The organism is Mariniflexile gromovii, from assembly GCF_017814435.1.
GTDB classification, from domain to species: Bacteria; Bacteroidota; Bacteroidia; order Flavobacteriales; family Flavobacteriaceae; genus Mariniflexile; species Mariniflexile gromovii.
Genome location: NZ_JAGJCB010000009.1, coordinates 57,672 through 115,342, shown reverse-complemented (window position 1 = coordinate 115,342; position 57,671 = coordinate 57,672). Strand labels below are relative to the sequence as shown.

At 34.0% G+C, this 57,671-nt stretch carries 54 protein-coding genes, 1 tRNA gene and 1 pseudogene (2 of these 56 cut by a window edge); 25 read left to right on the top strand and 31 right to left on the bottom strand.

Annotation, left to right across the window (positions count from 1 at the left end; translation table 11 throughout):
• The 7 genes from J8H85_RS10840 to J8H85_RS10810 form a co-directional block, all read left to right on the top strand.
• Positions 1 to 295 carry the 3' portion of a DUF1599 domain-containing protein gene (locus J8H85_RS10840; protein ID WP_209655218.1) on the top strand. It extends 245 nt beyond the left edge of the window, so the window shows 295 of its 540 coding nt (coding positions 246–540); its start codon lies beyond the left edge, outside the window; it ends in the stop codon at positions 293 to 295.
• Positions 296 to 347: 52 nt separating this feature from the next.
• On the top strand, positions 348 to 1,445 hold the full coding sequence (locus J8H85_RS10835) for a BT_3928 family protein (protein WP_209655217.1): 1,098 nt from the start codon (positions 348 to 350) through the stop codon (positions 1,443 to 1,445).
• Positions 1,446 to 1,535: 90 nt separating this feature from the next.
• A complete protein-coding gene (locus J8H85_RS10830; RefSeq protein ID WP_209655216.1) occupies positions 1,536 to 2,612 on the top strand; it encodes an ABC transporter permease in 1,077 nt (358 codons plus the stop codon).
• 34 nt (positions 2,613 to 2,646) lie between these two features.
• On the top strand, positions 2,647 to 3,132 hold the full coding sequence (locus tag J8H85_RS10825) for a TlpA family protein disulfide reductase (RefSeq protein ID WP_209655215.1): 486 nt from the start codon (positions 2,647 to 2,649) through the stop codon (positions 3,130 to 3,132).
• A 43-nt stretch (positions 3,133 to 3,175) separates the two neighbouring features.
• Entirely contained in the window at positions 3,176 to 3,925 is a 750-nt protein-coding gene (tpiA, locus tag J8H85_RS10820; RefSeq protein ID WP_209655214.1) for a triose-phosphate isomerase, read from the top strand.
• Between the two features lie 251 nt (positions 3,926 to 4,176).
• Positions 4,177 to 5,013, top strand: coding sequence for a 50S ribosomal protein L11 methyltransferase (gene prmA, locus J8H85_RS10815; RefSeq protein WP_209655213.1), 837 nt, complete (start codon positions 4,177 to 4,179; stop codon positions 5,011 to 5,013).
• 15 nt (positions 5,014 to 5,028) lie between these two features.
• Positions 5,029 to 5,304, top strand: coding sequence for an ATP-dependent Clp protease adaptor ClpS (locus tag J8H85_RS10810; RefSeq protein ID WP_209655212.1), 276 nt, complete (start codon positions 5,029 to 5,031; stop codon positions 5,302 to 5,304).
• A 1-nt stretch (position 5,305) separates the two neighbouring features.
• Here J8H85_RS10810 and J8H85_RS10805 read toward each other — a convergent pair whose 3' ends face one another.
• Together J8H85_RS10805 and J8H85_RS10800 are read right to left on the bottom strand one after the other, a co-directional pair.
• Positions 5,306 to 5,719 carry a DUF6691 family protein gene (locus J8H85_RS10805; protein ID WP_209655211.1) on the bottom strand — a complete coding sequence of 138 codons (414 nt, stop codon included), beginning with the start codon at positions 5,717 to 5,719 and terminating at the stop codon, positions 5,306 to 5,308.
• A gap of 92 nt (positions 5,720 to 5,811) precedes the next feature.
• Positions 5,812 to 6,369, bottom strand: a complete 558-nt coding sequence (locus J8H85_RS10800) for a YeeE/YedE family protein (RefSeq protein ID WP_209655210.1) — start codon at positions 6,367 to 6,369, stop codon at positions 5,812 to 5,814.
• Between the two features lie 185 nt (positions 6,370 to 6,554).
• On the opposite strand from J8H85_RS10800, the gene J8H85_RS10795 reads away from it, so the two are divergent.
• A tRNA-Arg gene (locus J8H85_RS10795) sits at positions 6,555 to 6,628 on the top strand.
• Between the two features lie 235 nt (positions 6,629 to 6,863).
• Positions 6,864 to 8,114 (top strand): site-specific integrase, encoded by a 1,251-nt coding sequence (locus J8H85_RS10790; RefSeq protein WP_209655209.1) that lies wholly within the window; start codon positions 6,864 to 6,866, stop codon positions 8,112 to 8,114.
• Between the two features lie 850 nt (positions 8,115 to 8,964).
• On the opposite strand, the gene J8H85_RS10785 is transcribed toward J8H85_RS10790, so the two are convergent.
• From J8H85_RS10785 to J8H85_RS19055, 17 genes are all read right to left on the bottom strand, one after another.
• On the bottom strand, positions 8,965 to 10,908 hold the full coding sequence (locus J8H85_RS10785) for a sigma 54-interacting transcriptional regulator (protein ID WP_209655208.1): 1,944 nt from the start codon (positions 10,906 to 10,908) through the stop codon (positions 8,965 to 8,967).
• The gene (locus tag J8H85_RS10780) at positions 10,905 to 13,115 is read right to left on the bottom strand and encodes a histidine kinase dimerization/phosphoacceptor domain -containing protein (RefSeq protein ID WP_209655207.1); all 2,211 of its coding nucleotides are present in this window, start codon (positions 13,113 to 13,115) and stop codon (positions 10,905 to 10,907) included. Before J8H85_RS10780 ends, J8H85_RS10785 begins: the two co-directional genes overlap by 4 nt.
• Before the next feature lie 342 nt (positions 13,116 to 13,457).
• Entirely contained in the window at positions 13,458 to 13,934 is a 477-nt protein-coding gene (locus J8H85_RS10775; protein ID WP_209655206.1) for a Dps family protein, read from the bottom strand.
• 40 nt (positions 13,935 to 13,974) lie between these two features.
• A complete protein-coding gene (locus tag J8H85_RS10770; RefSeq protein ID WP_209655205.1) occupies positions 13,975 to 17,520 on the bottom strand; it encodes a ShlB/FhaC/HecB family hemolysin secretion/activation protein in 3,546 nt (1,181 codons plus the stop codon).
• 48 nt (positions 17,521 to 17,568) lie between these two features.
• Entirely contained in the window at positions 17,569 to 17,895 is a 327-nt protein-coding gene (locus tag J8H85_RS10765; RefSeq protein ID WP_209655204.1) for a hypothetical protein, read from the bottom strand.
• A 24-nt stretch (positions 17,896 to 17,919) separates the two neighbouring features.
• The gene (locus J8H85_RS10760; protein ID WP_209655203.1) at positions 17,920 to 19,284 is read right to left on the bottom strand and encodes an alginate export family protein; all 1,365 of its coding nucleotides are present in this window, start codon (positions 19,282 to 19,284) and stop codon (positions 17,920 to 17,922) included.
• Entirely contained in the window at positions 19,281 to 19,718 is a 438-nt protein-coding gene (locus J8H85_RS10755) for a DoxX family protein (protein ID WP_209655202.1), read from the bottom strand. The genes J8H85_RS10760 and J8H85_RS10755 overlap by 4 nt, the downstream gene beginning before the upstream one ends.
• Before the next feature lie 12 nt (positions 19,719 to 19,730).
• On the bottom strand, positions 19,731 to 20,030 hold the full coding sequence (locus J8H85_RS10750; RefSeq protein WP_209655201.1) for a phosphoribosylpyrophosphate synthetase: 300 nt from the start codon (positions 20,028 to 20,030) through the stop codon (positions 19,731 to 19,733).
• 7 nt (positions 20,031 to 20,037) lie between these two features.
• Complete coding sequence (locus J8H85_RS10745; RefSeq protein ID WP_209655200.1) at positions 20,038 to 21,837, bottom strand: amidohydrolase; 1,800 nt, start codon at positions 21,835 to 21,837, stop codon at positions 20,038 to 20,040.
• 108 nt (positions 21,838 to 21,945) lie between these two features.
• Positions 21,946 to 22,533 carry an isochorismatase family protein gene (locus J8H85_RS10740; RefSeq protein ID WP_262897539.1) on the bottom strand — a complete coding sequence of 196 codons (588 nt, stop codon included), beginning with the start codon at positions 22,531 to 22,533 and terminating at the stop codon, positions 21,946 to 21,948.
• Positions 22,534 to 22,666: 133 nt separating this feature from the next.
• Positions 22,667 to 23,083: an OsmC family peroxiredoxin gene (locus tag J8H85_RS10735; protein WP_209655198.1), complete on the bottom strand. Its 417-nt coding sequence runs from the start codon at positions 23,081 to 23,083 to the stop codon at positions 22,667 to 22,669.
• A gap of 7 nt (positions 23,084 to 23,090) precedes the next feature.
• Positions 23,091 to 23,879: an alpha/beta fold hydrolase gene (locus J8H85_RS10730; RefSeq protein WP_209655197.1), complete on the bottom strand. Its 789-nt coding sequence runs from the start codon at positions 23,877 to 23,879 to the stop codon at positions 23,091 to 23,093.
• 31 nt (positions 23,880 to 23,910) lie between these two features.
• A complete protein-coding gene (locus J8H85_RS10725; protein ID WP_209655196.1) occupies positions 23,911 to 24,822 on the bottom strand; it encodes an alpha/beta fold hydrolase in 912 nt (303 codons plus the stop codon).
• Between the two features lie 10 nt (positions 24,823 to 24,832).
• On the bottom strand, positions 24,833 to 25,648 hold the full coding sequence (locus J8H85_RS10720) for an alpha/beta hydrolase (RefSeq protein WP_209655195.1): 816 nt from the start codon (positions 25,646 to 25,648) through the stop codon (positions 24,833 to 24,835).
• Between the two features lie 91 nt (positions 25,649 to 25,739).
• Complete coding sequence (locus tag J8H85_RS10715) at positions 25,740 to 26,789, bottom strand: alpha/beta hydrolase (protein ID WP_209655194.1); 1,050 nt, start codon at positions 26,787 to 26,789, stop codon at positions 25,740 to 25,742.
• A gap of 29 nt (positions 26,790 to 26,818) precedes the next feature.
• Entirely contained in the window at positions 26,819 to 27,109 is a 291-nt protein-coding gene (locus J8H85_RS19060; RefSeq protein ID WP_262897538.1) for a cysteine hydrolase family protein, read from the bottom strand.
• A gap of 17 nt (positions 27,110 to 27,126) precedes the next feature.
• Entirely contained in the window at positions 27,127 to 27,438 is a 312-nt protein-coding gene (locus tag J8H85_RS19055) for an isochorismatase family protein (protein WP_262897537.1), read from the bottom strand.
• 181 nt (positions 27,439 to 27,619) lie between these two features.
• Here J8H85_RS19055 and J8H85_RS10705 point away from each other — a divergent pair, with 181 nt between their 5' ends.
• Together J8H85_RS10705 and J8H85_RS10700 are read left to right on the top strand one after the other, a co-directional pair.
• Entirely contained in the window at positions 27,620 to 31,303 is a 3,684-nt protein-coding gene (locus J8H85_RS10705) for a sigma-54-dependent Fis family transcriptional regulator (protein WP_209655193.1), read from the top strand.
• A 191-nt stretch (positions 31,304 to 31,494) separates the two neighbouring features.
• Positions 31,495 to 32,004, top strand: coding sequence for a hypothetical protein (locus J8H85_RS10700; protein WP_209655192.1), 510 nt, complete (start codon positions 31,495 to 31,497; stop codon positions 32,002 to 32,004).
• Here the strand turns inward: J8H85_RS10700 and J8H85_RS10695 are convergent.
• From J8H85_RS10695 to J8H85_RS10670, 6 genes are all read right to left on the bottom strand, one after another.
• Positions 32,001 to 32,273: a hypothetical protein gene (locus tag J8H85_RS10695; protein ID WP_209655191.1), complete on the bottom strand. Its 273-nt coding sequence runs from the start codon at positions 32,271 to 32,273 to the stop codon at positions 32,001 to 32,003. The genes J8H85_RS10700 and J8H85_RS10695 overlap by 4 nt on opposite strands.
• A gap of 33 nt (positions 32,274 to 32,306) precedes the next feature.
• On the bottom strand, positions 32,307 to 32,660 hold the full coding sequence (locus tag J8H85_RS10690) for a cupin domain-containing protein (protein WP_209655190.1): 354 nt from the start codon (positions 32,658 to 32,660) through the stop codon (positions 32,307 to 32,309).
• Between the two features lie 10 nt (positions 32,661 to 32,670).
• The gene (locus J8H85_RS10685) at positions 32,671 to 33,294 is read right to left on the bottom strand and encodes an alpha/beta hydrolase (RefSeq protein ID WP_209655189.1); all 624 of its coding nucleotides are present in this window, start codon (positions 33,292 to 33,294) and stop codon (positions 32,671 to 32,673) included.
• Between the two features lie 7 nt (positions 33,295 to 33,301).
• Positions 33,302 to 34,237 (bottom strand): ring-cleaving dioxygenase, encoded by a 936-nt coding sequence (locus tag J8H85_RS10680; RefSeq protein WP_209655188.1) that lies wholly within the window; start codon positions 34,235 to 34,237, stop codon positions 33,302 to 33,304.
• Positions 34,238 to 34,272: 35 nt separating this feature from the next.
• Positions 34,273 to 34,803, bottom strand: coding sequence for a YceI family protein (locus J8H85_RS10675; protein WP_209655187.1), 531 nt, complete (start codon positions 34,801 to 34,803; stop codon positions 34,273 to 34,275).
• Positions 34,804 to 35,003: 200 nt separating this feature from the next.
• Positions 35,004 to 35,582 (bottom strand): Crp/Fnr family transcriptional regulator, encoded by a 579-nt coding sequence (locus tag J8H85_RS10670; RefSeq protein ID WP_209655186.1) that lies wholly within the window; start codon positions 35,580 to 35,582, stop codon positions 35,004 to 35,006.
• Positions 35,583 to 35,736: 154 nt separating this feature from the next.
• Here J8H85_RS10670 and J8H85_RS19095 point away from each other — a divergent pair, with 154 nt between their 5' ends.
• Positions 35,737 to 36,195 (top strand): hypothetical protein, encoded by a 459-nt coding sequence (locus J8H85_RS19095; protein ID WP_317194998.1) that lies wholly within the window; start codon positions 35,737 to 35,739, stop codon positions 36,193 to 36,195.
• 114 nt (positions 36,196 to 36,309) lie between these two features.
• Complete coding sequence (locus J8H85_RS10665; protein ID WP_317194997.1) at positions 36,310 to 38,109, top strand: GAF domain-containing protein; 1,800 nt, start codon at positions 36,310 to 36,312, stop codon at positions 38,107 to 38,109.
• Here the strand turns inward: J8H85_RS10665 and J8H85_RS10660 are convergent.
• Positions 38,106 to 39,308, bottom strand: coding sequence for a Pycsar system effector family protein (locus J8H85_RS10660; protein WP_209655185.1), 1,203 nt, complete (start codon positions 39,306 to 39,308; stop codon positions 38,106 to 38,108). The genes J8H85_RS10665 and J8H85_RS10660 overlap by 4 nt on opposite strands.
• Positions 39,309 to 39,349: 41 nt before the next feature.
• Here J8H85_RS10660 and J8H85_RS10655 point away from each other — a divergent pair, with 41 nt between their 5' ends.
• The 4 genes and pseudogenes from J8H85_RS10655 to J8H85_RS19175 all read left to right on the top strand — a co-directional run bounded on the left by J8H85_RS10655 (position 39,350) and on the right by J8H85_RS19175 (position 45,751).
• Positions 39,350 to 43,066, top strand: coding sequence for a metallophosphoesterase (locus J8H85_RS10655; RefSeq protein ID WP_209655184.1), 3,717 nt, complete (start codon positions 39,350 to 39,352; stop codon positions 43,064 to 43,066).
• Positions 43,067 to 43,820: 754 nt separating this feature from the next.
• Positions 43,821 to 45,071 carry a site-specific integrase gene (locus tag J8H85_RS10650; protein WP_209655183.1) on the top strand — a complete coding sequence of 417 codons (1,251 nt, stop codon included), beginning with the start codon at positions 43,821 to 43,823 and terminating at the stop codon, positions 45,069 to 45,071.
• Between the two features lie 220 nt (positions 45,072 to 45,291).
• Positions 45,292 to 45,600 (top strand): annotated as a pseudogene (locus tag J8H85_RS10645) (DDE-type integrase/transposase/recombinase); the annotation flags it as partial.
• A 37-nt stretch (positions 45,601 to 45,637) separates the two neighbouring features.
• Positions 45,638 to 45,751 carry a hypothetical protein gene (locus tag J8H85_RS19175; protein ID WP_209655250.1) on the top strand — a complete coding sequence of 38 codons (114 nt, stop codon included), beginning with the start codon at positions 45,638 to 45,640 and terminating at the stop codon, positions 45,749 to 45,751.
• A 177-nt stretch (positions 45,752 to 45,928) separates the two neighbouring features.
• Here J8H85_RS19175 and J8H85_RS10635 read toward each other — a convergent pair whose 3' ends face one another.
• The 3 genes from J8H85_RS10635 to J8H85_RS10625 form a co-directional block, all read right to left on the bottom strand.
• Positions 45,929 to 46,987 (bottom strand): alpha/beta hydrolase, encoded by a 1,059-nt coding sequence (locus tag J8H85_RS10635; protein WP_209655181.1) that lies wholly within the window; start codon positions 46,985 to 46,987, stop codon positions 45,929 to 45,931.
• Positions 46,988 to 47,079: 92 nt separating this feature from the next.
• A complete protein-coding gene (locus J8H85_RS10630) occupies positions 47,080 to 47,493 on the bottom strand; it encodes an OsmC family protein (protein WP_209655180.1) in 414 nt (137 codons plus the stop codon).
• 85 nt (positions 47,494 to 47,578) lie between these two features.
• Positions 47,579 to 48,448 carry an AraC family transcriptional regulator gene (locus J8H85_RS10625; protein WP_209655179.1) on the bottom strand — a complete coding sequence of 290 codons (870 nt, stop codon included), beginning with the start codon at positions 48,446 to 48,448 and terminating at the stop codon, positions 47,579 to 47,581.
• 357 nt (positions 48,449 to 48,805) lie between these two features.
• On the opposite strand from J8H85_RS10625, the gene J8H85_RS10620 reads away from it, so the two are divergent.
• The 5 genes from J8H85_RS10620 (at position 48,806) to J8H85_RS10600 (ending at position 54,272) form a co-directional block, all read left to right on the top strand.
• Complete coding sequence (locus tag J8H85_RS10620) at positions 48,806 to 49,630, top strand: SDR family NAD(P)-dependent oxidoreductase (RefSeq protein WP_209655178.1); 825 nt, start codon at positions 48,806 to 48,808, stop codon at positions 49,628 to 49,630.
• A complete protein-coding gene (locus J8H85_RS10615) occupies positions 49,590 to 50,912 on the top strand; it encodes an MFS transporter (protein WP_209655177.1) in 1,323 nt (440 codons plus the stop codon). Before J8H85_RS10620 ends, J8H85_RS10615 begins: the two co-directional genes overlap by 41 nt.
• An 86-nt stretch (positions 50,913 to 50,998) precedes the next feature.
• Positions 50,999 to 51,907: a helix-turn-helix domain-containing protein gene (locus J8H85_RS10610; protein ID WP_245243786.1), complete on the top strand. Its 909-nt coding sequence runs from the start codon at positions 50,999 to 51,001 to the stop codon at positions 51,905 to 51,907.
• 103 nt (positions 51,908 to 52,010) lie between these two features.
• Positions 52,011 to 53,426, top strand: coding sequence for an aldehyde dehydrogenase family protein (locus tag J8H85_RS10605; protein ID WP_209655176.1), 1,416 nt, complete (start codon positions 52,011 to 52,013; stop codon positions 53,424 to 53,426).
• Positions 53,427 to 53,483: 57 nt separating this feature from the next.
• Positions 53,484 to 54,272, top strand: coding sequence for a helix-turn-helix domain-containing protein (locus J8H85_RS10600; protein ID WP_209655175.1), 789 nt, complete (start codon positions 53,484 to 53,486; stop codon positions 54,270 to 54,272).
• A gap of 170 nt (positions 54,273 to 54,442) precedes the next feature.
• Here J8H85_RS10600 and J8H85_RS10595 read toward each other — a convergent pair whose 3' ends face one another.
• Positions 54,443 to 55,405 (bottom strand): polysaccharide deacetylase family protein, encoded by a 963-nt coding sequence (locus J8H85_RS10595; RefSeq protein WP_209655174.1) that lies wholly within the window; start codon positions 55,403 to 55,405, stop codon positions 54,443 to 54,445.
• 4 nt (positions 55,406 to 55,409) lie between these two features.
• Entirely contained in the window at positions 55,410 to 55,805 is a 396-nt protein-coding gene (locus J8H85_RS10590) for a DoxX family protein (RefSeq protein WP_209655173.1), read from the bottom strand.
• A gap of 81 nt (positions 55,806 to 55,886) precedes the next feature.
• Between J8H85_RS10590 and J8H85_RS10585 the strand changes: the two genes are divergently transcribed.
• The 3 genes from J8H85_RS10585 to J8H85_RS10575 all read left to right on the top strand — a co-directional run.
• Positions 55,887 to 56,720, top strand: coding sequence for an AraC family transcriptional regulator (locus tag J8H85_RS10585; protein ID WP_209655172.1), 834 nt, complete (start codon positions 55,887 to 55,889; stop codon positions 56,718 to 56,720).
• A 106-nt stretch (positions 56,721 to 56,826) separates the two neighbouring features.
• Entirely contained in the window at positions 56,827 to 57,366 is a 540-nt protein-coding gene (locus J8H85_RS10580; RefSeq protein ID WP_209655171.1) for a carboxymuconolactone decarboxylase family protein, read from the top strand.
• Between the two features lie 243 nt (positions 57,367 to 57,609).
• Positions 57,610 to 57,671, top strand: partial view of an SDR family NAD(P)-dependent oxidoreductase gene (locus tag J8H85_RS10575; protein WP_209655170.1) — the 5' portion only. Its footprint extends 763 nt past the window's final position; the window shows 62 of its 825 coding nt (coding positions 1–62); it begins with the start codon at positions 57,610 to 57,612; its stop codon lies off the right edge, out of view.

Here is a 57,671-nt window from a genome sequence, read left to right as displayed (position 1 = left end):
AGAAAAAGGCGTGGTGGAACAACCTGACTTATCTACAAAAGAAGCTACCGAACTATACGAAAAACAAGTGGCCATTACCAAAAAATTGATGGAAGATAAAAACCACGATTATGGCGAAGCATGGCGCGATATGCGGGTAAGCAGTTTAACCGATTTAATTTTGCAAAAACTACTGCGCGTTAAACAAATTGAAGACAATAAAGGCAAAACATTGGTAAGCGAAGGTATAGACGCCAATTACCAAGACATGATTAATTATGCGGTTTTTGCAATGATCCATTTAAACGAAAAGTAATTTTAAAAAATGTCACCTTGAGCGCAGTCGAAAGGTCTTATCATAAATAAAAATGAAAGTATTAGTAAGCATATCAAGAATTTTAGTTGGTGTTTTATTCATCATTTCTGGTTTAATAAAGCTCAACGACCCGCTTGGCTTTTCATATAAACTACAGGAATATTTTAGTGTAGATGTTTTAAACATACCGTCATTAGAGCCTTATGCCTTAATTATTTCGGTGTTGGTAGTTGTTTTTGAAGTGGTTTTGGGGGTGTTCCTAATTATTGGTTACAAACCAAAATTCACCGTTTGGAGTTTGTTGTTAATGATTGTGTTTTTTACGTTTCTAACCTTCTATTCAGCGTATTTTGATAAAGTTAAGGATTGTGGATGCTTTGGCGATGCTTTAAAATTAACGCCATGGGAAAGTTTTACCAAAGATGTTGTTTTATTGGTACTCATCCTTATTTTATTTTTTGGAATTAAACACGTAAAACCAGTATTTAGCAATTTGCAAACCACCATTTTAGCTTTGCTAAGCTTTATTTTTAGTTTTTGGTTGGCGTATCATGTACTTATGCATTTGCCCGTAGTAGATTTTAGAGCATATAAAATAGGTAACAATATTTTAGAGGGTATGTCTACACCAGAAAATGCACCTAAGCCAATAGTGGAATATTATTGGAAATTTAAAGTGAACGGCGAAGAAAAAATAATCACTACCGATGGTTCGTATCCAGACGTTGATGGCGATTATGTAGATGTCGATTCTAAAGTAATAGACGAAGGTTACAAACCGCCCGTGGTAGATTTTTCAATAGAAGATTCCGAAGGCAATAATTTAACAGAACAGTTTCTTTCAGAAGAAAATCTAATCATCATCGTTTCATACAACTTAGAAAAAATGGAAAAAGCAGGGGTTGAAAAATTGAAAGCCATGTCGGATGAAGCTATTAAAAAAGGTTATAAAGTTATTGGCTTAACAGCATCGGGTGAAGATGATAAACAGAAAATTAATAAGCTTTATAAATTGAATTTCAATTGGTATTTATGTGATGAAAAAGCTCTTAAAACCGTAGTGCGTTCAAATCCAGGGATTTTAGAATTGGACAAAGGCACCGTCAAACAAAAAGTTCATTGGAATGATATTGATGAACTAAAGTTGTAATTTTCAATAAAAAAAAATTAAGTTGTTTGTCGTGTAGTCGTTTAGTCGACCTCGACTTAACAAATAAACACATCAACAAATAAACTCTATTTGATAAGCTATATCCTAAATAAAGTCACATACGCATTACTCACCTTGTTTGGGGTGGTGACCGTTATATTCTTTTTATTCAATGTGCTTCCCGGTGATCCCGCACAAATGATGTTGGGGCAAAATGAAGGTAGCGACCAATTAGCCATTGTAAAACAAAAATATGGGTTTGATAAACCTATTAGTACACAGTATTTTTATTATTTAAACGATTTATCGCCACTATCATTTCATTCAAAAACTGAAAGCGATTATACGTTTTTAAGAAAAGGCAAATATGCTGCAACACCATTATTTTCAACAGGAAACACCACCACCGTTTTAAAGTTGCCGTATTTACGAGAATCGTTTACCAAACAAGGTAAAAAAGTCAGCGATGTTTTGGGTGAAACTTTGCCAAATACATTCGTCTTAGCAGTTTCGGCCATTATAATCGCCATGTTTATAGGCATTGTTTTCGGTATTGTTTCAGCATTGTATAAAGACCAATGGCTGGACAAAACCATTCAAATATTCAGCACCTTTGGTATGAGTGTGCCGTCATTTTTTAGTGCCATTTTATTCGCATGGTTCTTTGGTTTTGTATTACATAAATACACCCATTTAGAAATGACGGGAAGTCTTTATGAATTGGACGATTTTGGTGAAGCCAATCATCTAAAATTAAAAAACCTCATACTTCCAGCCATTGTTTTGGGTATTCGTCCGTTGGCAGTCGTTATCCAATTAATGCGAAATTCGTTATTGGAAGTTTTTAATCAAGATTATATCCGAACCGCCAGAGCAAAAGGCTTAAGCGAATATCAAATCATAAAAAAGCATGCGCTTAAAAATGCTTTAAACCCTGTAGTTACAGCTATTTCAGGGTGGTTTGCTTCCATGTTGGCAGGTGCGGTTTTTGTAGAGTATATTTTTGGATGGAATGGTTTGGGAAAAGAAATTGTAAACGCCTTAAATACATTGGATTTGCCTGTAATTATGGGTTCCGTTTTAGTAATTGCTTTATTATTTATCATTATCAATATTTTTGTAGATATAATTTACGTTTGGTTAGACCCTAAAGTAAAACTTCAGTAAATTTGCATGTTTGCAAAAAAGAAATTTTGAACCCATGAAAATAAAATATATAGCAATTCTATTCATAAGCATTTTAAGCTGTAAAGCACAAGAAACGCCAACACAGTTTTCTGAAGCAGCATTAAACGACACTTTTGTAACCTTAGAAGGAGAATCAATAACATTCAAGAGAATCTTAGAAGAAAACAAAGGCAAAACCTTGGTGGTTGATGTTTGGGCATCTTGGTGTAAAGACTGCATTGGTGGTATGCCAAAGGTTAAAGAATTACAAAAGGCATATAAAAACGCTACCTATGTTTTTCTGTCGTTAGATAAAACCCAAGACGCATGGAAAAACGGCATCAAAAAGTATGGAGTTAAAGGTCAGCATTACTTTATGGAATCAGGGTGGAAAGGACCATTTGGAGAGTTCATTCAGTTAGATTGGATACCAAGATACATGGTCATTGCGCCCAATGTAAGCATAAAATTATTTAAAGCCATTGAGGCAGACGATAAAAAAATCAAAGAAATTTTATAATAAAACTTAATAAAAGTCCTTAATTTAAAAAGGTAAATTAAAAATGAGACAACAAATTGTAGCAGGAAACTGGAAAATGAACAACGATTTAGCGCAAACCGAAACGCTAATAACAAACTTAAAAAATCAAGTAAAAACCTCAAAAGCAGAGGTGATGATTGCGCCAACATTCACCAACTTATGGCAAGCATACCAAACATTGAAAGATACAGATATTGAGGTGATTGCGCAAAACATGCACTTTGCTGCCAATGGCGCTTACACAGGCGAAATCAGTGCAAGCATGCTTAAAAGTGTAGGTGTTAAAACTGTTATATTGGGACACAGCGAGCGTCGTGAATATTTTGGTGAAACCGATGAAATTTTAGCTAAAAAAGTAGATGCAGCTTTGGCAAACGAATTACGTGTTATCTTCTGTTTTGGAGAAGTGTTGGCCGACAGAAAATCTGGAAACCACGAAGCTGTAGTAGAAAGCCAAATAAAAAACGCTTTGTTTCATTTAGAAGCTTCAGCCTTTAAAAATATCGTGTTGGCTTACGAACCTGTTTGGGCCATAGGAACTGGCGAAACCGCAAGTCCGGAACAAGCGCAAGATATGCACGCTTTCATCCGCAAAACCTTAAGCAATAAATATGGTGCCGATGTAGCAAACAGCGTATCAATTCTATACGGTGGTAGCGTTAAACCAAACAATGCACAGGAAATTTTTGGAAAGCCAGACGTAGATGGTGGTTTAATTGGTGGTGCCGCGCTTAATGCAGACGACTTTTTTGCGATTGTAAACGCATTTTAAATTTGTCATTTCCTTGAAGAAGGAAATCTTTTGGGCGTTACCACAAGGGTCGCGCTTTACGTTTCAATCTTTTTAAAACGACATGTCGAGGACAAAGATCGTGGCAAACTGCCAATTTTTTGTCCTCTCCATGTTTGTTTAGTTTAAATTTTAAAAAGGATTTTCACTGCAATCGCTAACGCAAACCTCAACAAATAAGTATATCGGCAATTCCAAAATCGTAAATCTAAAATCGTAAATCATAATTCATCATGTCCAACATCATTTATATAGGGTACGAATTTAAAGTAACACCACTTCAACCTGGGGTTGAAATCCTTATAGCAGAACTCGGTTATGCAGGTTTTGAAAGCTTTGTAGAAACCGAAGAAGGCGTCACGGCATACATTCAAAAAGATGAATGGAACGCATCTATACTTGATGATGTTCAAATTTTAAATTCCGAAGAATTCAAAATAGCATATGAATTTAACGAAATAGAACAAACCAACTGGAACGAAGAATGGGAAAAGAATTTCAATCCTATAATTGTTGATGATGTATGTACGGTGCGTGCGCCATTTCATGAAAAACCAAATACCCAATACGATATCATCATCGAACCAAAAATGAGTTTTGGTACTGGGCATCATGAAACTACTCATATGATGATCCAGTATATTCTAAAAAACGATTTCACCAATAAATCGGTTTTAGATATGGGTTGTGGAACAGGTGTTTTGGCCATTTTAGCAGAAATGAAAGGTGCAAAACCTGTAGACGCGGTAGATTATGATAACTGGTGCTATTTAAACAGTATAGAAAATGTGGAGCGTAATAATTGCAAAAACATCACGGTTATAGAAGGTGATGCCAGTGTTTTGTCTGGCAGAAAATATGATATTATAATAGCAAACATCAATCGTAATATTTTATTGAACGATATGGAAACTTATGTGTCTTGTTTAAACCAAAATGGACTCTTGTTTTTAAGCGGATTTTACAACGATGATATCCCTGTAATTCAAGAAACGTGTGAAAAATATTTGTTAAAATTTGAAGAAAAGTTGGAAAGAAACCATTGGGTTGCTTTAAAATTTTTAAATTAGTAAAAACTTTGACTTATGAGTACTAGAGAAAAAACATCTGAAGAAGTACTACTTCAAGAAGAAGTACTTACCCAAAACGAGATTGTGTTGTTTAATGACGACGTTAACACCTTCGACCATGTTATTAATACACTTATCTATGCATGCGAACACACAGCGGAACAAGCCGAACAATGCGCTATCTTGGTGCATTATAAAGGCAAGTGTACTGTAAAAACAGGTCTGTACGACGATTTGAAACCGCGTTGCAGTATGTTACTTGATGCCGGTTTAAGTGCTGAAATTATATAACTTAGTGTGGTAGTTTATCTTTTAAAACACCATAAATAAAAGTGCCTAAAACTGCAGCGGCAATAACTATAAGCATGCTGTAAACGCCTGTTCCCAGTAAAATATACATAGGGCCTGGACAAGCACCTATAAGTGCCCAACCCAATCCAAAAATACTACCACCAACAATATATCTAATAAAGCCGTTATCCTTTTTAGGTACAAAAATATCAGCGCCTTCAATACTTTTTATATAACCTTTCTTTGAAATTTGAAGAAATAGAACACCAGAAGCAATAGCAGTACCAATAATGCCATACATATGGAACGATTGAAAACGGAACATTTCATAAATACGGTACCACGACACAGCTTCCGATTTTACTAAAACAATTCCAAAAAATACGCCTACTAGTAAAAATTTAAAATATTTCATTTGTCTTGTTTTATTAATTTTTTAAATGTCAAATGCGACTCGTTTTTTAAATTTTTAGTATAAATACTTGAATAAGTTGCTCGTTTCATAATCTAAAAAATTAAGGGTAAAATAAAGTTGGTCATTATCAAGCCGCCAATAAAAAATCCAATAACTGCAATTAGAGATGGTTTTTGTAAACTACTAAGTCCTGTAATGGCATGTCCAGAAGTACAGCCGCCAGCATATCGTGTGCCAAAGCCAACCAACAATCCGCCAACTATTAGCAATAACAATCCTTCTATAGATGTAATGGCTTCAAGATTGTACATTTCTGAGGGCACTAAAGAAGCACCAGCATTTTCAAACCCCATTTGCTGTAATTCGGTTATGGTTGCAGGGTTTAAATCACTAACACTATCATTTGATAAATAATTGGTAGCTATAAAGCCTCCAATAATGGCGCCAACAACAACCGTTAAGTTCCACGATTGGTCTTTCCAATTAAATTTAAAAAAGTTTGAAAATTTATCGGCTCCCATGATTGTACACATCGTTCTTAAGTTGGACGACATGCCAAATGTTTTTCCAAAATATAAAAGTAAAGCCATTACTAAGGCAATAAGTGGACCGGAAACATACCATGGCCACGGATTTAAAATATAGTTCATACCTGTTAATTTAATGCAAATGTAAAAAGAAGTAAAGCTTAGTTATGTAATAAATGTTACTTAAGTTTAGTATAAATAAGACCGTTTTTAAAAGATAATAATAATAAGAATTAAAATGAGTTATAATATTGAAATAAATTTGGTTGTATTTTAATAAAATTATTATATTTGCACCCACTTAAAAAGGCCTCGTGGCGCAACTGAATAGCGCACTTGATTACGGCTCAAGAGGTTACTGGTTTGAATCCAGTCGAGGTCACTAAAAGCTAGTTGAATAGCTACAAAAACCACACAATTCATGCTAATTGTGTGGTTTTCAGGTTTTTAGGGGTTTATTTAATTTGATTTGTTTTGAATTTAAATGGTAGCTATTCGACAGTTAAACTTCAAAGTGTCAGTTCCAACTGACACTTTTGAAAATTTTGTATATTGAATTGGTATAGTTGATTTGACTTTCGTTCTGATAATTTTTTTATAATTTAAAGACGACAACTATGAGAACCACAAACACTTTTTCCATTCTTTTTTGGGCAGACCAAAAAAGCAAGAATGATGACCAAGCATTACTTTATGCCAGAATTACGGTTGATGGCAAACGAGTAAACTTAAGCCTCAAGAGAAAAATTGCAATCTCACTATGGGATGCTAAAAAGAAAAGGGCAAAGGGTGCTTCCAGTGAAGCCAGGCAAATAAATCTGTATTTAGACCAAGTGCACACTCAATTATTTCAAAACTATCAAGATTTGAAATTCAAAGGAAAATTAATCACGGCTCAACTTATCAAAGCCAGTTACGGTGGAGAGTTGGATACAAGTAAAACGCTGCAGGAATTGATAGATTATCATACACGCAAAATAGAAGGTACTTTAGCTCCTGGTACCATCGTTAATTTTGGAATCACTGAAAACTATATAAAACGGTTTCATGCAAAATCATTAAAAACTTCTGATGTTTTCCTAAAACAGCTGGATTATAAATTCATTTGTGATTTTGAGACCTTTCTACATAGATATTGGCCAAAGGGCCACCCAAAAGCAATGAAACATAATACAGTTATGAAACATTTACAGCGTTTACGTAAAATGGTCACATTGGCTTTTCATATGGAGTGGGTGGATAAAGACCCATTCATGAGATGGAAACCAACATGGGAAAAGAAGGAACGTCAATTTCTTTCAGAGAATGAACTCTCTAATTTAGAAACCTATTATTTTCCTATAGACCGGTTGGAAAGAGTTAGAGATCTATTTGTATTCAGTTGCTATACAGGTATTAGTTATGCAAACATCATAGCATTGAATGATTCAAATATTGTTAAAGGAATCGATGGTAATAATTGGGTAATTTCAAAAAGACAAAAAACAAAAACACCAATTAAAGTTCCTTTATTAGATAAGGCAGAAGAATTAATTGAAAAATATAAAGAGCATCCTATGACTGAAATAACTGAAACATTATTCCCAGTCATAACAAATGAAAAACTGAATCTATATTTAAAGGAAGTGGCGGATGCCTGTGGTATTAAAAAGAACTTAACATTCCACATGGCTCGTCATACATTTGCAACAACAGTTACATTGAGTAATGGCGTGCCAATCGAAACTGTATCTAAATTACTAAGCCATACTAAAATCTCTACAACCCAAATCTACGCAAAAGTTATAGAGAGAAAGGTTAGTGATGATATGGAAGTATTAAATACCAAGCTCAAAATTCAGAGAAAGAGTAATAGTTTAAGCTCATAACCCGAAGGTCACTGGTTCGAGTCCAGTTCCCGCTACTAGGAATAACAAGGGTTTCAAGAGATTGAGACCCTTTTTTTATTTCTATGGGTACAGAATAGGTACAGAATAATGCTTTTTTCGTGTTTACCATAAAAATTGATGTTATTTAGTGTCTTTTGAGGATAAAAACTATGGATTTTGAATCAAGATTTCTGTTTTAATGCTTTTTTAAGCTAACTACTAATTGCCGTTGCTTATAAATGTGTGTCATGAAGCAAGCATGTTGGAGTTTGTAATTTTTATGATTAAAGTATGTCTATCTGCAAAAAATAATCACTTATTTTAAAATTATATTTTGCATCCAAAAAATGGACGTAGTTATGCTTTAGCACAATCGATTATTGCTTTATCATTAATAGTTATAAATCACACCAAACAGTTACTAGATGCACTTCTTAGTTATTTTTTCTTATTTGCATTAATCCATTTAATATTTAAAGTTATTATAATGGAGTATTTAAATGATGATTTTTTATTCTATAACTTTATTACACCTAATAACTTAGTATTAGTAGAATTGAATTAGAAATTTAAATATTATCATTAAATCTTATGCCAAGTAATTTTATTTAAGTTTCACTATTGTTAGATTAAATCCTTTTTGATTTAGTTGAAGTGGTTAAAATAGTGGTTTGATTGAACTAGGTTCGAATCTATGGTTCGGTCAACAGTAATATTTTGTTTGACACATATTTGTACTTTTTTAGGTTTAACCCTTATTAATATTAATAAAGTACTCATCTTCCGTACCTAAATAAATTAAGTGTTTCGAAGCAAGATTCTGTTTTTATAGATTCCCAATATTAATAGTTTAAAACTGCTTAAAAAAGATATCCTCCTTATTAATCTCAAGTTTTTTGATTTTGGAGTTCAATGTCGAGGGATGTATATCCAAAAACTCTGCTGCACCACCTTTGCCAAAAACTTTGCCATTGCATCTTTTTAATACGTACAAAATATAATCACGTTCCACTTCTAAAATGGTTTTTATTCTTTCAGATGAAGGCTCAATGTCAAATTGCTTTCCATTGATATCATTAAATGGCAAATAGGAATCTTTAATTGTATCACCATCAGCCAGTAGAATACTCTTTTCGACATGATGCTCTAACTCTCTAATATTACCAGGCCAATCGTAATGTTTAAGGCATGATAGTACTATATTGTCCACTTTCAAGTGACTGATGTTATTATCCTTACATATTTTTTGAATAAAATGATTTACTAGCAAGGGAATATCGTCCTTACGTTCTCTTAGAGGTGGTAGGGTAATTGGGAAAATATTTAATCTATAATATAAATCCAATCGAAATCGGCCAGCTTCCACTTCTTTTTCAAGATTTTTGTTTGTTGCGGTTACAACCCGAACATTTAGTTTTATCGGAATATTCGATCCTATTTTTTCAACTTCCCTCTCCTGAAGCACCCTTAAGAATTTTACCTGTAGACCTAATGGCATTTCCCCAATTTCGTCCAAGAAAATAGTCCCTCCATTGGCTTGTTCAAATTTACCTATCCTTTTCTCATTGGCACCAGTGAAGGCACCTTTTTCATGTCCAAACAATATAGATTCTATGAGGTTTTCGGGAAGAGCTCCACAATTAACCACTATAAAAGGACCGTTTTTTCTGGGTGATAAATTGTGTATACTTTTTGCGACAAGCTCCTTTCCTGTACCACTTTCACCCAAAATTAGTACAGATGTATCCATTGGGGCAACCATTTTTATATGGTCAAAAACAGTTAGAAGGTTTGGGCTATTCCCAACCATACCACTAAAATGTTTAATAGGGGTGTTATGAGTTTTTGTTGGTAACTCTTTTGGTTTGTATTTCTCTGCATGTTGGTTTACAGCTACTGAAAAGATTTGTTCTATAGCCGGAGTCAACCTAGATAAAATCTCTAACTCAACATTTGTAAAGATGTTGGGTATTTTGCTAAAGAAACTGAGATTGTACAATTCCTCGCCCAGGGTTAATGGAATAGTCATCTGACTGTTTAGGTTAAATATCTTTGCAAGCGCTTTTTTGTAATGATTGTTTTTTAGGGATTCTCTAAATTCTATTTGACTGTATATTTTTGGTTGCACCAACATTTCTGAAGCATTGTACATTTCCTTTAACACTTTCAAATTTATTCTGCTTATAGCTGACAGTTCTTTAAGTCCAATACGCTGGTATTCATTAAAACCTATTCGATAACAGCCCATCGACGATTGAAATGTATTGTTATTTGAAGATGTCAGTTCAAGGTAATCAAATGGTATGTAGGATTGAAAAGTTTTAGTAAGTTCCAGGCATAAATTATCAACATTTGATTCCAAACCTAGTAATGTATTCAGTTTTAAACTGAGATTTTTTTGTATCGTGTCGTTAAAACCATTTGAATGTTCATGGTGATAAGAAGCTATTTCCAAAGATATTATGACATCCTTTTCTCGAAAGGGCTTAACCAAAAAACCATAGGGTTTGGTGGCTTTGGCTTCTTCCAAAGTTGACCTATTGGAATTTGCTGAGAGATAAATAAATGGAATACGGAATTCGTTCAGTTTATTTGCCAAGTCAATACCGGTGAGTTGCCCATTCAATCTGATGTCCAGAATGGCTAAATCTGGTTTAAGAGTCGCTATCTGCTTCAAGGCATCTTCATAGGAATCTGCAATACCGCTAACCTCAAAATCAGCTTTTCTTAAAATCCAAGACAAATCATTGGCAACGATAAACTCATCCTCTACTATTAAAATTTTCTTTTTCATACCTGATTGATTTTAAGTTTGTCCAAATCATAGGGAAACCTTATTGAAAGCTTAACGCCTTTTTCTGATATTATGGAGAAGATACCCTTAAGTTGTTGGGTCAACCCTTTTATTAGGCTTATGCCCAAGGAATTGGTCTTGTAGGGGTCAAAATTATCTGGAAATCCAACTCCTTCATCAATGACTTCTAATAAGATTTCACTGTTTTCGATCTTTTTCATATAAATATAGATAATGCCTTCTGATTTATTTGGATATGCATATTTAATAGCATTTGTCAACGCCTCATTGAGAATCAAACCAACTGGCACTGATTTATTGACATCTAGTGTAACATCATCCACTTGCATTTTAAATTCAATATGTTTTACCTCAAAGGAATCGCCAAAATACTTTACCAAATCATTGATATACGATTTCATCGTTATCAATGAAATATCGTCTTCAGTATATAGCTTTTGATGTATTAATGCTATGGCATGTAATTTGTGTTGACTGGTTTTAATGGCATTTAGCGCGTCCTTATTTTCTAGGTAATTAGATTGGATGTTCAACAAACTCATCAGGATTTGCAAGTTGTTTTTTACCCTATGGTGAATTTCCTTCAACAACCATTCTTTTTCCTTTACCAAATTTTGTAGGGTGATATTCTTTTGATCGATTTCCCCTTTTTGACTCACCAAAATCCTATTGGTTTTCTGTTTTAAAAAATAGCGATGAATAAGCAGGACAATAATAACAGTTAACAATATCAAGATTCCTAACACAAAGTTTTTTGTTGTATTTAGTGTTTCCAATCTTGATTTTTGTAAGTTGGTAATGTTTTGTAAAGAGGCTATATTTTCTTCTTTCTTTTTGGTTTCGTAAGATATTTGTAGCTCTTCTATCTGTTTGCTCTTCTTTTCGTTAAATATAGAATCCTCCAATGATTTATAGGCTTGGTAATGCTTGATGGCTTCAACGTAATTGCCCATAGACGAATCAATTTTAAAAAGAAGTAGCTGACAATCCCTATGTTTGGTAGCCTTATTAATTCCCACTGGAAATTTTAAAAATTTATTCAAATAATATTTAGCACTATCATATGATTTGCGGTTAAGTAAAAGCTCCCCTACGTCGAAATCCAGTTCAGCAATAATCCGTGGGTAGGTGGTGTTTTTAATTTCATCAAAAAACGTTAAGGCCAAATTATAATGGGTTAAGGATAGATCTATTTTGTTAAGTGCTTTATAGTAGTCACCTAATGTTTTGTTGTAAATACCATTTGTAAATGCTGTATTGGGAGGAAATTTGTTTTTTAAATCATTTAAAACCGACATCACCTCCCTTGTTTTCTTTTGAAGGATTAATTGGTTGCAATAATTAGAGGTGTGGAAAAACAGGTAGTCAATATTATTCGATTTTTTTGAAGAATCCATTGCATTTCGATACCAAATTGAACTTTGACCATGATTGCCTAATTCGTTGTAATACTCTGCAACAGTCATATAGTAGTAGTTAATATAAGACGTATCCTTTACTTTCCTCGCATGATTAACGCTTTCAAAGGCATAGAAGAGTCCCTTATCCAGATCACCTCTTAGTTTAAGGGTTTGGGCGAGTAGAAAATAAATATAATGGAGTTGTCTATAAGATATTAATTTTCCTGAGTCCATGGCGGATACAAATGTATCCCTAGCAAGATCTAAATGTCCTTCGTTCAAATAAACATCTCCTAAAAATGTAATTACATCTATCTGTTCTTTCTTGAGATTGAGTTTTGTATAAATTTCGAGTGCCTTATTAAAAGCCTCCAAAGCTTTTTCATAATCAATTAAATCATAAAAAACCCTGATTCCCATGCGATACCATGTATCAGCTTCCTCCTTTAATAAATTATTTCTATGGTAAAAATCCGTGACTTCTGAAAAGTAAGATATTCCGATATCAAAATTTGATTTCTCGAAGTTTAACTCTGCCAAATTTGACTTAATATCAATTTTAAGAACGCTATCGTTTATATGCTTGCTGTTTTGTATTGCTTTTTCAAAGTAATATGTAGCGCTATCCATATCAGCCTTAAAGCTTTCAGGTCTATGAAGAAATTTCTTGCCTTTTTCCAAATACACTTTAACCTTTTGAATGTTTGGGTCATTCTGGTAAGGCAAATTTCCATACAATGGTGAAACAAATGAAAGCAGGCAATAAGTCATGATTAATGCTAACATAATCTTGGTCTTGGAAACTCTTGTCCTGTCCATCCTTAGCGGTTAATTTATCTCAATAAATTTAAAAAAAGAAAAGTGATTTCTTTAATTTTATTAAACCATCTTGAATACTTTTTTCTTTAAGATTTAACTGAGTGCAATGTTTTATTATCATAGTCATTAAATGTTCAAATAACACAGTTGGAATTGGCAGTGTTTGGTACCCATCCAAATTTTATTAATGTTAGAAATTAGCGTTTCACTTTTAATAATAGTCCTTGCGAGTTCTAACTGTACGTTGATTATTATCAATTTCATATTTTCATTAATTACTATTTTGAAGTATTATGCTTTAATTATTTTTTAGACTTTTAAATATGCGGAATACATCCATACCAATTTTTCCTGTTCCCTAATGTAATCGCTCATTAATGCATTTGTTCCAGAATCATCTGCGTCTTCAGAAGTTTTAAGAATGAGTCTTTGTTTGACCAAAAGAGTATCCAATGATTTTATTATTTCTTCAATCGATTTCTGGCCATTGCTTACTTGGCTGCTTTCTTTAATATTTGAATCCATCAAATATTTGGAAAATTGATGACTGGGTTTATTGCCAAGTGTAAGAATGCGTTCTGCTATTTCATCAATCTTTACTAAGAGATTATTATAAAGCTCTTCAAATTTTTGATGAAGCACAAAAAAATCATCACCGTGTATATTCCAATGATACCCTCTAGCGTTCTGATAGAAAATGGAATAATTAGATAATAAGTCACCTAATAAATCTGTTAATTTTTTGCTTTTTTCTGTATCTAATCCTATTGAATTTAATGATTTCATTTTAATATATTTTATTTTGGTTTTTTATGATTTATGTTTTTTAAAAGGCTAAGCTAAATTTGATGTTCAATCTACCTCCATCACTGGAATTGAAATAGGCAAAATTAGCAGTTGTAAAACCAGACAGATTAAAAAATAGTCCTCCTCCCTGTGAGGTGTGCATTTTATTGGAGTCATTGTCAACTGTCCAAACCCTGCCGTAATCAAAACCACCATAAATACCTATTTTAGTTGGCAAGAATCCGTTGGGTATATGACCAAGAGACAGTCTTAAATCTGAATTTTGATAATATGACGTTTTGCCGCTAAACCTTTGCTGGCGAAAGCCCCTTAGGCCATCCCCATCACCAATACTGGATGCTTGGAAGAATTCAAAATCATAATTGAAAATATGGGATGCTTTTAGTTTGGTTGCATAGGTTAGGATGCCTTTCCTATCAATTCTTGTGGTAACTCTTATCTCTGGACTAGCATATACAAAACTTTTGTCTCTCTTTAGATTGTCTTTATAGCCCATTGTCAATTTAATTCCTAGGCCCTGTTTGGGAAACGAGCCATCATCAAAGTTGCTGTAATCGTATGAAGCTTCCAATCCAACAAAATTCTGTTCCTTAAAGTTGACAGGATCTATGTCTGCCATGTCGATATATCTGTTTGAGGTTCTTTCAACCTCAATACTCTCATAGGATACCCCAAGTTGTATTTTGCTACCTTGATACCCCCTAAAAACCAATGAGGGTTTGATAAACAATTTTTCCAGACGGACCCGATTATAGTCCAAACCAAATTCATCGTCAAAATTGGGAGTCCCATTGCCATAACCGAAATAATTATTTGTAAAAAGGGGGCTGCTGTATCCACTGGAAAGTTCAAAGTTGACCTTTTCAAAAATATTAGCAAACTCTCCCGTGTAATTTAAGTTTATCCCGTTGGTTTCTGAATACCATAAAATTCTTAAACTATGTTGTTGCGAAAATGGATTCCTCCGCAAACCATTGATGGTATGTTTAAAATTAAGACCAACTGCAATACCGTCATCCGGATTGGCATTGATAAGCGGAATGATCTGGCTCATATCCTTTCTGTTCTTCATGAAATTAAATGTATTCAGGTCATAGTTGTCAGATAAAATGATATGGGACCGTTTTTCAAACGTATTCATCTGAGACCTATAATCATATACATTGACATTATGCTTATTTTCGAGTCCATAAGTATCATTCCCTTCGCCACCAATTATCTTGATTTTTATGGGTTTGTCTCCTTTGCCCTTGACTTCAAAAATATCATCCCCATCAAGTCCATATATCCATAGTTCCTTGGAAATTCCACCGTAATAATGGGTATCCCAAAATAGATCTTCCTTACCGCTAGACCTAAGCCTATAACCTTGGACCTGTGTGGTACCATTCGGCAAGCGATTGATAACAAACCTATCATTTTTGTCAGTTCCAGTAATGGTCACATACTTATGTAAAAAATCGTACATTTCAGAAGCGTTTTCTTCAATATTGTTTATCCTACCCATCAATGCGGTTTTTATTTGTTCTTTATTATTTTGATTTATTTCGGCCGGGAAATTTTTAAAGGCTTTATCAATGGAACCTTCATTTAAATGCTCTTTTATATATTTAGCCTGGGTAAGCCAATCCTCTTTATTATCATTCATCAGAACTAATCTGTCAAGGTCATCACCCGCATCGTTGAAATACTTGACCGATTTGTAATTTGGTCCGTAAACCTGCATAAATCGTAAGGGAGGTGTTAGTGTCGTGACCGCATTGAGCATGAATCCATCAAAACTTGAAAACGCCTGGTCTCTATCCCTTGGAATGGGTTGGTATAGTTTTATTCCATTTACTATTTCTTTTTCAGACCAACGCCATTGATCTGCATGCCTGTCCCAATCCCCAATAATGTTGTCAAAGAGTCTTGTTCTTATATAGAGTTCTTCATCAATCTTAATTTTGTCTTTTCTTCTCATGGCTTCTATCAGATCCGAAGTGCTAATTATTTTGTTACTATATCCTAAACTTTCAACATCACCATGTCCATCGGTCAAACGCTCTTCTATGAAATATACCTTGTCACCAAATTCATCGTTATAAATATCCAATGCTTTTTGTTTTGGGATATAATAGATATTGGGATTTGCATGGTAAATGCCCAGAGCATCCGACATTTCTCCTAATGTGAGTGGGGCATATGGACTGGCCGTTGTCCAATAATCCTGTAAGAGTCTCACAAAATAAGTGTCCGCAACATCAGGATTTAGATAATGGGATTTTGAAACAAAATATTGAACAAAACGTAAGGCGCTTTTTTTGACATTTCTCATTACATATTCTTTTCCATCCTTGCTTTCCAGACGTAATGAACTTGTTTGGTGACCACCTCCCTTTCTTATGGGAACAAGTCCACCGTGCAAGGTGTCCAGTATTGCTGTTTTTAATTTTATGGGCGTTTGGTAATCATTGATATAATGGACACCCCATAAGGTTCTGAAAATTTTCGATCTCTCCAGTTCTGCCGGCTCATAGATAGATTTATATACATATTCTGGAGCGGTATTATTGGTTAAATCTGTCGTTTTTATGTTTTTGATTGAGGCGGGGATGATTTCTGAGGAAAACAATGGAATGGCATAGTTATTCGATTCTCCATAGTAATTCATTAGCAGTGATCCATCAGAATAGCTTAACAGTTCCGGAAATCCTGGTTCTGAGGTACTGAATAGATTATTTTCGGCCCGTCCTATTTTTATTTTCTTGTCGGCAGAACCATATATTATTTGGGGAACCCCCTTTTCTTTTAAGTATTGGAAATTAGCTTCATGCCCCGATAAAAAAACTACGTTTTCGTATTGACGGGCTATGGTCAATAATCTATTTTTAAAAGCATTGTAATATTTGTTGTTGAGCTGTTTTGGATTCACTCCAAAATTATAAGGGTTTCCGTATTTGCCGTTTGAAGCTATAGGATGATGAACTGCAACGATGATTGTTTTACCCTCACTTTTGACTATTTCATGTTCTAGTTCAGCATAAAACTGTTCTTTGGTTTTAATGTCACAATGCACATTAAGATTAGGGACTTTATCCCAATCCATTAGTGACCAATAGGAGTCTAGCAGTATTAAATCAAGAACATCATTGATTTTTTTCTTTTCAATGGGACAACCGTTTTTTAGTTGGAAGTCACTTTTATTTTTAACATTTTCCTTAATCAATTCCTTTTTTTGTTTTAAACCATCGATGCCAAGTTCCCAATCGCCATCACTATTTACAAATACTGTGTTATCGGAGTACTCATTTAAAATTAACCTGATAGATTTAAAAATTTCATTTTTATCACTATTGTTTTTCGTTTTAGAATCAAGACCTCCCAAAACAACTATTGAGTTAGAAGCAGAATCTTTTTTTAACTTAGCTTCAAATCCTGCTAAAAGATTTTTATTATTATAATTAATGCTAGAATAATTTATAGCTAACACTTTATTTGTAAGTACTTTTTCAGAGTTTGTATTTTGGGCTACAATACAAATAGTGGCGAATATGTTTACAAGAAGATAGAATGCATTTTTCATATTTAATAATTTAAAAATTCATTTAACATATTAGCGTTACAATCAGGATTATTTACAAGGATTTGATAAACTTTCCCTTTCTAAGAGTAAAATTTTAATTCTTTTTTTAATCTTTTTTTTAAACTCTATTGAGTAAGGAATAAAAACAGTTCCTAAGTTTTTTTCATTGAAGAAGTTTATCAAGGTTTGTTCTTCGTTTTCTTCTATTCCATTTTCAACAATTAACAGGTCAAAATCATTATAAAAACTCAATTCATAGGCATTTTGAGGATTATCGACTTCGAAATAATTATGGAACCTTAAATATTTTTTTAACAAATTCGGCCAAGAGAATGTTGATGAATTTCCTATTTTCATAATATTTAGAGATTTCATGATTGACGTTTTATTACTATAATTTTAGAATTTTAACTGAGTTGTAATTACTGTATGAAAAAGTGAAGCGACCAGATCGCTTTTCTTTAAAAATTTTCCAGGGATAATCAGGTTTGTTTCTAACTCTATATTTAAGTGGTTGTTCAGATTATAACCTAATAAGGCCCCAAGTTGATGACCTATGAAAGCTTCCGTATTAGTAGAAGGGTACTCTAATATAAGTGCTGCATTATAAAGACCATCAGTTATTGAATATCTCCAAAAGGCATCATAATCAAGTTCAATATAAAATGTACTTTTCATAAGAGAAATATATGGATGAACATCAATTAAATTAGATGGCCCAAATTTTGCAACCCTTCCAAAATATGCACCTCTTGGATATAGAGCATCAAATGTGTTCAATTTGGCGTCATTGGATGTTTTGTCACCGCTGATTACCTCCGTTTTTAATCCCAAATTCGTCTGCCAGGATATAAATTTTGTTGAATATTCTGCAAGAACAGAAAGCGTATATGCTTGAATATCTAGATTTCCAAAACTTCCAAATTGGTAAACAGCTTCATTGTTAAATGAAAAATTATTAACCCTGCCAAAAAACCGCATTCCCGCACTATAACGCCTTTCATTATCTGAACCAATATTGTAAGTTACATTGTCATCTTTTTGGTAAAGGAAATAGAAATCAAAATTTGTCGCCTCATTGAAGTTTTTGGTAGCGTAAATTCCTGAAAATGTTTCCTCAAATTGGAGATATTTGTTATCAAATATTTCAAATCGGACCTTCACAGGAATGGAAAAGAAGGCACTAATAGTAGTGTTTATATTGTTGTAATCTATTCTTGCAAGATCAAAAGAACGCCTAACATTTGGACCTTCTCGAATATCGACCAATCTTCTTCCCCCAAACATTAAATTTTCTCTTCCTAAAGTAAGTTGATATTTAGAGTTAAAATTATATTTAATAAAAAACTGGTTAAAAGACAATATATCCTTGTCTACTGGACTTATATCCGTTTTGTTTATTACAGTACTCGAATTAAGCTCAGAATATACCATAAAGTTTTTGCCCAATTTTAAATTTAAATGGACTAAAAATCTATTCAAATACCATATATTGTCTTGATCACTTTTATTTGTAAAATCTTCATTAACAAAATTTTCTACCTGAAAACGATAGTCGCCACCAAAGGACAGGTAATTTTGATTTTTTAGATCTATCCATTTCAATTTTTCATATCCTGATTTATTCTCTTTTTTATCTAAAAACGACATGTCATCTTCTTGGCCCAAAAGATGAAATTGTAGTTTATTATTATCTTGGGGATAACATACCCAGCACCCAATTATAAAAACTAAAGAAATATGAATTATCCACCAGATTTTCATAGCGAAAGTTTTTTATGGATTAATGCATCAACTGAATACTTGCCAGCACCAACAAAAAGGAGATAGGCAAATACTATAGAATACATAAATGGTATGTCTCTTTCTTGCAAACTGTCATGGGCATGCACCACCAGGTATCCCGTTAGTGTTACAGCAAGTATGGGCAATGTGGCTAAACGTGTTAAAAAACCAAAGAATACCAAGATTGGAAATCCTATATTAGCCCCAATTGCAAATATTTGGTTTAGGTTTTGAGGAAAACCAAAAGGATTTGGAACGACTTCGGCTATGTCTGCCCCGATTCCAATCTTTTTGTAGCCATGTACTACAATCAATTGGATGCAGACCAAAATGCGTAGTACTAACAATGCTATATGGAAGTGGTTCACCATTGCGTAATTAGTAATATGCCTTAAAAAAGATCTCATGTTCATTTTTTAATTTTGTTATCGCAATCGCAGTTTATTTGACATTTCAGGAGATATAGATTCACTGTATACGCCATAAGCGTCTACTAAAAGGCCTTTTACTCCAGATTGGGTTTTTATTGCATACAGAATGGAAGTATCGTCAGGATTTGAATCTCCCTCAAAACGGTAGAAATTGTCTACGATAAACTCATCTGCTTGGAATATTTGGGACAATTCTCTACATTCCAAAGAACAGGACTGCAGATTAAAATCAAATTTATAACCTTCTTCTTGTTTGGCCTTTATGGCTTCAGACAGAGTATCGTATGTTTTCATGATTTATTTAATTTTGATAACCACCATAATATTTTACAGGTGACCATTCCGGTATTATTTCTGGCATGGTTGGATCCCATTCGCTAAAGTTGTTTTTGGCATATACCACTTTGCCATTGACAACAGTGAGATCGGCGGTTAGATTCTTGATTTTTTCTTCGGAAATTGTGAAGTAATCTTCTGAAAGTATAGCAAAATCTGCATACATGCCTTCTTTGATGTTTCCTTTTACTTTTTCTTCATTTGAAAACCAGGCACTCCCATTTGTGAGTAGCTCAAGAGCCTTATATCTTGATAGTTTGTTGGTATCATCATACAATGACATTCCACCTAATGTTTTACCAGAAATTGCCCAATATAGGGTCAGCATGGGGTTATAACTTGAGACACGTGTACCATCCGTTCCAAAACCTACCGGAATCCCCATAGCAATCATTTTTTTAATTGGTGGAGTTTGTTTAGCGGCTTCAACACCATATCGTTCTACAAAATACTCCCCTTGAAAAAGCATGCGATCTTGAATTGCAATGCCACCCCCCATTTTTTTAATGCGGTATAGATTGTCATCACTGACGGTTTCAGCATGGTCTATTATCCATCTTACCTTATTAAGAAAGGGATGTCTGTTATCTACTTTTTCAAATACATCCAAAAACCGACTAATAGACTCATTATAAGTGGCATGTAACCTAAAAGGAACGTGGTTTTTAGCCAGCACAGTGATTATGGAATCTAATTCAGACTCCATGCTAACCTTTAATTCTGGTCTAGGTTCCAAAAAGTTTTCAAAATCCGCTGCTTCCCAAGTTAAGTTTTCACCTGCACCACTATATGTGTATCCATTAGGTTTAAACATATCATCATTGGTCCCTACCTGGAGCTTACCCGTCCAATCTTTAAAGAAATTTAGTTCGGTTCCTTTATCTACAGCAAACAAATAATAAGATGTTCTAACCGTCAGTTGACCCTTAGAAGCCAATTCCTTTGAAATACTATAATCGTTAGGATAATATTGACCCCCACCACCAGCATCAATGGCGCTGGTTACCCCTAAGCGATTCAGTTCACGATAGTAATGGCGTGTAGAATTCAATTGTTCATTATGGGATAACTTAGGTAGTTTGGTGAGTGTTTTGTATAGGACCAGTGCACTAGGCTTAGCTACCAACAGACCTGTAGGTTTTCCATTTTCCAATTCAATTACACCACCAGGATATGTTGTTGTCTCATCATAGTCCAGAGTTTTCAGCCCTTTTTTGTTCAGGTAACCTAGAGAATATAGATACATGATGTAAACTGGCTTATCCGGTACGGCCTCATTGATTTCTTCAAGAGTTGGCAATCTCTTTTCTTTAAACTGGTAGGCTCCCCAACCACCGATAACGCGAACCCACTGGCCTTCGGGTGTTCTTTCTGCCTGTTCTTTTAACATTTCTAATGCTGTAGTTATTGATGTTACTCCGTCCCATCGCAGTTCGGTATTATAGTTTAGACCTTCTCTTATTAGGTGTGTATGGGAATCATTTAATCCTGGAATAATGGTTTTTCCTTTGGCATCGATGATATGGGTTCTATCACTTTTAAGCTTTAATATTTCTTCTGAGGTACCAATTTCAATGAATTTACCATCTTTAACTGCAAATGCCTCGGCAAATACACCTTCGTTTGGCAATGTAACTTTAGCATTGTAAATAATTAAATCTACTGTTAAAGAATTAGTTTCCAATTTTTCATTTACACCTTTTTTACAGGATGGAATGAAAATTATTAAAAGAATTAGTACTGATATTTTGTAAATAGTTTTCATAACCGATCATTATAGAATTAAAAAAAAGACTTGCTAGAGTTTATTATGAGGAATTTTGTAGGAACTTTAAATGTGAAGTTTTCTAACAAGTCTTTTAATTTTTAAATGTTAATGTGTTAGCATTTTATGTGCATAGATAATTCCTATACCATAACCACCACCATATCTCTTTACTAAATCAGTCACTGGAATATATGTTTCAGATCTAGCCCAATCTCTTTGCAATTCCAAAAGATATTGAATGGATGTTAACGGTTTTATACCAGCTTCGACCATTCTAGTAATAGCTTGGTTATGAGCTTCTTCAGATACATCTCCGCAGGCATCTGTAATAACATAGACTTCATAACCATCGGCCAAAGCTGAAAGTGCTGGGCCAACAATACAGACACTCGTCCAAAGTCCCGCTAGGACTAATTTCTTTTTACCCTTGGCTGTAATGGCTTTATAGGCATTTGTATCTTCCCATGCATTCATGGTTGTCCTATCAATATAATTGGACGTAGCCTTAGGATAAAACTCCTCAACCTCCGGAAACACAGGGCCGCTGAAAGAGGTTTCCGCCACGGTAGTTACTACCGTTGGTACCTTAAAGATTTTTGATGCGCCAGCCACAATGGCGGTATTGTTCCTGAGGTCTGATACCGAGATGTTGATGGTCGCAAAGGCCATTTGGCTCTCATGGTCTATTAACATCAGGGCATGGTTTGTGGGGTTTAACAGTTCGGGACTAGGCTTTTGCGCAAACACTTGGATGGCCAAAGCTAAAAAAAGTACGATTGTTGCTTTCATTTTTTTCATGAGTTTTGATTTTTAGTTATTTAAATATTTACTGATTAATTAGATTTGTATCAAGGGTAATTTGGGTATTTAGTGCCTTCCCAATGGGGCAATTGTCCTTTGCCTCAAGCGCACTGTTTTCAAAAATATCTTTACCTATTCCTAAGATTTTGGCTTCCACTATCAGATGTGATCGTGTGATAGAACCATTCTCAAGGCTAATTTCACAGGTAGTCTCGATCCGTTCGGGAATAAATCCATGTTCCTGGATGACGAATGACAATTTCATCGTAAAACAGGAGGCATGTGAAGCAGCCAGGAGCTCTTCGGGATTTGTACCTTTGCCATCCGCAAACCTGCTTTTAAAGGAAAACTGGGTGGCATCCAACACCGAGTTGGGTGTTTTGAGATGGCCTGAACCATCCTTACCAGTTCCATACCAAATGGCCGTTGCTTTTCTTTTCATACTCTTCCTAGCTTAGTTTATGTATCCAGTCCAATGTATATTCCGCCTCATCCTTCCATGATGGAAGCCCTAAAACATAATGGTTCTTACCTTCAAACTCCTTGAAATCTGTAACAGATCCTGTATGTTTATATTTTTTATAATTTGAATAATTCAAAGAAGCTGGCATGATATGGTCTGTACTTCCAGCAATGAACAATAGAGGTGCATGGGGACTTTTAAAGTCCACTTTGGCGGCACTTGACAAACAGTCTCTGATCAACCGTTTTGATTCTGGAACTACATTCTGGTCATAAGCTTTCAATTGCTCATCATACAATAAGCCATTGGTGAATGAATATTGCCACTGTTTAACACTCATCAGGAATGTTTTGTCAACAGTTGAAAACAAGCCTAAAGGGCCCCATAATGATTTTAAAAATGACCATTTAAATGACAGGACCCCAATAGGAGGTACACTGTGGATGGCAATACCCGCCTCCGCAAGACCTTTTTGAAGTAATACCTGTACAATCAGTCCACCTGTGGAGTGGCCAATGATGATTGGCTTTTCGGGCAACGCCAGAATATAGTCCTCAAAGTAATCGTGCAATTCGGCAAGCCTTAAGTCTTTGATATCATTATTATAGGGATCTAATTTCCTCAATACTTCTGGGTTTGCATCCTTGTACTTCCACGGAGGAGCAAAGCATGTAAACCCGTGCTTTTCAAAAAATGATTGCCAATTACTCCACCCGTGATGGGTGACGAATGCCCCTGTAATAAATACAATGGTTTTTGATTTTATGTTTTTCATTTTTTTTATAAATTAATTGATACTGAGTTAACTAATTTGCTAACAAATTCTGTTTATTGTGTTCAATGAATTGAAGGATATATTTGGTTACTAATTCTGGATACTGGTGCTGGGGCCCATGCCCAGTTTGAGGTATTATAATTATTTGTGTTGAACGTATTTTCATGTTCAATTCCATCCAATTTTCTGGAGGAAAGCAAATTTCATGTTGGGAGGAAATAACTAACATTGGTATATTGGTTTTTTGAATCTTTTCTCTTGCATTATAAGGGTCATTTGTATAATCTTCCCCAGCATTTAAAAAGACTTCCCAATCCTTTTCATCTATACGTATATCTCGGTCAGATTCTCGGATTGCGATTCTGTCGTGACTTTCTTTGGCAAGTTTTCTGCTATATTCCGAAGTTGGATCAAAGAACAGAATAACTTCATCTTCTAGGTCGTAATAAGGTTTAAAAGCCGTTTGCATGAACAACTCTTCAATCTGATGTTTAACATTTCCGGGAGGTTTTGTTCCAATTAAAATGGTTTGGGAAACAATTTCTGGAAATTCTGTAGTAACAATTTGAGCTACCCATCCGCCTACAGACCAACCACCAACGATAATTTTTTTAAATCCTAGATATTCGGAAAGTTCTTTAACATCCTTAGCAAAATCTATTACTTTTTTGTGTTTATCTCCCGAAGAAGAAGCCAGCCCTGTATAATTGAATGTGACTACTTTGAAGTTTTCTGCCAGTAAATCCAAGAATTTTGGATCCCAATCATCCAAATTTCCTCTAAATCTATTACAAAGAATGATTGGTTCTCCTTTTCCTATCAATCGATAGGCGATTCTTTTTTTACCTAATTCTGCATATTGCGTCTTGGAGTTTACGGCCATTGAATTTGTATGGTCATAAACCATAGCTGAAGAATCTGTTGTTTTAATTGTACTTTTCATAATAAGAAATTTAATTTAAGGTTATAAAATCTGAAATATATTTAGCTGTCAACTCTGGAAGCTGGTGTTGCGGTGCGTGTCCTGCTTTTGTGTAAATAATAAGTTGTCCAAATTTTAGCTTTCTAAGGATGGCAAACCAATTCTCAACAGCAAATGATACATCGTGGTCGCCGTGTAAAATGAATATGGGAATGTCAGTATCAAAAAACATGTCCCTCAACCTGTTGTCATTCTTGAACTCATTCCCAGCCACAAAATAGCGATTGAATTCCTCTTGGGTCGAAGGGATTTTGCTAACATCGATTTTGGCATATATCCGATCGTGGGATGCCTTTGATGCGGCTAGGCTAAATTCAGAATCCGGTTCAAAGAACAGGACCTGTTCATCTTCCAAGCTGTTAATTGGAATAAGGGCTTTTTCAAGAAAAATGGGTTCCAAAGGAATTTTATTTTCACCAGGGGGGTTGGTTCCTATCAATATTAATTTGCTAACAACTCCAGGGTTTTTCAAGGCGACTGTTTGTGCTACAAACCCACCAAAGGACCAACCAGCTAAGGCGACATTCTTAAAGCCTAAGTTCTTACATAAGCCTACAACCACTTCGGACAATCCAGTCACATCATTGGGAAAGGTTCCTTCGGAATAGCCAACCTGTGGATAGTCGAAGATTACAACCTTAAATTTCTTTGACATTTCATCGATGAACAGGGGATCCCAAGTATCCAATGTTCCCCTGAAGCGATTGCAGAATACTATCGGGTCACCCTTGCCAAATTCCCGATAGGCTATTTTCATCCCGTTTATTTCTGTTGTCTTTGTTTTCATAATGTTTGTTTTTAGTTGTGCGTTTAGATTACTTTTGGCCAATAACAGTAACCCAACGGTTAAAAAGGCCGTTCTTAAATATGCTTTCATGTTATTTATCTAGGTGGTTGGCTAATTCATAGGCCGCGTACCTGAGGGCCGATTGAACCTCTGGAATGTGGGCTAGTGGATTTAAAAGGCCATAGTCATGTATCATACCCTGCATTCTGACCAAACTTGTTGGAACACCAGCCTTGTTAAGATTTCTGCCATAATCCTCACCCTCATCCCTTAAAACGTCATTTTCTGCCGTTTGGATTAATGTCGGAGGTAAGTCTTTCAACTGTTCCAGTGAGGCTTTTAATGGGCTAGCATATATATTATCAGCGTCCGAAGTTTTGGTTAGGTAATGGCCCCAAAACCAATGCATCATGTTTTTGGTAAGAAACCGCCCAGAAGCGTATTGTAGATAGGAGGTATTTTCAAAATTATTGTTGGTCACAGGCCAAAAAAGCAACTGGAATTTTAGTTTTGGGCCATTTTTGTCCTTTGCCATGAGGGCTACTGCAGCCGTAATGTTACCTCCAGCACTATTGCCCGCTACAGCAAGCTTGCTGCCGTCCACTCCCACCGAGTTACCATTTTCAGCAACCCATTTGGTGGCCGCATAGGCTTCGTTGATGGCTACTGGGTATTTGGCTTCCGGTGATCTTGAGTATTCCACAAATACACAGGCCTTACCTGAATAGAACACAAGGTCCCTAACAAAACGCTTGTGGGTTTCAAAGTCACCGATGACCCATCCTCCTCCGTGAAAGAACATAAATCCAGGAATGTTTCCCGACTTTTTCTCAGGTCTAACAATATAGATTTTGATATCCAATCCATCTTGATGGATCATTTTCTCCATGATGTCAATCCCCGATAGGTCGACTTTAACGGATGCCTGAGCGCCTTCCAATACCTTTCGGGCCTCACTTGGGGTCATGGTTTCCATAGGTTTACCTCCAGAACCATTCAAGGCGGATAGGAATGCCTTGGTTTGGGTTTCTATGGCAGGGTCATCATTTGGATTTAGTACTTTGATTTCCTGAGAGTTCATAGAGCCTGCCACAAGTACTAAAAAGGTGGCAGCTACATTGGTTTTCATTTTGGTTTTCATAATTATTGGCTTTTTTAATTTTTTAATGTTTAGAGGCTAAGTTCAGTTATGAATTCTTGGGTTGTTTGTACTCTGTGCCCAAAAGCAGGGAAGTTTATTTCTATGGTGGCCTTCATTTCATCCCAATTGAAAGACCCAATGGCATCTTTTATAAGGGTTACATGATAGCCCAATTCAATAGCATACCTACATGTGGATTCAATGCATGTATTGGCTCTCATACCGGCAATTACCACTGAATTTATCTCATACTTTTTTAATAGAAAGTCTAAGTCAGTATTTGCAAACCCACTAGCAGTCCAATGTTGTTGTGTAATCAAATCTCCAGATTCAGGCCTTAGTTTGGGATGGAATTCGGCCCCCCCCAGCTATCTTTCTCAAAGGCCATGGCATTTTTAGAGCCTTCTTGGGAAGGAGATAAAAAATTCCAATCTATATAGTCGCACTTTAATGTATTTCTATGGGGCGCATAGAAAACTTTAATTCCATTTTTACGGGCTACTTTCAAAAGCAAGGATAAATTGTCAACCACGTTATTGGTTATGACCGTATCTTTAACATAATCCCATAGTTTTCCTCCTTCTGAAAGAAAGTCATTAAATGGATCGACAATGATTAAACCCTTTTTATTTTCTTGCTTTGGTTTCATAAAAATATTTTTAGCTGGAAATACTATTTTTGTGCCAAAAGATTAAATAATTGATTATCAAATAGATATATTTTTATACCAAAAAATATTTAACGATATTTAAATAAAAAAGGTTCATATTTACTATATTTAGTAAATTTTACGAGCGGTTCATAAAACGATTTTTTAGTAGTTACCATCCATGAAAACAAAAATTTTAAATGAAGTCAGCGCTTCGATTGCCCTCGTTAAGGATAGAGGGCAGTTGCTAGAAGTAATTGATAATGAAGTTAAGAAATTATTTTATTTTACTCATTGTGCAATTTTACAAATAGACCAAAATAAAAAAGAAGCCTTTGCATTTTTAATTGACCCAAAATCTCAGAATAGAAACTATCCAAATTATCAGAAAATCAGCCATAATAGGTATCCAATTAATACGGGAGTTTTTAAAACTGTTATTGATAATTCTTTTCCTGTAATTTTTGATGTTGAGGAATCCATTAAAAGTGGAATTACTCCTGATTACTTTGAAATGTGTAAATCAATGGGTCTGAAAGAACTGGTTTTTATTTCATTAAAAAGAGGGATGAATAATCCCATTGGTATTTTTTGTTTTTTCTCTGATAGATTGGGAGTTTTTAATAAGGTAATAGATGTTTTAGAGAGTCTTTCACATATTTTTTCAATAGCTATGATGAACATAATCTATTATGAGGAAATCATTAGGAGGGATTATGAATCATCAACCTTTTTAGCAATGAGTAATGCCATTGCGCTGATAAGAAACAAAAGTGATCTTGTGAGGATTTTAAGGGAAAGTATGAAATCTTTCATCAACTTTTCGGATATCGCCATTACAAAATTTGATAACCAAATGGGAACTTTTCGGGTGCTATTGGAAAGTTGTGAAATATCCAATCAGCATCCTGATTTTAATAAAATTGCTTTTGCGGAATACCCTATAAATGATGGGCTACACGATGCCATCACCCAATCTAATGAACCCACTTTACATAAAGTGGACGACTTGGTTAAGAAAGATGGTGTACATTTTAAGTTTTTAAAAGATGCAGGGATTAAAGAAATTCTTGGTGTTAAATTGATTCATGACAATGAAATATTGGGTACTATGGTTCTTTTATCAGATATGATAGAAAGTTTTAAAGTGACCGACAGGCAATTTCTCAAACTAATCTCTCCCCATTTTTCAACGGCTGTTGCGAATGTTATTGCCAACACCGAGATATTACGAAGGGATGAACAAAATGAAATACTTTTAAGGCTTAGCAATCATATTTCGTCGATACAGACCAAGGAACATTTAAGGGATTTTATAGGTCCTGGACTGAGGAATCATTTTTATTTTACGGACAGCGTCATCTTTACATATAATAGTGACAATGATGTTTACAGAAGCTATGTTTATTTTTTAAATAACAAATGGTACAAACAGCCTTTTTTTGAACAAGCCATAAATGCGGAATATCCTGGGCTGAAATTGGATACTGAAAATGCTCATATACCTCAAGTTCTAGTTGTAGAAGATTTAATGAATTTAGGGATTGAACAGATGGATTTTGTTAGCAAAATGGGTATTAAGGAAGTAGTGGTTGTAAAATTGACAGAAGGAGGGAAAGTCATAGGCTTGTTGGCATTTTTGTCTGATAAACTTGAATCTTTCTCAGAATATGATTTGGAGCTTTTGCAGCGGGTTTCTTTTCAAATTTCTATCGCGACCGCCAATCTCTTCGTCAATGAGGAAATAAAGATTAAAAAATTAGAAAATGAAATATTACTCGATATTGGCAAACAATTTTCTTTCATACGAAAAAAAGAGGATTTGCTTTCTTTTTTAAAAGCACAATTATTAAGATTATCTCTTTATTCTGATGTGACTATTATAAAAGCAGATAAAGGAAACAAAACTTTCAGCAGCTTTGTGAGTGATACCTCTTCAAAGAGGTCAAATGACCCCAATTATGAAAATATAAGAACAACTATTTACCCTTTTCCTGATGGAATTTTTGAAAAGGGTTTAGAATCACCACAGCCAATATTTTTTGAGATGGATGATATTTTAAAATGGCCAAATGTCCCTATATATATAAAATTTTTATATCAATATGGCACACGATATTTTGTCACTGCATCTATAAGGCATAGGAATAACCTTTTGGGTGTAATGTTCCTGTTCTCAACTCAAAAAAAAGTCTTTTCTAAACATCAATACAACTTAATACAAGGTATTGCGGATCTATTGGGAAATACTATGGCCAATGTACTGGCTAATGAAGAGATACTTAATCAGGAAAAGGAAAAAAGTATCTTGCTTAAACTCAGTAACGACATGGCCACGGTACGAAAACGTTCGGAATTATTTGAAGTGCTCAAGCTTAATTTGTTGGAGCTTTTTGAGATTGAGGGGTTTGCTATCAGCATATTGAACCATGATAAAAAAACACAGGTTTTAAATATATTATGTACAAAAGAACATATCAGATATCATAAAGATTTTGTAAGTGTAAATAGTATAAACTATAAAGTCAAGGATGGGATATTTGACGAAATCATGGCCTCCGAAGATCTATATATCAGCAGTGTTGACCAAATCCCTTCCAAAGGCACTCCCGAATATGTGAAATTTTTTAAAGAAGTAATAGGCGTCACCAAAATCATAGGGTATAGATTGGTCTTTGAAACCGAAAGATTGGGTTGTATATGGATCAATCCAAAACCTGGGTTTATTGAAGATATGGAGCCCCAACTGATTAAAAGTGTCTGTTCCCAGATTGCCATAGCTCTATCTAATATTCTTGCTAGCGAAAAAATCAACCAACAAATGGATGAGATAGATGGATACAGAAAACAGCTTGAAGAGGAAAAATCCTATTTGGTTGAAGAATTGCAAGGTAATTATAACTATTCGGAAATAGTTGGAAGTAGTGACGCTATGCAAAAGGTATTTCATTTGCTAAACCAAGTGGCCTTTACCAATAGCACAGTCATTATTTTTGGGGAAACTGGTACTGGAAAGGAGTTAATAGCAAGAGCCATACACAATTCCTCTCCGCGAAAGGATAAATTGCTTGTTAAATTAAATTGCGCAGCTATCCCTGAAAGTCTTATTGAAAGTGAACTTTTTGGTCATGAAAAAGGGAGTTTTACAGGAGCTACTGAACGGAGGTTGGGCAAGTTTGAATTAGCCAATAAAGGAACTCTTTTCTTAGACGAAATTGGAGAAATGACATTAGACCTTCAAGTCAAACTTTTAAGGGCCCTGCAAGAAAAGGAAATAGAGCGCGTAGGTGGTAAGGAAGTCATTAAGACCGATGTTAGAATCATTGCTGCAACCAATAGGGATTTGAAGAAAGAGGTGGAAGCAGGTCGTTTTCGAAGTGATTTGTATTATAGACTCAATGTGTTTCCAATCACACTCCCTCCATTGAGGGAAAGACGGGAAGATATTCCCCTTTTGGTTTCCCATTTCATTAATGTGATCTTCAAAAAGATGGGTAAAAAGATTAATGGTATATCCCATAAATGTTTGACACAGCTAATGGCTTATCCTTGGCCTGGAAATATAAGGGAATTGGAACATCAATTGGAGCGCAGTATACTACTTACAGGTAACGGAGACATTATTAAAGATGTACATCTGCCCAAGGATAGTCTAGCATTTGATGGTTTATCGAAGCTTGATTTTCATGTGAAGACCATTGACGAAAACGAGAGAGATCACATTTTATCAGTACTTAAACGGTGTCAAGGTAAGGTCTATGGCCCAGGTGGAGCAGCAGAACTTTTGGGAGTACCACACAATACGCTGTACTCTAAAATGCGCAAATTAAACATAAGTAGAGAAGATGCCTTAGCTGAAAATTAGCCCCAATACTTACTTTCAATGCTTTTTTTGTTATTTAACAAATTTTGCATCAATTTTCGAAATACCACAAAAATTAATAAAGGTAAAATTCTATAAGTATTTGATTATAAGTATTTTAAGAAAAGGTGCGATTATTGAATTTTATTTGCAAAATTTAATATATGCCAGTAAAGGATAATGTAAGTTTAAATATGGATGACATTTTAGAGTACTACCGTCCATATTTGTTAATCGATTTTGACAAATATAAGAACCACGTGTATCGGGTTTACCTCAATTGTGTCCAAATGGACAAAAATGCTGATAATCATCAAAGGTATGCACTCGCTTCGGTGTTTCATGACATTGGGATATGGACCAACAGGACTTTTGATTATCTGGAACCTTCAATTGAAGCTGTCTTAAGCTTTATGGAATTAAATACGCCTTTCATCACACCTGAAGAGATATGCCTGATGATTAATAACCACCATAAAGTCACACCATATCACGGGATCTATGGAATAACGGTTGAAACTTTTCGAAAGGCTGATTGGATGGACTTGACCTTTTATCTTCTGCATTCAAGTCGAAATAGAAAGGAGCTTCGTAAAAAATTGAAATTCTATCCATATTTAGGTTTCCACCGGTTGTTATTAAAAATGGCTTTGAAACATTCCATTAGGTTTCCTTGGAAGCCTTTACCCATGCTAAGAATCTAATTGGTTGAATCAAGAACCATAATATGATTTGAAATAATAATGGGGGGATCTGATTCGATGATTTCCTGGATATCAATTTGAATTCGGTCTCCTTCAATTACTTCCACAAAATTTCCATTGGGAATACTGATAACCGTCGTGTATGTTTTGTTTTCACTATTTCTAATATATAATGTCTGCCCATCCTTACCCTGTTCTATTTTGGTAATCGTAAACAATTTTTTGTTATTTGATATGGTATTGCATCCTATAGCAAATACAAATGCCATAATGATTAAGATATTTTTCATGATAGTTCATTTTTAAATTTTGATAAATAGGGATGACCTAATTTGGGGTTTAAGGTTTTTTGTTCTATGTCCTTTCCCTTCCGTATCTTCCATCAACAATATATCCCCTTGAGAAAATGTTCTTTTGATGCCCAAAGAGGTTTCAATTTCAATTTCCCCATCCAACAGAACAATGTACTGCCTCGCGGGGGCTGGATGGAAATCAAAATTATAGGAGGCCTTAACCTTTCTGAAGATGATACTTTTTGTTTTTTGTGCTTCGGACAAAAAACCGATATCACCTTTATCAGATAAAGGGACAGTCACATCTTCGAAATGGCTGTCCCCATTGTTATCCGCATAGACTTTTGTGATTTTAAAATCCATATACATCTTTTTAAAAAGTTGTTTTTAACCAATCATGGGCCATAGAGATATCATCCTGTATGAGATTATGCCCTGTATTCAAATAATTCAGTTCTACATTGAAATTATTTTTAGTCAAGGTATCTTTATAGGCTTTGATCTCTTCGGGGCTCACCATACCGTCATGTAGTCCCGAGCTCATAAATATGGGTGTTCCATGCTCCGTCTTACAGGTAGGAAGCACTTTGTAGGGACTCATAGGCCTGAACATAATGGCTCCTGATAGTAGATCTGGGTATAATAATAGTATGGAGCCAGCAATATTTGCACCATTTGAGTAGCCCAAAGCAATTAGTTTTGATAAATCAAAGCCTTCCTTAGGTGCAATGATTTTCAAGAACGAAACAAGTTCATGGGTCCTGAACTGTAAATCTTTTTCATCAAAAACTCCCAATCCAAGTCGCCTAAAAAAGCGGGGCATTCCCTGTTCCAGAACATTTCCCCTAACGCTCAATATGTTGAAATTATTTCCAAAATTTTTAGCTAAAGGAATCAGATCATTTTCATTTCCTCCGGTTCCATGAAGCAGTAGTAAAGTACTTGCTTCAGGGTTTCCAGCGGATTGGTATATATATTTTAAAGGTTGAAAATCCATAATTTTATTAATTAAGTTTTACCAAATGATTTTCCAATTCACTTCGGCGAGATTCGTATTGAGCTGGTAATTTTAAGTTTTTACCTAATTCTTCAACAGATTCATCTACTGTAAATCCTGGATTGTCTGTAGCTATTTCGAATAAAACGCCACCTGGCTCTCTAAAATATAGTGAGTGAAAATAATTTCTATCAATCTGAGGTGTTATGTTAAGACCTGCAGACTCGACCTTTTCACGAAAATACATAAGAGTTTCATCATTTTTTACTCTAAATGCTACATGATGCACAGTTCCATTGGCAACATGACCTCTTTTTTCTTCAGGTAGTTCCACCAAATCAACTATAGCTGCATTTTCAACAGTATCTATTACATATCTATACCTGTTAATGTCTTTGGATTGTAGTTTATAACCAAAAATCTCCGTTAGTACATGGGCTGTTCCTTTAATATCATTTAATGTAATTGTGATATTATGAAAACCGCGTGTTGCGTTCTCAGCTGTAACTTCACTTGTAACCCAAGGCTTTCTATTATCAATATCAACTTCGACAAGTTCAATTTTAAGTCCGTCTGGATCTAGAAAAGTTAGATATTTCTCTCCAAATTTGATCGCTGGTTTATTATAAATAACATTGTGCTCATCAAGCCGTTTTACCCAAAAATCTAAACTTCCTTTTGGAACTGAATAGCCAATTTCGGTTGTCATTCCAGAACCTCTTTTTCCCTGAGGGATTCCAGGTCCCCAAGGAAAAAATGTCAAAATAGTTCCAGCACTGCCTATTTCATCACCAAAATAAAAGTGATATGTTTTAGGGTCATCAAAGTTTACGGTTTTTTTTATAATCCGTAAACCTAATACATCACTATAAAATTTGAAATTTTTTACTGCATCACCAGCAATAGCTGTTATGTGATGCAGACCTTGAATTTTATTTTCCATGATTTCTCAAAATTTATTATTACAATTCGTAAAACTTATTGTTTTACGAATTGTAGCTCAATGTGTAATTTTACTTCTTCACCCACTAAAACACCACCAGCTTCAAGAGCAGAGTTCCAGTTAAGTCCCCAATCTTTTCTGTTAATTTTTCCAGTAATACCAAAACCAGCTTTTTTATTTCCCCAAGGGTCTAATGCTGTTCCGTGAAATTCAACATCTAAGGTTACTTCTTTAGTGGTTCCCCGAAGTGTTAAATCTCCTGTAAGCTTATATTCCCCTTCAGATACTTTTGTATAAGAGGTAGATATAAAATTAATATTGGGGTATTTTTCTGCATCAAAGAAATCCCCACTAGATAAGTGTAAGTCTCTATCCGGATTTCCAGTTGTTAAAGAGGCCGTTTTTGTAGAGAACTCAAAAGTCGCTTTATCAAATAAATCTTCTTCAGTTTCAGCAATAGCATGAAATTCTTGAAATTTTCCTGATACATTGGTAAACATCATATGTTTCACTTTAAAACCAATTTCTGAATGTGTTGGGTCAATTGCCCATTTTGTAGTTGCCATAATTTTAAATTTTAATTATTATTTTAAATGATTGTAATTAAGTACTTCATTGTACTATAATTTTACACTACAAAGTTGCGGCATATACCAATCCTGTGCATTGAACTAGGACAAGAAAATCATTTATACAAAAAAATAGGATGAGATGTGTTTTTTTTAATTTCTGTTTATTTCAAGAATGATTTTTCTCGATCTTACAGTTAAAATTTCGGAAGTCGCTTTCTTACCTTACTTAAAAATTCAGCAGATATTCCTAAATAGGAAGCAATATAGTGCTGTGCGACTCTTTGTGATAACGTTGGATAATGTTCTAAAAAGTCCAGATATCTTTCAGGTGCGGTATGTACAATAGTATTTACTAATCGGTTTTGGGTCACCGAAAGGTTGCGTTGAACCAAAATTCTAAAAACACGCTCAAATTTAGGCACTTGAGAAAGCAAGGCTTCTTTATTTTTGGGCGTAAATATTAAGAGTTCACAATCTTCCAAGGTTTCAATAAAAAAAAGACTTGGTTTACGATCGCAAAAACTGGCAATATCACTGATCCATGAATCTTCTATTGCAAATTGAACAATAACTTCATTGCCATCTTCATTAATGTAAAATTTCCTTAAACAGCCTTTAACAACAAAAGCTTCAAAATCACAGATATCTCCTTCTTGTAAAAGATATTCCTTCTTTGAAATGGTTTTAATCTCCAAAACAGAGTGGAAAATAGACAATTCTTCTTTTGTGAAAGAAACATATTTGGATACATTTTTATCAATCTCTGAATACATATTATAAAATTAATAAGTTTCCATATTAAAAATATTAATTTTATTTAAAAAATAAAATAAGTACTTAAAAATCTTTTTACATGCTGTAATTATGCAATCCATATCGACGAATTCATATTATTTGTATTTTTACATAAATTAAGGAATTTCTAAGATGGATACTAACGAACACATAGAACTGCCGATATGTTTTAAGATTAGCTTTAATAAATTATTATCACAATACGAAAAATTGGTTGATAGTACAGATGAGTTAGTTGCCAATAAAGCAAAAAGAATAATAAAAATAGGAGCAGACTATCCAAAATTAATTGACGGAATTACTGACTTGTCTTTGTTAGAAACCTATTCAAATGAAATAGGAGAGATTCTTAATGATACCTTCAGTCCAATTTTAACACATAATGAAATAAAGGCAGCTTCCATGCCTTTTGAAAATATCATTTTTAATTTATCTGAACGTTTTAAAAAAATTATTAAAGATGCAGGGGAAGCCTTCGAACTTAAAATAAAAAATATGCCTGTAGATGATATTTATATTGTGGCATGTAATATAATTCTAAATAGTTGTTATGGTTATGATCTTAATTTTAGAAGACCATTTTATTATTAAATCCCAGATAAAGAAGGCATAGTTAGGTATTATAAAATTCTTTATAATGCAGATTTTGCAGAAGTTATACCCACAGATTTAGCAAAACCAATAACTCAGGCAGATTATGATGAATTGCTTGATAATTTTAATAATATAGAATTATGGAAAGAAAAATTTCCACCTAACAGTTATATTTTTAAAGGTTTTGTTATTTCCAATATTTTTAATGTTACCGATGATCAATCAATTTCTAACATTAAATCTGCCTTGATATCTGAAAAAGAAACTACCAAAGATTACACAATGGAAGGTTTTCATGAAATATTTCAATCGTTTCTTGGTATAAAGGATTTAAAAGTAGGGTTTTCTTCATACAATAAAGCGGAAGATTCATTTGAACGAGTATATGGTGACGGCATTACTAGTTTTTTGTTAAATGATAAAGATGCTAATAGTTGCAATAATATTTTCTGTCAAAGCTCTTATAATCAATTGTTAAATGAAAATAAGTTTTACACAATTTCAGATGTTGATAGGGATTATGAGCTATCAAATGGAAAATCCCCTGTAATTACCGCATTTAAAGAGCAAGGGATAAAAAGCGCTATATTGGCTCCAATTGCAAATAATGATGACTTACTAGGAGTTTTAGAACTAGTTTCTTCTAAACCAAAGATATTAAATAGTATAAATGCCAATAAGCTTAAAGATGTTATGCCATATATAGTGGCTTCTGTTTTAAGATCAAAAAGAGAAGAGCAAAATTTAATTGAAGCCGTTATTCAGCAAGAATGTACATCAATCCATCCAAGTGTTTCTTGGAAATTTGAAAAAGAGGCTAAAAACTTTATTAATGAACAATTTAAAGGAAATAATGCCATATTTAATAAAATTTCATTTGAAGATATTTACCCTTTATATGGACAAATAGATATTAAAGGGTCTTCAGAAGCTAGAAATTGGGCTACTCAAAATGATTTAACCTTGCAGCTAAAAGCAGTAAAAAATATAATAGAAATAGCTTTTACAAATGAAACTTTGCCAATTTATGAGCAATATGTCTTTCAAATTAATGATTACTTAGAAGCTTTAAGTAGTCATTTTAAAGTAGATACCGAACAACAAATTTCAGGGTTTTTAAGATATGATATTAACCCATTGTTTGAACATTTAAAGGATGTTAATTATTTGAAAGAAGATATTCATCATTATATGGACAGCATTAATAATAAGCTTAATAGTATATATATTTATAGGAAAAATTATGACGACACTATTTCGCTAATCAATAAAAAAATGGCTTCTATTCTTGACAAAAAACAAGTTGACGCCCAATACATGTATCCACATTATTTTGAACGCTTTAAAACCGACGGCGTTGAGCATAACATGTATATTGGAGAAGCCATTACCAAAGAGGAGAGTTTCAATATTATTTATTTGTATAATTTAAGATTGTGGCAGTTACAGGTTATGTGCGAGATGGAAAATGAATATTACCAAATGAAATATGAATTTCCAATGCAATTAGATGTTGCATCTATGATTTTAGTATTTAATCAACCATTATCAATAAGTTTTAGAATGGATGAAAAACAATTTGATGTCGATGGTACTTATAATGCTCGCTATGAAATTGTAAAAAAACGTGTTGATAAAGCTTATATAAAAGGAACCAAACAACGTGTTACTAAAAAAGGTAAAATAACCATTATTTATTCTCAAAAGGAAGATGAAATGGAATACTTGAGATATGTGAAATTTTTGCAATCTAAAAATTATTTAGATGAGGATATTGAAATATTAGAATTACAAGATCTACAGGCGGTAACAGGTTTAAAAGCTATTAGAGTAAGCATTTTATATCATAAGGATGAAAGCAAAAAGGAGTTCTATACTTATGATGACTTAATGAAAGAATTAAGAACTTAATTTTTAATTCCAGCATATTGAAATGCTATATAAAAGGAAATAACACTAATAATAATACCTATCATAAAGATGGTATACGTTATTCTTAAAATTTTATATTTTCTATTTAAAACTAATCCAAGAAAGTAAAGATCTTTAGTCATAGAATTATATAAATAATCTTTATCATTCATAAGTTCTTTAATGGCCCATTCAAATTCATCAAGTTTCATTTTGTGAAAATTTCCAAAAAAGAGTAAATTCACTTTTTTATTGACAACATCTTCTTTCGTGAATTTTCCACTAGTCACATTTGGTCTGGTAGCTATAACAGATAAAATCATAGTCGTAACCGTAAATATTGTAAAAATAACTGTGGGATAGATTAAATAATGATTGGATGGGTTGTCAAGCTTCGGTATTAAGTTAGATAATACTAATGATATAATTATAGCATTTACTGAAAGTAAAATATTGGCCTTAGTATCAGCAATATCACTTAAAGAGATGTGGTTTCTTAATGTGACCCTGAACAATGTATCTATACCACGTTCTGGCAATTTAGCTTTCTTTTTCTTTAAAGCTAGTGCTTCATTTTTTGCAGTGTTCTTTTGGTCTTCTTGTTGTAGTTTTTTTTGAATTTTAAATAGAGACACTAAATTTCTATCTTTTCCATTTTGCCAAGTATTAATAGCATAATTGGAATAAAATTGGTGTTCTTTGGTTAAGAAAGAAATATTTTCTTGAGTCCATTGACTATCTGTAAATAATTTATCACTAATCTGTTCCAATTCGTGTCTTAAAAGTTCACTAATTTCAATAAAGTTTTTATCTCCAAAATGGGCGCAATCTGCATCACGTATTATTTGTTCAACTAAATTTTCAGGTTCATAACCCATTTTTGTTGCCAAAATAATTTTAGAAACAGCACTTATTTTTTCTAAAGACGTATTTTTACTTTTTAAAAAATCACTTGAAATAGTGACACTTTGTTCTTCATGATTATCAGTGCCATTTATATAGCCTGTGTCATGAAACCAAGCTGCAATCAATAGATTTTCAGCATCATTTTCATTTATTTGCTCATTATCAATAAGTTCTTGTGTGTATTTAACAACACGCTGAGTATGACCTAAATTATGATAAACAAATGTGTGTAAAAGCTCCTTTCTAAGCAGATTAGAGACATAATTCTCGACTTCTGTAAGCAACTGATTCATTTAAATATTATTTTTACAAAAATAGTAATTAATCGGTTATTATGACTTTCAAATTATCCATCATTTTTGTTTTTATTTCTTTATTTTTTGAGGCTTGTGCAACCTATAAACCACAATATTCAGACCAAGATATATTGAAAATTTTTCCGGAAAATAAAACTATTGAGCATTCTTTTTATTTTATTGGTGATGCTGGAAATTCACCCTTATATACCGAATCTGAAGCATTACAATATTTTAAATCTGAAATTAATAATGCTTCAAAGCAAAGTACCGTTGTTTTTTTAGGAGATAATATCTACCCAAAAGGTTTGCCAAAAAAAGAGGATGAAGGAAGAGACTTTGCCGAACATCAATTAAATATACAAACTGCTGCCGTAAAGAATTTTAAAGGAGAAACTATTTTTATACCTGGCAACCATGATTGGTTTTCTGACGGTTTAAAAGGTTTAAAACGACAACAAGATTTTGTAGAAGATAAGTTAGGAAAAAATACATTTTTACCTAAAAAGGGTTGTCCAATTGATAGAGTAGAAATATCTGACGATATTGTTTTAATTGTTGTTGATTCTGAATGGTATTTAACCAATTGGGATAATCATCCAACAATGAATGACGATTGTGATATTAAAACGAGAGATAAGTTTTTAGAAGAGCTGGAAGGTGAAATAAAAAGAGCTCGAGGTAAAACAACACTAATAGCCATTCATCACCCTATGTTTAGTAATGGTAGTCATGGAGGGCAGTATTCATTGGCAAGTCATATGTTGCCATTTCCTGTTTTAGGAACTTTAAAAAATGTTATTAGAAAAACGGGTGGTTTGCTTACAGTTGATATACAAAACAAACGGTATAAAGAGTTTAGAAAACGTATTATAACCATGTCTCAAGAAAATGATAAAGTTATTTTCGTTTCAGGTCATGACCATAATCTGCAATACATTGTCCAAGATAATTTACCTCAAATAATAAGTGGTTCTGGTTCTAAACTATCACCTACCAGAAATGTGGGTGGCGGAAAATTTTCATATGCTTCACCTGGATTTGCTCGATTGGATGTCTTTGAAGATGGCTCGTCTTATGTTCGTTTTTATTCTACCACTGATAAAAAAAGCATATTTGGAACCGCGGTGCTTACTGAAGACGAAATGTATAATGTATCCAATCAATACCATGCGCCGTTTTCGAAAGAAATAATTGCAAACATTTACAGCGAAAAGGAAACCAACAAAGGAAAATTATACAAATTATTTTTGGGAGAACGTTTTCGAAAATATTACAGTACAAAAATAAAAGCCCCAACGGTAAACCTTGATACGTTGTTTGGAGGCGTGATTCCCATTAGAATGGGAGGAGGGCACCAATCAAAATCATTACGTTTAGTAGATCAAAAAGGAAGGGAATACGTTATGCGGGCACTTAGAAAAAGTGCCGTTCAATATTTGCAAGCTGTCGCTTTTAAAGACCAATATGCTGAAGGACAATTTAATGACACCTATACAGAGGGTTTACTAATGGATATTTTTACTGGTGCATATCCCTATACGCCTTTCACAATTGGGACATTATCGGATGCGATAGGAGTTTATCATACAAATACAACGTTATATTATGTGCCTAAACAGAAAGCATTGGGAAACTTTAATAACGAATTTGGTGATGAACTTTATATGATTGAAGAACGCACCGATTCCGGACATGGAAATAAAGCGAGTTTTGGTTTTTCAAATGAATTAATAAGTACCAACGATTTATTGAATAAACTTACGGAAGACGAAGATTTTGTTTTAGACGAACCTGCCTATATTAGGGCACGTTTATTTGATATGCTCATTGGTGATTGGGATAGGCATGAAGACCAATGGCGTTGGGCGGAATTTAAAGGCAATGGAAAAACACTGTATCGTCCAGTGCCAAGAGATAGAGATCAAGCGTTTTCGAGCATGGCAGATGGTATTTTGTTAAGTTTTGCAACAAAAGCAGTTCCTGCATTACGGTTAATGCAAAGTTATGATGAAGAGTTAAGAAGTCCAAAATGGTTCAATTTAGAACCTTATCCATTAGATATGGCTTTAATAAATCAATCTGATAGTTCCATTTGGAATCAAGAGGTCGATTATATTATAAAAAACCTAACAAATGAAGTTATTGATAAGGCCTTTTTAAATATCCCGAATGAAGTGAATGATGAAACTATAGCATTGATCAAAGAAAATTTAAAAGGAAGACTAAAGAATTTAAGAAAAATTTCAGAAACATATTATAATCATATCAATAAATATGCTGTTATTAAAGGAACTAACAAAGATGATTGGTTTGAAATTGAGCGCTTGCCAAACGGAGAAACCAAAGTTATGGTGTTTAGAATTAAAGATGGAGAAAAGGTAAATGTGTTTCATGAAAGAGTTTATAATTCAAAAGACACCAAAGAAATCTGGATTTATGGGTTAGATGATGACGATGTATTTAAAATTTCAGGAGAAGGAGATAAGCCCATTAAAATTCGTTTGATAGGAGGACAGAATAAGGATACTTATAACATAGAGAATGGAAATAAAATAAAAATTTATGATTATAAGTCAAAGAATAATGAATTTGTAAACCTTAAAGGAGATATAAAATTAACTGATGACTATGAGACTAATGTCTATGATTATAAAAAATTGAAAAACAGTTCAAATCAATTCCTTCCAACTATAGGGGCAAATCCAGATGATGGATTTAAAATAGGTGTTTCAAATACATATAAAACCTATGGTTTTGAAAGAAATCCATTTACTTCACAACACATATTTAAAGGGGCTTATTATTTTGCAACTCAAGGATTAGAATTAGGATATATGGGTGAATTTGCAAATGTTGTTGGAAAGATGAATTTGAGTGTTGATATAAATTTTACCAGCCCTAACTACGCAATGAATTTTTTTGGATATGGAAATGAAACTTCTAATCCTGAAGCTGATGATAAAGATGGGCTTGATGTTGGTATGGATTATAATCGTGTAAAAATAAGCCTCTTTAAAGTATCTCCAGCTTTAGTTTGGAGGGGACAAATGGGAGCAAGTTTTAAAGTAGGAATATCTTATGAAACTAATGAGGTAGAAGATACCCAAGGGCGCTTTATAAATCTGTTTATTGGTGATAATGTAGATGTAAATAATAGTTTTGTTGGAGGAGAGGTAATGTATTCTTATGAAAATTATGACAACAAAGCTTTTCCAACATTAGGAATGACAACGAGTTTGAAAGTAGGTTATAAATTGAATGTTGATAATTCAAATAATTTTATGTACATAATCCCTCAATTAGGTTTTGATTATAAATTAGTTCCAAATGGCCAATTGGTTTTAGCGTCAAACCTATTGGGACATATTAATTTTGGTGATGGGTATGAATTTTATCAAGCAGCAAATATTGGTGCTAATAATGGACTAAGGGGTTACAGAAACGAAAGGTTTATAGGTAAAAATGCGTTTGTGCAGAGTACAGATGTACGTGTGAATTTACGCAAAGTTTCAACAAGGTTGTTCCCATTGGATGTAGGCGTTTATGGAGGGTTTGATTATGGACGAGTTTGGTTGGATGACGATAATTCTAGAGTTTGGAACACATCTGTAGGTGGTGGAATTTTTGCTAATATAGCAAACATGATGACATTTAATCTATCCTCTTTTCATGGGGATGATGGCTTGCGTTTAGCCTTTAAAATGGGTTTTGGGTTTTTATTTTTTTTTGATAAATATAAAAAATCAATTTAATTTTTATAGGAGTTGGTTTATTCTAGTAAACAAAACCAAATTGATTTATTACTTGTATAATCCTAACAAGTATTTAAAAAAAACTATATTTGAATATTTAATGATAAGTTGATGTTTCACCATTTTTTTATTAAAAGTGGTAAAACCAATAGTTATAAGGGCTAGGGAAAATAGTCCAAATCCCTTTATGATTAATGCTTTTTTAATAATAAATTGTTCAATTTTTTATAAATCTCAGTTCTGTAAAAATAGCCTTCTTGATGACTTATTTAGTTTGATTTATTATGAAATAATTTAATGTTATTTGTCTCATATTTGTGTTTTTTTTATATACATAATCCTTATGAATGAAGAAAAGTTACTTTCTGTATCGATAAATAATTGTATCAGAGTCTAATTTTATCAAAATTTTAGTCTTGAGTTCGATTCAACCAGTTAACTAAAAGAAGAATAACTTTTATAGGTCTAATATCAGTTTAATATCTTTTAAAAAGTTTGAACTTTTACCTGTTGGGGTCACTAAAAGCTATTTAAATAGCTACAAAAACCACACAATTCTTATGAATTATGTGGTTTTCAAGTTTTTAGGGGTTCATTTAATTTGATTTGTTTTGAATTAAAAAGGTAGCTATTCGACACCCAAAGTTCAAAGTGTCTGCTAGAGCAGACACTTTGAAAACTTTAACATATTGAATTGGTTTAGTTGATTTGACTTTCGATCTGATAATTTTTTAATAATTTAAAGACGACAACTATGAGAAACACAAACACATTTTCTATTCTTTTTGTGGCTAACCAAAAAAAGAAGAATGACGACCAGGCTTTACTTTATGCCAGAATTACAGTTGATGGTAAACGAGTGAACTTAAGTCTTACACGAAAAATTGATATTTTGCTTTGGGATGCTAAAAAGAAAAGGGCAAAAGGAACTTCCAGTGAGGCTAGACAAATAAATCTATATTTAGACCAAACTCACACTCAATTATTTCAGTGCTACCAAGATTTAAAATTCAAGGGTGAATTAATCACGGCTCAACTCATTAAAGCCAGTTACGGAGGAGAGTTAGAAACAAGTAAAACACTTCAGGAGCTCATAGATTATCATACCCGAAAAATCGAAAGCACTTTGGCACCAGGTACCATCATCAATTTTGGAATCACCGAAAACTATATAAAAAGGTTTCTCATTACATCATTAAAAACAACCGACGTATTCCTAAAACAGTTGGATTACAAATTTATTTGCGATTTTGAGACTTTTCTACATAGATATTGGCCAAAAGGCCATCCAAAGACAATGAACCATAATACAGTTATGAAACATTTACAGCGTTTACGTAAAATGGTAACATTGGGTTTTCATATGGAGTGGGTGGATAAAGATCCATTCATGCGATGGAAACCAACATGGGAAAAGAAGGAACGTGAATTTCTTTCAGAGAACAAACTCTCTAATTTAGAGACTTATAATTTCCCAATAGAGCGATTGGAAAGGGTGAGAGACTTATTTGTATTTAGTTGTTATACTGGAATCAGTTATGCAGACATAATTACTCTTAATAAATTTAATATTAGCAAAGGAATCGATGGGAATGATTGGATCATATCAAAGCGTCAAAAAACAAAAATTCCTATCAAAGTACCTATATTGGAAAAGGCACGAGAAATGATAGATAAATATAACGATCATCCTATGACCCAAATATCAGGAACTCTGTTTCCTGTTATTACCAATGAAAAACTTAACTTATATTTAAAGGAGGCGGCCGACGCTTGTGGCATAAAAAAAAACTTGACATTCCACATGGCACGCCACACATTTGCAATAACAGTCACCTTGAGTAATGGGGTGCCAATCGAAACTGTATCTAAATTATTAAGTCATACAAAAATATCAACAACCCAAATATATGCAAGAGTGGTAGAGAGAAAGGTTAGTGAGGATATGGAGGATTTAAAGGCCAAACTACAAATTCAAAGAAATAGTAATAGTATAAGCTCATAACCCGAAGGTCACTGGTTCGAGTCCAGTTCCCGCTACTAGCAATGACAAGGGTTTCAAGAGATTGAGACCCTTTTTTTTATTTCCAATGGGTACAGAATAGGTACAGAATAACTCTTTTTATCTTTTTTCATATAATTTATATTCATTCTAAGCTATTTAAAGGTAAATTCAATTAATTGTCTAGTTTTTTTGCAAGTCCACTTATAATCAAACCCATCAAGGCTGGCTGTATTTGACCACTATTGTTGATTTATTTGATAGACGACTAGTCGTTTGGTCATTAAGTACAAGCCTGCATACCAAGCAAACCATTATTCCTGCATGGAAAATGGCTGTAATTAAACGTAATATAAATTTGGATTTAATATTTCATTCAGATAGAGGAATACAATATGCCTCAAAAACATTCAGAACATTTATTAAATCTAACCCTTTGGTAACCCAATCCATGAGTAGGAAAGGTAATTGTTGGGATAATTCCGTAGCTGAGTCTTTCTTTAAAACCTTAAAAGTAGAGACTTATTTATGATGATGATTTTAAAACTATAGAGTAGGCTAAAACTGCTATCTTTGAGTACATCGAAATATGGTACAATAGGAAACGGTTACACTTCTTTTTGGGGTATAAAACTCCTTATGAAGTAGAACAAGAATTTTATCAATTTAAAAATGTAGCATAGGTCTTAGAAAAATTGTCTGACTTTTTGTTGCAAGTCCCGAGGTGTTTTTAAAAAATTATAGACATCTTTCTTTTGTAGACCCACGAAGACACATTAAATATAATAATATAAGAAAGGGACCATCCAATACTTAGATGACCCCTTCATAATTGGTATATTGTATTTTTAATTAGCTCTTTATTTTATCAAAGCATCTTTAATAACCACTGCTGCTTGTACTAATGCTACTTTAACAGACGGTTCATTAGCTATCGGATTTAACAATCCGTAATCGTGAATCAATCCGTTATAAGTGGTAATGGTGGTAGGCACTCCTGCTGCATCTAATTTTCTACCATACGCTAAGCCTTCATCATGTAAAATATCGTTCTCGGCCAATTGAATCAGTGCCGGTGGTAAGCCTTGTAATTCTGCTAAACCTGCCTGTGCTGGTGATGCATATATTTCTTTACGTTTTGCTTTATTTGGCAGGTAATTGTCCCACATCCATTCCATTAATGGGGTTGTTAGAAAACGTTCCTGGGCATATAAAGTATAAGAAGAGCGTGTGAAGTCGGCATCGGTTACAGGCCATAACAATACTTGTAATTTAATTTCTGGTCCTTTTTTATCTTTGGCCATAAGTGCTACCACCGCTGCCATATTACCCCCTACACTATTACCTACAACAGCCAGGTTTTTACCATCTACTCCTATTTCTTTACCATGTGTTGCCACCCAACTAGTTGCTGCATAGGCCTGATTAATAGCTACTGGATATTGTGCCTCCAGTGATGGGGTGTAATCAGGAAAAACTGCTGCTACCCCACTAGCTACTACTAAATCACGTACCAATCTTTTATGCGTAGGGTAATCTCCTAACACCCATCCACCTCCATGAAAAAACATAAAAACAGGTACATTGCTTTTAGCGCCTTTTGGTTTTACAATGTGTAAGGTTACGGTATAACCATTTTGTGTAATAGTTTTTTCAGACTCTTCTATTCCGAAATAATCTACTTCAACCGATTTTTGTGCCCCTACCAACACCTGTCTGGCTGCTTCTGGGCTTAAGGTTTCTAAAGGTACACCTCCACTGGTATTAAGTGCATTTAAAAATTGGCGGATACCTTTGCTTATTTGAGGGTCTTCTTGCCCATGAAATGGACGTTGTGCTATTTGAGCCATTACGTTTGTGTTTAAAGTTAGTATAAGTATTGCTACTAAAGCTTTAAAAGTTTTATATAGTGTTTTCATTATTGTATTAATAAGATTATATTTAATTATAGGGTAACTATCTTCGGGGCACGCCCACAAAGCATTTAATCTGAATTATAGAGTGAAAAAAATTAGTTTTTTAAGTGTGCATTAAGTACAATTTCAAAATTGAATGCACCACTAACCGGACAAGTAGCTTCTGCATTTTTTGCAATTGTCTTAAAAGTTTCCTCATCAATACCCGGTACGGTAGCTTCTAAATCTAATACAGAAAGAGTAATTTTACCTGCGTCTAAGGTAATGGTAGCATTGGTTTTAAGTTCAGTTACTTCGTACCCTGCTTCCGTTAAGTCTAAACTTAATTTCATAGTAAAACAACCGGCATGTGCTGCGGCTAATAATTCTTCCGGATTGGTACCTATACCATCGGCAAATCGGCTATTGAATGAATATTGAGTTTTGTTTAAAACGGTACTTCCTGTAGTTAAATGTCCGTTTCCTTCTTTAATACTTCCGTTCCAAACGGCTTGTGCTTTACGTTTCATAATGTTATAATTTTAATTAAACCATCAGTTAATTTTGATAGTTCAAAGATATAACCACGCCAAGCCTCTAAAAATGGATATAAGCCTATTCTAATTGTACATTTTTCCCTTCCAGGTATTTTTTACGAAAAACATTAGGAGCATCTCCTATTTTCTTACTAAAAAGGCGGTTAAAATACGCAGGATCATCATACCCCAAATCATATGCAATTTCTTTAGCACTTAAAGTTGTATGTATTAATAAGCGTTTAGCTTCTAATAATATTCTGTCTTTCAATACATCGTTAGGAGCAGGTAATTCAAACCTCTTAAACTTATGGGTTAAGGTTTTAGGGGCTACGCCCAATAGCTCTGCATAATCTGCTACTAAGTGTTTAGACCGGTAATGTATCTCTACCAAACGACTAAACTCTCTAAAAAATTCTATCTCATTTACCGGTTGAAGTTCTAAAGCACCTAATTGTTGTTTCTTCCAAATTCGTGTAGCTCGTATTATAATTTGTTTTAGGTAAATACGCAGCATTTCTTCCTGTGTAGATGCTCCTAACTCAAACTCCTCTTGCATTTGCTCTAAAATGGTTTGTATAATAGCGTCTTCTTTAGGAGGTAACACTGTTTTAGGCATTTGGTAAATATTGTTAAACAACAACCCATCACAGGCCACTTCTGCATCATGTATTTGCACACAGTAAAAATCTCGGTTATAATACATAAAATAGCCTTCCGATTCACCCAAATCGAAGAACTGCACATACTGATTACTATTAATAAAAAATAGGGTAGGTGCTTTCGTGTCGTAATCATTAAAATCCACATTCAACCGCATCCCTTTAGGAGCATAGACAATTTTAATATACCCATCGAACTGATGACTGTTTAACAATGCTAACGAGTCTGAATCGAAAGAAATAAACCCTAAACGTTGGTAATTGGATTGAAATAATTGTGTTGACATAACCCAAATATAAGAATTACAACTAAAAATCGCCTAGATAATTAGAGGCGAACATAAATATATTGTGCCTTATTTATAAAGATATTCTAATGCTTTTAATTTAGTTAAAAAATTGTCATATGTAGTAAGAAATAGATAAACTGTTAATAATGGATTATTTTTTATTATTTATGTCTTATTAACTTACGAAATAACTAAGTAAAGTATTCATCGTTTAGGTAAACTCTTTTAGATAGTAATAAATCTCTCCGTAATTCTGTGCTATTCTTTCGCTGAAATGAACAATGAGTGTTGCTATGATGTGAGATAACTTTGTTTTATCAAAATTTAATAAAATAATAATTAAAAATTAAGAGAATGAGTAAGACAATTTTTATCACAGGAGCATCAAGAGGATTTGGGAAACTTTGGACAGAAGCTTTACTTAAGAGAGGAGACAAAGTAGCCGCTACATCTAGAAATATTGAAGCCTATAATGGCCTAGCGAAACAATATCCGGACACTTTTCTTCCAATTTCATTAGACATCACTAATAGAGAAGCTGTTTTTGAAGCAGTAAATAAAGCTAAAGATCATTTCGGTACTCTAGATGTTGTGATTAATAACGCTGGTTATGGCGTTTTCGGAGCAGTAGAAGAAGTAGGAGAAAAAGTAACAAAAGACGTTTTTGAAGCCAATGTGTATGGAACACTTTGGGTTACACAGGCGGCTTTACCTATTTTCAGAACGCAGGGCAGTGGTCACGTGATTCAGTTATCAAGTGTTTTAGGTGTTTGGAGTTTGCCAACTTTAGGAATTTACAATGCTACAAAATTTGCGGTGGAAGGCTTCAGTGAAGCTTTGGCTAGTGAAGTAAAAGATTTTGGCATAAACGTTACAATGATTGAGCCTAACGGCTACACAACAGATTTTGGTGGAAGTTCAGCCGTTCATGGAGATACTATTCCTGCATACAATACTTTGAAGTCGAGCTTGGGACAAGCTGAAGGCTTACAACCGGAAGATTATGGCAAACCTGAAGCAACGGTTCCCGCAATTTTAAAATTAATCGACAGCGAAAACCCACCACTTCGTTTATTCTTAGGAAAAGTAGGATTGAGCAAAACTGAAAGAGTATATGCCGAAAAATTAAAAACCTGGAATGATTGGAAAGAAGTTTCTGAAGCTGCTCACGGGCACTAATTATTTTAGAAAGCCTTGTACACTATTAAAAGAGCAAGGCTTTTCTTTTTTTTATCCTTTTAACATGAAATTTCAAGACACAAAATATTTACACATCAGTACATTACTTGCGTTTATACTTATTCCGCTTGGTGGTTTAACGACTGACATCTACATACCCTCACTTCCAGCAATGGCAGAAGACCTAAATCTTCCCATTGAAAAAATACAGGTTTCACTACTTCTTTTTATGGTTAGTTCGGGATTCAGTCAACTCTTTATTGGCAGCATTCTGGATAGTTTTGGCCGGTACAAAATCAATATTTTTGCTCTAATCGCATTTTCTTTGGCAAGTTTCATAATTGCTTTGGTGCCCCAGATTTATATGATTTATTTAATGAGAATCATTCAGGGAATTACCGTTTCACTGATTATTGTTGGTAAAAGAGCTTTTTTTGTTGACCTTTACAAAGGTGAAAAACTAAAACATTACACCAGCCTTTTTTCAATTGTCTGGGCAACTGCACCGATTGTTGCTCCATTTATTGGAGGTTATTTACAGGTACTTTTCGGATGGCAGTCCAACTTTTATCTTTTGGGAATCCTTACTGTCATTATTTTGATTTTCGAACTTCGGTTTACAGGAGAATCTTTACAGGATTTTCAGGTGTTTAAAAGAAAAGAAATGGCTGCAATTTATAAAAAGATGCTTGGAACACCTGATTTCTATTTGGCATTAATTGTTATAGGTTTAAGTTATTCGCTTCTTGTAATTTACGGGATGATTAGCCCATTTATCATCGAAAAAGTATATGCCTTTTCACCAGTTGTTACGGGTTACAGTTCATTAGCTTCGGGAATTGCTTTGATGAGTGGTGGAATTATATCTAAATTATTTATTAAAAAAGACTTTTTTTCGAAAATAAATGCTGCAATTATTTTACAGATGATTGTCGTTTTTGCAATGTTTGTAGTCACTATGAAGTATGACGGATTAGCATTTTTACTGGTTTTTACGTTGTTGCTGCATCTTTTATCGGGGTTCATTTTTAACAATTTTTATGCGTTCAGTTTGCAGCGATTCACTACTAATGCAGGCATTGCTAGTGGTTTGACTGGCGGTGGCGTGTATGTTGTGAGTTCAGTTGTGGGCTATGGATTAATTCATTTATTTGAAATTAAAGATATCCAGATATTTACTTTGGTTAATTTTATTATTGTAGCGATATTATTCGTTACTATTTTACTGTTCAGAAAAGCATCAATGAATCAAAAATTGGAAGCAAGCCCGCAGAGAAAGTAGCCGCTATACAAAACAAAAGCCTCGATAGTTTCTGTTTTGTATTTTACTAAATTTGATAATATTAAAAATCGTAACCCCAATTAAATATGGAAAAAATCAATCACTATAAAAGTATAGTAGAGTTGCACGAGAAAAGTGGTTTCGACCCTCCGAAAAATCCACTTTTAAGTTTGATGACCTGCAAAGAACTAATGACCTATTCTGTAGGACAAGACCGTTTTACGGGAGATTTTTATATGATTGCCTTAAAGAAAATCAAATCTGGTCATATTTTGTATGGCAAGACTAAGTATGACCATAGTAATGGCTCAGCGGTTTTTATGAAGCCAAGGCAAATTATTGAAGTTCGAAATGTACAATTTGCCGAAAAAGGTTTTGTAATGTTTTTCCACGAAGATTATTTGTCAGGACATTTACTGAATGTACAAATCAAAAAGTATGGTTATTTTGAATATGAAATCAATGAGGCGCTCCATATTTCGCCATCAGAAGAAGTGATCATGTGGGAGCTTTATGAGAAGATCAGAAAAGAATACGATGAAAATTCTGATGAATTCAGTCGGGAAATTATACTGTCACATATTGATTCTATTTTAAAATATTCTGACCGCTTTTACAAAAGACAGTTCATCGACCGAAGTCCAAATGTTTCTGGAACAATGGTTAAAAAATTCATGACAGTTTTGAATGATTATTTCAAAGAAGAAAAACACCTTAATGAAGGTTTACCAAGTGTTAATTTTATGGCTAATAAATTAGCGGTTTCCCCGCGTTACCTTAGTGATGTTCTAAAACAAGAAACAGGAAAAACCGCCCTAGAGCACCTTCATATTTATCTGATTGGCGAAGCTAAAAATTTATTATTGAGTTCAGAAAGTAATGTTGCAGGGATCGCCTACGATCTTGGCTTTGAAAGTCCATCTTATTTTTCGAGACTTTTTAAGAAAGTTGTTGGGGTAACGCCAGGTCAGTACAAAAAAGAAGCAGTTAATTAAATTTCAAGACGAAAAGCTGAACTTTTTAACAAACTAAACTTGAGCCTTTTTACAAAGTTTATATTTCATTTCTACTTTAATTTTGTAACATACAATTTTAGAAATGAAAAAGATACACAAAATCTACATCAATGGCGAATTTGTAACGCCCAACGGAACAGAAGTTTTCGAAATTATTAATCCTTCTTATAACCAAAAAATCGGGGAAGTTATACTTGCAGATGAAGTGGATACCAGAAATGCAATCGCAGCAGCGAAAGAAGCGTTCAAAACCTTTTCAAAATCTACCGTAGATGAGCGAATTTCTTATCTCGAAAAATTAAAAATTGCAGTAGAAAAAAGAAAACAGGATTTTACAGAAGTAATGATTGAAGAGTACGGCGGAACTTTTCAGTTTTCTTCAATGAGTAACGAATTTACTGGACAATGGTTTGATTCGATGATTGAGTCCATCAAAAGTTTTGATTTTGAACAGACTATCAATTCATCAAAAGTATTTTTACAACCCGTTGGTGTTATAGGAATTATCACTCCTTGGAACGCAAGTAACGGATCAATTTGTAGTAAGGTTGCTACAGCAATTTCGGCAGGTTGTACCGTGGTGATTAAACCAAGTGAAATGAGTGCTCTTCAAACCCAATTATTGATGGAAGCTTTTCACGAAGCAGGGTTGCCAAAAGGAGTTATTAACTTTGTAATAGGTTTAGGTAATGTAGTTGGAACCGAATTGACAGTTCATCAAGACATAGCGAAAATTTCCTTCACAGGCTCGACAGTAGTGGGAAAACTAATTGCTAAAAAAGCGGTAGATACGATGAAACGTGTTACACTGGAACTCGGCGGTAAATCTCCAAACATTATTTTAGATGATGCCAATCTTGAAGAAGCAATTCCAACTGCAGTTTTCGGAGCTTATATGAATAGCGGACAAGCTTGCATAGCCCCAACAAGACTTTTGGTTCCTGAAAATCAATTAGAAAAAGTAAATGAAATAGCTAAGGCGACAGCAGAAAAGATCGTTGTGGGTTTTCCCGAAAAAGAAAATACCAATGTTGGTCCAATGGTTAGTATAAAACAATTCGAAAGAGTTCAGAATTATATTAAAACAGGATTGGAAGAAGGTGCAACTTTATTGGCAGGAGGTACAGGAAAGCCTGATGGATTGGAAGATGGTAACTTTGTAAAAGCTACTATTTTTACCAATGTGAAAAATAATATGACGATTGCTCAGGAAGAAATTTTCGGACCTGTTTTATCCATTATTCCATATAAAACAGAAGAAGAAGCTATAGAAATTGCAAACGATACACCATACGGTTTGGCTGCCTACATCAGTTCTTCTAATATGAAAAGAGCTCAAAAAGTGGCTTCACAAATTGATGCTGGAAGGATTTGTATTAATGGTTTTAGTCACGACCCGATGGTTCCGTTTGGAGGATTTAAACAGTCTGGTATTGGTAGAGAATATGGTGTGTATGGCTTGAAAGCTTATTTGGAACCGAAAGCTGTTTTACAATAATATATATTGATAAAGCGTTGTTTCATAATGACGCTTTATCGTTAGCATTAAATTGAAATGGAAAAATCAGATATTGTCTATTCCTGCTATCACGAGGTAAGCCGAAAAGGTGAAAATTTTGTATCACAACACGTTCTCTCTTTTCAGATGTCAGGACAATTTACACTGTCTGATAGTAAAGAAAAATACATCGTGAAAGAGGGTGCTCTTACTTTAATCCGAAAAAATCAATTGGTAAAATTTACCAAATATCCGCCCGAAAACGGAAACTTTGAAAGTCTGAATATTTACCTGAACAAGGAAGTTTTACAGAATATGGCAAGGGAATATCATTTTTCATTTAAAAATTCTGAAGTTTCAGAACCTTTGATTTTTATTGAAGTGAATTCTGTGCTACAACATTATATTGCCTCATTGCAAACCATTCTTGAAAACCCGAAACTTTTGAACAAGGATTTTATCGAACTTAAAATTAAAGAGTTGTTATTTATTTTAATCGAGACACAACCTAAACTCAAAAATATTCTCTTCGATTTTTCAGAGCCTTTTAAAATTGATTTGGAATCTTTTATGATTCAAAACTATAAATACAATGTGAATTTGGAGCGCTTTGCTTACCTAACCGGTAGAAGTTTATCTACCTTCAAACGTGATTTTGCAAAAATTTTTCATACGTCTCCTCATAAATGGGTTTTGCAAAAGCGACTTAACGAAGCTCATTATCTCATTAACGAACAAAAACAGTCACCATCGGAAATTTATATCGATTTGGGCTTTGAAGATCTTTCTCATTTTTCTTATACCTTTAAAAAACAGTTTGGGTATAGTCCAAAAAAAATGTTTTAGCCTCCCTTTAAAATATTAGACTTAATTATGCTTCGACAACTCTTTTTGAAGAGCATTAAAAGAATTTGCATTCTGTTATCATAATAAATCCCCGTTCATTAAATAATGAATAAAAGTAATTTCCAATAGACATCTCCGATTTGCTGGGTCTCAAGCTATATATAGTTTATCTAATCTCTTATGGTCGTTTTATCTTCCAAAGCCATACGGGCAATCTCATCTTTGCGTTTAAAGTTTACGCCCTGATGTTTTTTCATGTAAGTAAACAACTCCATCGCCGCCTGAACCATTTGAGGTGTACCGCCTATACGGTCGTGGAAGCTGATAGACATTTGCCTTCTACGTTTTTCCGATTCTTCATACAGTTGATCAAATTCCATTTTTACCTGATTTATAAACTGGTCAACAGAGAAATTTTTACCCTCTATCAACTGAATGTCGTTACAACGCAATGTATAAGGAACCGTTACAAAATCTTTACCGTTTACTTTCTGAATAAAAGGTTCGTCCCTGCTCAAATCATCTATGTGGTATAAAAATCCCAATTCCTGTAAAATCTTTAAAGTGTTCTCGCCCCTGCGCAACCAATTGGCATTATAACCGATTGCATCGAAGCCCGTAATTATTTTAATAGCATCTACACCTTCTTTTATAAATTTTTTCTCGTCGTTGTAAGACATTGTGTATTGTGTCGCCCAATTCATCCCGTGTGCGGCTGCTTCGTGGCCACGATCTACAATTTCTTTTGCCAGTGCTGGGTTTTTAAGCACTGCACTACCCACCATATGCGAGGTGATTTTCACACCCAATTTATCCCAGTTATCAAGCATTCGCGGAATGCCTTCTTTGTATCCGTACTCGTACCAAGTTGTTGCCGACAAATCTTTATAGCCTTTTTTCATATTTTGAGGAAAAGGGCTTTCTGCATTTGCGGGTTGTCCGCCACTTTCAAATTGCATAGAAACCGATATAACCAGACGGGAACCATCCAGCCATTTTGAGTTTTCTTCTTTTGGTTTTTCTTGCAAATTGTTTCCGTTTTGCGCCATTCCCGCGAATGGCACCGCACTCGCTATCAATCCTGCTGTGGTGAGCAAGCTGCTCTGTCTTATAAAAGTTCTTCTATCTGTCATTTTATTAATTTTTAAAGATGATATGGTCTAATGAAAAAGTGTTTGCTGCCATAAATTGGTAAAGTAAAATAAGTAGTAAAGCGTGTATCATTTGCGATGGTAAAGCCTCCCAGTTTTCAATGAGGCAGGTGCCCAGCATTAATAATAACATTACCACTACACCAGTGATAAAAGCTTTCTGAGAAAACAACCCTAAAATGAGAAGTGTGCCGATTGTAAACTCGGCAATAGGCAATGCATAACTAAATGGTGTGACCAAACTTTGCGGTAACATTGATTTCGAAAAACTTCCGGTCATCCATTGGCTAAAAGCAGTCAATTTTGGCAACCGTACTAAGCCGTGCCCAAAAAAGCTGACGCCTGCCACTAGGCGCAACATCAAATAAGCTAAATCATTCATAATAATATTTTTTAGCAAATTTCAAAAACACAAGTAATAAAAACAGGTGTTTTTACAGGATATTTTTGTAAAATTGCAGGTATGAAGGTGCGAAATCTATATAATCCCTATGAATTGGAATTGCTTGAAACGCAAAATTATGAGGCAAAAATCCACAGAAATACATTTTTTGAGATGGTTTTTGTGCTTGATGGAACCGGATCGCAGATCATCAACTATCATCAATTACCCTATGCCCCAAATAAATTATTTCTAATATTCCCCCAGGATACCCACAGTTTTACTATAGATGCTTATAGCTGTTTTTTCTTCATCAGGTTTAATAATGATTATATTAAAACACAAAACAGCCAAAATATCCGTGAGTTAGAATATATTTTCAATAGTCACAATCACCTGCCAGGTTGCATACTTAAAACTGTTACCGATAAACCTTTTGTTCGTGCTGTTATAGAAGCGCTCATTCGTGAAAAGGAAAGCAACTCACCACAGAAAGAGCATATTATTCAACAATTAATAAACACAATTATAAGCTATGCAGCCCGAAACCTCACCTTGCAGGAGAAAGAAGTTTTTGATGGTAAAATTTCAGGAATTATGCCTATAGTTAATTACATACACCAGCACATTTTCGAGCCGGAAAAATTAAAAGTAGATCGTTTAGCCAAGTCCTTCCATCTTTCTCCAAAATATATGGGAGAGTATTTTAAAAAGCATACGGGCGAAAGCCTACAGCAATACATAATGCTTTATAGGTTAAAACTAATTGAAAGCCGATTAATTCTAACTGATATGCGTATTAGTAAGATTGCTTTAGAATTTGGCTTTACAGATCAAAGCCATCTCAACCGGATTTTTAAAAAGTACAAAGGAATTACCCCCTCTTTTTACCGAAAGCATGGCACCCATCGATAACCTACGTAATTCTGTGCTATTCTTCCGCTTAAATGGGCTAAGTTTTAGGCTAAATACCGATTTAACTTTGTATCAACAAAATGAAACAATTTTAAATCATATAAAAATGAGAACAATTACAGTACCTCAAAAGGATCAGTTAAATTCTGAATCCCAATCGATTTTAGAATCTGTAGAAAAAAAAATGGGGCAAATTCCAAATTTATATGCAACCATTGGTTATTCTTCATCTGCTTTAAAGTCAATGCTCGAAACCGAAACATCTTTGGCTCATAATTCATCGTTTACAGCAAAAGAAAGAGAAGCCATCAATCTTATCGTTTCACAAGTGAACGAATGTAACTATTGTTTGGCAGCCCATACAGCAATAGCAAAGATGAGAGGTTTTACTGAAGAAGACACACTAGAAATCAGGAAAGGAACTTTTTCAGAGGCAAAATTAGACGCTGCAATTAAGTTGGCTCAATCTATCACCAACAATAAAGGAAATGCAGGAAACGTAGTTTTAGAAAATTTCTTAAATGCTGGATACGACGAGAAAGCTTTAGTAGAATTGACTGCTTTGGTGGCGTTGAGAAGTTTTACCAATTATGTATTTGCCAACACTCAGATTCCTATTGATTTTCCTTTGGTACAGGCTATTTAAAAGCTATTCTAACACAAATAATTATTTTTGATATTAAGCTTTCCGGAAATATTTACGGAAAGCTTTTTTTTATGATTAATGTGAAGTAAATACATCAATTTTAAGACAAAACTATCTTTTCGAATAAATGATAAAATCATTACAAACGTATTTCTGTGCTATTTTTCAGCTAAAATGGGCTACGTCTTCCGTTGGGCTTGATAATAACTTTGCATCATTAAATAATACTAAAAAATTAAAACAATGAGTAAAATAGTTTTTATTACAGGAGCATCAAAAGGGTTTGGAAAATTATGGGCTGAAGC

Excerpts from the sequence above, each read along its gene's own strand:
- J8H85_RS10760 (WP_209655203.1), bottom strand. The coding sequence starts at position 19,284 with ATGAAAATCTGGTGGATAATTCATATTTCTTTAGTTTTTATAATTGGG.
- J8H85_RS10625 (WP_209655179.1), bottom strand. The coding sequence starts at position 48,448 with ATGTCAACACAATTATTTCAATCCAATTACCAACGTTTAGGGTTTATT.
- J8H85_RS10655 (WP_209655184.1), top strand. The coding sequence starts at position 39,350 with ATGACTTTCAAATTATCCATCATTTTTGTTTTTATTTCTTTATTTTTT.
- tpiA (WP_209655214.1), top strand. The coding sequence starts at position 3,176 with ATGAGACAACAAATTGTAGCAGGAAACTGGAAAATGAACAACGATTTA.
- J8H85_RS10695 (WP_209655191.1), bottom strand. The coding sequence starts at position 32,273 with ATGGCATTTGTATTTGCTATAGGATGCAATACCATATCAAATAACAAA.
- J8H85_RS10600 (WP_209655175.1), top strand. The coding sequence starts at position 53,484 with ATGGAAAAATCAGATATTGTCTATTCCTGCTATCACGAGGTAAGCCGA.
- J8H85_RS10775 (WP_209655206.1), bottom strand. The coding sequence starts at position 13,934 with ATGAAATCATTAAATTCAATAGGATTAGATACAGAAAAAAGCAAAAAA.
- J8H85_RS10740 (WP_262897539.1), bottom strand. The coding sequence starts at position 22,533 with ATGTTAATAGACCATGAGAGCCAAATGGCCTTTGCGACCATCAACATC.
- J8H85_RS10705 (WP_209655193.1), top strand. The coding sequence starts at position 27,620 with ATGAAAACAAAAATTTTAAATGAAGTCAGCGCTTCGATTGCCCTCGTT.
- J8H85_RS10725 (WP_209655196.1), bottom strand. The coding sequence starts at position 24,822 with ATGAAAAGTACAATTAAAACAACAGATTCTTCAGCTATGGTTTATGAC.
- J8H85_RS10675 (WP_209655187.1), bottom strand. The coding sequence starts at position 34,803 with ATGGCAACTACAAAATGGGCAATTGACCCAACACATTCAGAAATTGGT.
- J8H85_RS19055 (WP_262897537.1), bottom strand. The coding sequence starts at position 27,438 with ATGAAACCAAAGCAAGAAAATAAAAAGGGTTTAATCATTGTCGATCCA.
- J8H85_RS10635 (WP_209655181.1), bottom strand. The coding sequence starts at position 46,987 with ATGAAAACACTATATAAAACTTTTAAAGCTTTAGTAGCAATACTTATA.
- J8H85_RS10590 (WP_209655173.1), bottom strand. The coding sequence starts at position 55,805 with ATGAATGATTTAGCTTATTTGATGTTGCGCCTAGTGGCAGGCGTCAGC.
- J8H85_RS10835 (WP_209655217.1), top strand. The coding sequence starts at position 348 with ATGAAAGTATTAGTAAGCATATCAAGAATTTTAGTTGGTGTTTTATTC.
- J8H85_RS10745 (WP_209655200.1), bottom strand. The coding sequence starts at position 21,837 with ATGAAAACTATTTACAAAATATCAGTACTAATTCTTTTAATAATTTTC.
- J8H85_RS10765 (WP_209655204.1), bottom strand. The coding sequence starts at position 17,895 with ATGAAATCTCTAAATATTATGAAAATAGGAAATTCATCAACATTCTCT.
- J8H85_RS10805 (WP_209655211.1), bottom strand. The coding sequence starts at position 5,719 with ATGAAATATTTTAAATTTTTACTAGTAGGCGTATTTTTTGGAATTGTT.
- J8H85_RS10715 (WP_209655194.1), bottom strand. The coding sequence starts at position 26,789 with ATGAAAACCAAAATGAAAACCAATGTAGCTGCCACCTTTTTAGTACTT.
- J8H85_RS10700 (WP_209655192.1), top strand. The coding sequence starts at position 31,495 with ATGGATGACATTTTAGAGTACTACCGTCCATATTTGTTAATCGATTTT.
- J8H85_RS10580 (WP_209655171.1), top strand. The coding sequence starts at position 56,827 with ATGAGAACAATTACAGTACCTCAAAAGGATCAGTTAAATTCTGAATCC.
- J8H85_RS10680 (WP_209655188.1), bottom strand. The coding sequence starts at position 34,237 with ATGGAAAATAAAATTCAAGGTCTGCATCACATAACAGCTATTGCTGGT.
- J8H85_RS10595 (WP_209655174.1), bottom strand. The coding sequence starts at position 55,405 with ATGACAGATAGAAGAACTTTTATAAGACAGAGCAGCTTGCTCACCACA.
- J8H85_RS10650 (WP_209655183.1), top strand. The coding sequence starts at position 43,821 with ATGAGAAACACAAACACATTTTCTATTCTTTTTGTGGCTAACCAAAAA.
- J8H85_RS10800 (WP_209655210.1), bottom strand. The coding sequence starts at position 6,369 with ATGAACTATATTTTAAATCCGTGGCCATGGTATGTTTCCGGTCCACTT.
- J8H85_RS10585 (WP_209655172.1), top strand. The coding sequence starts at position 55,887 with ATGAAGGTGCGAAATCTATATAATCCCTATGAATTGGAATTGCTTGAA.
- J8H85_RS10605 (WP_209655176.1), top strand. The coding sequence starts at position 52,011 with ATGAAAAAGATACACAAAATCTACATCAATGGCGAATTTGTAACGCCC.
- J8H85_RS10720 (WP_209655195.1), bottom strand. The coding sequence starts at position 25,648 with ATGAAAACAAAGACAACAGAAATAAACGGGATGAAAATAGCCTATCGG.
- J8H85_RS10685 (WP_209655189.1), bottom strand. The coding sequence starts at position 33,294 with ATGGATTTTCAACCTTTAAAATATATATACCAATCCGCTGGAAACCCT.
- J8H85_RS10755 (WP_209655202.1), bottom strand. The coding sequence starts at position 19,718 with ATGAACATGAGATCTTTTTTAAGGCATATTACTAATTACGCAATGGTG.
- J8H85_RS10690 (WP_209655190.1), bottom strand. The coding sequence starts at position 32,660 with ATGGATTTTAAAATCACAAAAGTCTATGCGGATAACAATGGGGACAGC.
- J8H85_RS10790 (WP_209655209.1), top strand. The coding sequence starts at position 6,864 with ATGAGAACCACAAACACTTTTTCCATTCTTTTTTGGGCAGACCAAAAA.
- J8H85_RS10730 (WP_209655197.1), bottom strand. The coding sequence starts at position 23,879 with ATGAAAAACATAAAATCAAAAACCATTGTATTTATTACAGGGGCATTC.
- J8H85_RS10630 (WP_209655180.1), bottom strand. The coding sequence starts at position 47,493 with ATGAAACGTAAAGCACAAGCCGTTTGGAACGGAAGTATTAAAGAAGGA.
- J8H85_RS10620 (WP_209655178.1), top strand. The coding sequence starts at position 48,806 with ATGAGTAAGACAATTTTTATCACAGGAGCATCAAGAGGATTTGGGAAA.
- prmA (WP_209655213.1), top strand. The coding sequence starts at position 4,177 with ATGTCCAACATCATTTATATAGGGTACGAATTTAAAGTAACACCACTT.
- J8H85_RS10780 (WP_209655207.1), bottom strand. The coding sequence starts at position 13,115 with ATGTTAGCATTAATCATGACTTATTGCCTGCTTTCATTTGTTTCACCA.
- J8H85_RS10825 (WP_209655215.1), top strand. The coding sequence starts at position 2,647 with ATGAAAATAAAATATATAGCAATTCTATTCATAAGCATTTTAAGCTGT.
- J8H85_RS10770 (WP_209655205.1), bottom strand. The coding sequence starts at position 17,520 with ATGAAAAATGCATTCTATCTTCTTGTAAACATATTCGCCACTATTTGT.
- J8H85_RS10750 (WP_209655201.1), bottom strand. The coding sequence starts at position 20,030 with ATGAAAACATACGATACTCTGTCTGAAGCCATAAAGGCCAAACAAGAA.
- J8H85_RS19095 (WP_317194998.1), top strand. The coding sequence starts at position 35,737 with ATGGATACTAACGAACACATAGAACTGCCGATATGTTTTAAGATTAGC.
- J8H85_RS10610 (WP_245243786.1), top strand. The coding sequence starts at position 50,999 with ATGGAAAAAATCAATCACTATAAAAGTATAGTAGAGTTGCACGAGAAA.
- J8H85_RS10785 (WP_209655208.1), bottom strand. The coding sequence starts at position 10,908 with ATGAAAAAGAAAATTTTAATAGTAGAGGATGAGTTTATCGTTGCCAAT.
- J8H85_RS10660 (WP_209655185.1), bottom strand. The coding sequence starts at position 39,308 with ATGAATCAGTTGCTTACAGAAGTCGAGAATTATGTCTCTAATCTGCTT.
- J8H85_RS10735 (WP_209655198.1), bottom strand. The coding sequence starts at position 23,083 with ATGAAAAGAAAAGCAACGGCCATTTGGTATGGAACTGGTAAGGATGGT.
- J8H85_RS10810 (WP_209655212.1), top strand. The coding sequence starts at position 5,029 with ATGAGTACTAGAGAAAAAACATCTGAAGAAGTACTACTTCAAGAAGAA.
- J8H85_RS10670 (WP_209655186.1), bottom strand. The coding sequence starts at position 35,582 with ATGTATTCAGAGATTGATAAAAATGTATCCAAATATGTTTCTTTCACA.
- J8H85_RS10615 (WP_209655177.1), top strand. The coding sequence starts at position 49,590 with ATGATTGGAAAGAAGTTTCTGAAGCTGCTCACGGGCACTAATTATTTT.